This window comes from Caballeronia sordidicola, assembly GCF_001544455.2.
Lineage (GTDB): Bacteria > Pseudomonadota > Gammaproteobacteria > Burkholderiales > Burkholderiaceae > Caballeronia > Caballeronia sordidicola.
Genome location: NZ_FCOC02000003.1, coordinates 343,648 through 401,318, shown reverse-complemented (window position 1 = coordinate 401,318; position 57,671 = coordinate 343,648). Strand labels below are relative to the sequence as shown.

Here is a 57,671-nt window from a genome sequence, read left to right as displayed (position 1 = left end):
CTTGAGCCGCCGGCGGCTGGGAATTCTGCGTTAATGACTGTGCCTCGCGGAGCATGCAAAGATATGGGGCGTAACAGTCCCGCGTTGCGCGGAGCGTCCGGCTCTACTGTCAGAAGGTAATAAAGAAACGCTTGAATTGTGTAGGGGTGCGTCCCTGCGCCGCTAACGAAGTTATATGCAGCCGGAATTTGTGGGTCGGTACCGGCAAAATCGAACGACACACTGTCCCCTTCCACACACATGGCGCACCGGATATAGGTGTATTGGCCTGGCTCAATGCCTTCCAGGTAGTCACCAAAATCGTAGGTGCCGTCAGGAATCTTCGCAATGACCGAGCGCGCCTTTGCCTCCGAGAAGGCCAACACGTCGAGCATCCCCTGCGCGACCACGTCTCGCCCATATGACACCGACAACTGGCGCAAACGCCGGTCCATGCTTTGAAGCGCGGATATCATGGCCTTCATGTCGCCCCACAAGTCGTCGGGCGTCCGGCTGTTATCAAGAAAGAGCCGACGAACGTCTTCGTTGATTTGACCTTTTTTATAAAGCTTGACCGGCCGGATGCGAATGCCTTCCTGGAACACTTCCGTGAAAGCTGGCGAAATGCTGCCCGGGACGGCCCCGCCAATATCCGAGGCATGAACAAATCCCCATGCAAACGCGAACAATCGGCCATCCACGAATATAGGACGAACCATGGTCACGTCCATCATGTGCGTCACAAGACCGTCTGTTGAGAACGGGTCGTTTGTGAGAAAGCAATCGCCCTCTTCAATCCCTAGTTCGTGTAAAAGCGCGATCGTACGTTTGAGAGGTACACCAATAAACGAGTTCACCCCAGCTTGGCTCGGATAGGCGAACACCTCGCCGTCCGGGGTCGCGATCGCACATTGATAGTCTTGGACCAGCTTGACGAAAGTTGTATGAGCCGTGCGATACATCACCGCTGACGCCTCTTCTACAATCGCGGTGAATCGGTTGTTCATCACTGCAGTCCGGACCGCGTGCATCTCAAACCTCCTTCGTCAACAGGATATTGCCGTGCGAATCAACCGTCGCGTTGAAGCCCGGCGGCACTAGAATCGTCGTGTCGTTCTGCTCAATGATTGCAGTGCCATTTACTGAGTCTCCGGCGCGCAGACTCCCGCGGGCATACACATTGCAATTGGGCTCTACAAGGGAAGCAATTTGAATTGTTCTTTGTCCTAGAAGCGCGTCGTTCATAGTTCCTTGACGAGGCAATACGGCGCCAGGAACGGGCGTTGGCAACATCCCGCGAATACGGACTCGAAACTCCGTGAACTCGACGGCGGCGGAAGGATCGGCGTGCGCGTAGAGTCGTTCGTGTTGACGATGAAATTCGCTTTCAATTGCTGCGAGATCGCCCGAAAGAGCCGCTTCCACTGGAACGTTTACCGTTAGCTGGAACGACTGCCCCCTGTATCGCGCCTCCGCCCGATACTCGAACAGCGTTTCACAAAGCCCACCCCCAATGCTTTGCCCTTCCAGCCATTGCCGCGCGTGGCTTGCCAAAATTGCGAATTCATTCTTTGTTGTTTCTGCATTGACCTCAACGCCCTGCATGCTCCGGACATTGTCGTGCGTCAATCCGGCTACCAACCCGCCAAAAGCACAGAAGACCGATGGCATGACCGGAACCAGCACTCGCCCTATACCCAGCTCGCTCGCTAACAAAGGGCCATGGAGCGAGCCAGCGCCTCCATAAACAACAAGCGTGACATCCGCGGGGTCTAGCCCATAACGCGCGAGATAAGGAAGAACGCTTGCGACCATGTTGGATGTTGCGACCGTCAGGCAGGCCTCAGCCGCCGCGATTACGTCTGTACCGAGCGCATCTGCTATTGGTTGCATCGCGGCTTGCGCCGCAGCGGGATCGAGCGTCATTCGACCGCCAAGGAAATGGTCGGTGTGAATGAAGCCGCAAAGCAGATACGCGTCTGTTACGGTTGGCTGCGTGCCCCCGTGACCGAAGCAGGCAGGACCGGGGCGCGCGCCCGCGCTGCGCGGCCCAACCCTCAACACGCCCCCGTCAATCCAGCAGACCGAGCCCCCGCCCGCGCCAATGGCCTCAATACCGGTAACCGGCATCATCAACGGAAATTCACCTACCTCGGCATCGCCAGTAATGGACGGCTCGCCGTCCTGGATCAATGAGATGTCCGTGCTTGTGCCCCCCATGTCCATGGTAAGCATGCAGCGTTCATCAAGAGATACGCCCAGGTACTGCGCCGCTGACACACCGGATGCCGGCCCCGAAAGTAATGTATGCACGGGGAGTGCGCGCGCCTCCGATGCGGCTAAAGCGCCCCCGTTCGATTGCATGATAAAAAGCTTCGCGCCGGGCAGCGTCTCATCAAGCCAACGCTCTATCTCCGCAATGTACGAGTTCATTCGCGGTTTCACGTACGTATTGAGCACAGCGACGATCGCGCGCTCATACTCGCCGATCTTTGGCCAGATCTCGCTCGAAACAGAAACGTTTTGCAGGCCAGTCTCCGCCACGATCGTGTCACGGGCAGCGAGCTCATGCGCCGGATTGCGAAAGCTATGAAGGAACGCTACTGCGATTCCTTCGACTCCTGCCTCTTTTGCCTGCATTGCGGCGCGCGCTACAGCCTCAAGGTTTATTTCCTTGCGTGGGCGTCCGCTAGCTGCCATGCGTTCGGGAATCTCGAACACCAGTTCGCGCGGTACGAGAGGCGATACCCGATCACCGAGGAGATCGATTGCACGCCGCAATTTCAACCGTTGCAACTCAAGAATGTCGCGAAATCCTTCAGTGGTGAACAATGCGATGGGAGGGCCGCTGCGTTCGATCACGGTATTGGTTGCTACTGTCGTACCGTGCATGACCACGATCTGTTCTGCGACTCGCGGCTCCATGCGCTTGAGCATCTCCTCGCAGCCGGTCTTGAACCCTTCGGCAAAGTTTGGCGGGGTCGAGGGTACTTTCAAGGTTTCAACCTTTTGCTCGCCTTCGCGCCATGCTGCGAAGTCGGTGAAGGTCCCGCCAATGTCAACTCCGATCTTAAGCATCTATTCTCCGAGCCTTTAACAAAAGGCCGCCACGTTTTATCGAAAAATTCTTGGTCAGAGCGTCTGCCGTGGCTAAAGCTGAAGAACGTGTCACTTCCCACTCACCCCAAGCACGTTGTCACTAGCACCATCTGCCGCTCGACATCTTTCTTGTTCAACAATGAAACGAGGATATGTTCAATATAAAAAATGTACAATTGTTTTTTTGTTATTGAACATAATCTACCCTCGCTTTCGGGTTGCTTGGCCAGTTCGGTTCGGACCGGGCTTTATCGGGGCTACGCCTCACGGCGCAACATGCAATGTAGAACGTGCAAGTCAGGAAGACGGCTTAAAAGTCCACGACGAGTATTTTCCGGGGCGGCGATGGCCATTGTTTTATGACCAATCGACCTTCCCGGCCGCGTTCCGCTCCAGTCCCGAGTTTCTGATTGTCCGGGAAACGAGCAAGCTGACAGCAGTGCAGACGCCTGCATTCGTCGATAGCGCCGGTGACGGGCTCTTCGCCGACTGAGGACGGAAAACCTGCCGCCGTCTCGCCCGCACCCTATTTAAAACTTGTGAGTTATGCCAACTCGCAAGTCCGCTTGAGTGCTTGATAGCGACGGTGTGGTGAACCAGCCCAACTCCGGATTGACTCCAGCAGAGGCTTTCACAAAGTCGCCGGAGATGTAAAGCGTAGTGCGCTTCGAGGCGAAATACTGAAAGCCCGCCGATACCTGGTTCCACGTATGACCTTCGAAAGTGTCATGCTGATATCCTCCCAGCAGCTCCAGCGACGGAGTGAAGTTGTATGTCGCGCCGCCTTCGTAGACGTGCATATAAGAGGTCATATTCCGGTAGACCAATTCGGTACTGGTGAAGTTGGCCATCACGGTCAGCTTCCCGAACGCGTAGCTTCCACCGATTCCCATGATGTTGTATTTATCCAGCACGAACGCGGTGTTGAGGTCCTTTTCAACGTTGTTCGTCACCGTGGCTACGGTCTGCCCAAAAAAGACCGGCGTTCCCAAGCGGTTATACGGGTCGATGGAATATCCAGGTAGGGAGGCGTATGCCACCCCGACGTGAAGCGGACCATTGATATAGTTGCCGCCCGCCTCCCACGCGCTGCCAGTATGGAAGCTGCCTGCAACATTGCTGAACGAATACATCACGCCGGCCTTGAAGCCGCCGATCCGAGGAGAAGTGTATTTGACGGCGTTCGGCAAACGCGTACAACTCATGCGGTCAATATCCCCCTGATGGATACCGTATCCGCTCGCATAAAAGCTGACGTTATAGTCGCAGAGGTAATCCGAAATACTGTCGTACTGGTCGCCGACGGTCAACTTTCCCCACTTCACGCTATCGAGACCGACCCATGACTGGCGGCCGAATATGGCCCCGCCGTTATTTGCTTTTCCGGTATTGATGTTGAATCCGCCTTCCACATCAAAAATGGCTGAGAGTCCGTTACCAAGGTCCTCCTGCCCCCTGAAGCCCCAACGGTTGCCGTGAGCGATTCCGCTATCCATCTTGAAGTTCTTGCTGCCGCTCTCGTTTGAGACATACGTGATGCCGTCATCGATCAAGCCATACATTGTCACGCTGCTTTGCGCGTGAGCAACACCCACTGCTGACGTCAATCCGCCAACTGCAACCATCGCCGCTACCCGCTTTTTCATTGTCGAACTCCCCTTGTACGTAGTTATCCTGATCGAATGCGTTTGATTTCAGCTTCACACAATGGCCATCCGTTAGCACCTTGATCACGCATTTCGCGCTGAAGGCCCGCTGAACAGGATGAAACGAGGATATGTTTGAAAATATAAATGTACAATCGCTTTTATGTTATTGAACAAAAATTGGCAAGATGTTTTTTTGAATGCTCCACAAGCTCGCCACGTTGTCACCAATCAGATGCACGAATCGAGAATATGATCACCATCGGTGCACATCGCAACCCGTGCAACATGCTTGCGGACGGCGCGATTTGTGCAGGCACCAAATGAATGTACAATTCAAATTTTGTTATTGAACATTCGGGGACAAGATGGACGTTGAGAGTTTCGTTAAACAAGTGGGCGCCAGAACAATGCGAGGAATTGCATTGACGGTAGCTGACCTCATACGCAGTGGAGCGATTCCCATTGGAACGCAATTGCCGCCGGTCCGCGAATTGGCCGAGGCGTTTGGGGTAAGCCCAGCGACAATATCGGGGGCGTGGAAACAGCTTCGCGCCTTTCGCATGGTCAGCGGCGGCGGCCGAACGGGAACATGGGTCCGTGGCGACCAGACTGCAATGCGTCCTTCACGGTACGAGGACTTCGCGAACTACGGTGAGAATGTTCTTGCGGATTTGCGGTTTGTTACTCCCGATCCAGCTCTGCTTCCTGATCCACAGAAGGCGTTAAAGCAGGCTCATCTAGCCAAGAACCTTCACAGCTACGTCCGCGAAACGATCGCGCAGGAACTCAAGGACGTCGTGACAAAGGACTGGCCATACAAAAAATGTGCATTTACAGCGGTGAATGGCGGCTACGACGGGCTCTATACCGCGCTGCAAATGGTTGTCGCCCCCGGCGCAACCGTCGCCATTGAAGACCCAACAACGCTACGCGTCTTCGACATTCTCGAAAAACTTGGTGCTCGCACTATCGGCGTGGAATGCGACTCACAGGGCCCGATTCCCGAATCGTTGGCCAGCGCCCTGGAACACCGTCCGGCGGCATTCGTGTATCAACCCGGATCGCACTCTTTGACCGGGATGCGCGTCAGTCCCACGCGCCTGAATCAAATGCGCAAGCTTCTCTCTAGTACTACGACGGCGCTGATCGAGATGGATGGGATGGCTGGCCTGGCAAACGCCCGTCCGTTGAGCCTCGGTACCGCCTATCCCGAGCGCACAGTGCACATCCGCACTTTTTCAAAATCGCTTGGAACCGACTTCCGGCTCGCCGTGCTATCGAGTTCCGAGAAACTTGCCGATCAGATCCAGGCGAACAGAAACTTTCGCGAAGGTTGGACGAGCCGATTCCTGCAACGCGCCGCCGCAACGCTCCTCACCGATCCTGAATCGCTACGTCAGGTTGCTCACGCCCGAAAAATTTATGCGCAGAGGCGCGATGCATTGGTCGAAGCGCTCGCTGAACGCGGCATCAAAGTAAGCGGAGAAGACGCATTGTGCATATGGCTGCCTGTCGCCGACCAACAATATGCCCTGGTGACATTAGCCGCGCGAGGGATTGCCGTTCAGCCGGGTTCGCGTTTTCAAGTCACGCCGCGGGCGCACATCCGCGTTGCGACAAGCATCGAAGTCGGCCAGATCGAGACGATTGCCGATGCCCTTGCGCAAGCGGCAGCAACGTCCGACCGCGTAACTTCCAGGGCGTGATGGTCGGTCACGGACACTCGTGCCCCCCGGGATTGCTCCCGGAATCCGATGACCTTGGCTAAAGCAGATCGCTGAATTGACTTTGAGTTTCCATGCTTTGTAGCGACGCGAAGAACATCGCAAGAGGCGTTTGCATACGGTTCCTGGCACGCGCCTCTGCATCCTGGAGTTTCGCAAGGATATCGGCCCAACTTGCTGGATCTCCGGGAGAGCCCCGAGGAACGTCGCGCGTCGCCGTAAAACGAGTTCCGTCCGTCAAGACCACCTCTACCAAACCTCTTTCTTCCTCGCCGGCCCAGGTTTTCATGTGGACCTTTGGCATGAGAAGGGCAATATCTTCTTGGCTGAGCGCGGCCGTATCGAAATCGTCCAGCGTTATCTTGCCGCGTGCCAAGGCGACAGCAACCGTGAAGTTCATACTAAACTTGGCCTCAATGCCTGTCTTTGGATTGGGAAATCGCAAATAGTCTGTGCATTCGTTTCGCACGAAACATGAGACATGAGCGATCTTCTGAATATCGAACGAATGGCGTTTAGAGATTTCGATTGCAGCGTCAATCGAAAGGTGAGTGCAACTGCAACAGGGATAGAGTTTCACTGCTAGCCCAGGGGTGAGTAGTTCCCATTCTTCGCCAAGCGCTGGCAACTCTATCCGATGTTTTGACCGGTCAGTAAGCGCGTCCAAAAAACCATGTGGAGCTTCCAGGATGTGAGTGCCTGCCGTGAATCCTCGCTCGGCGAGCGCCGCCGCGAGGTACCCCGCCTGCGCGGCGCGACCACAATGAAGAGTCTTGGTCATGGTGCCCGTGTTGCCAAGCACCCCCCCGGCAAAAGAACATCCGATTGCAAACGCTCGCTCCGTCTGACTCTCGTCCAGGCCACGCAAAGCGGCGGCGGCTGCCGTAGCGCCCAGTGCGCCGAGGGTTGACATCGTATGCCAGCCTCGCCGCGTATGTGCTGCGCCGAGAGCACTGCCTAGCTTGCACGCAACCTCAACGCCTACAGCGTATGCGCGAATCACATCCAGGCCGCTTGCGTTCGTCATGCATGCGGTCGGCAAGAGCGCACTTAGAATCGGCGCGCTCGGATGACCGTTCATCGATTGTTCGCTGGTGTCATCAAAATCGTCCGCGTGAGCGCATATGCCAGTAAGCATTGCTGCTAGCGACGGATCATCCCAATGCCCAAGCCCCGGAACGATTACCCGAGCCTTGTGGTTGGATGGCGCCGAAATCTCCATGAATATAGAGGCAGCATGCGTTGACGACCCGGCCAGGATGCACGCCAACGTGTCGGCTATGTGCAGCTTCGCCCGCTCCACAACGGTCAAAGGTAACGTGCGCTGATTTGAGACAAACTCAGCTATCTGACGTGTGGCAGACATATCCGGCATTCTTTGCGTTACCTCCATTACGGCTGCCCTGGTTTATCACGCATGCCTGGCCGCTGCCATCTGGCTTCGTTAAAGGTCTTATGCGACACGCTTCAAAAATGACACCGTACGCGCGTTATTTGATTGAGAGAAGATCTGGTCAGGCGAACCGTCTTCAATGATCACGCCCTTATCCATAACAATCACACGATCGGCAACTTCTCGGGCGAACCCCATTTCGTGCGTCACGACGATCATGGTCATTCCGCTCCTCGCCAGTTCTTTCATGACCGACAAGACCTCCCCGACCATCTCAGGGTCAAGTGCGCTTGTGGGCTCGTCAAACAGAACAATATTGGGCTTCATTGCGAGGACACGCGCAATGGCGACTCGTTGCTGCTGCCCACCGGATAGCTGAGCAGGATACTGATCTCGCTTGTCCGCCAGACCAACACGCTCAAGAAGAGCCATGGCTTCCCGGGTGGCTTTCTGCTTCGTCAACTTCAAAACATGCACAGGAGCTTCAATGACGTTTTGAAGCGCGGTGAGATGCGGAAAAAGATTAAAGCGTTGAAAGACCATGCCCACACTTCGACGTGTCGCCGTTTTCTCTTTTTCACTTAGGCTTATTTTTTTACCGCCCACCGTTTTGCCGCTGACAAGAGCGCCGTTGACGAAGATATCTCCGGTCTGGATTTCTTCAAGAAGGTTGATACAGCGGATGAGTGTGGTCTTGCCTGATCCAGATGGGCCGATAACAACGACCGTCTCCTGGCTTTCTACTCTCAAAGAGACGTGCTCGAATACCGTCAGGTTTCCGAATGATTTGCTCACGTCGCGGAGTTCAACGGCGGGTGTTGCCAGTCCTTCGGCCATGTCAGATCTCCATTCCTGAAAGTGCGGCAGTTTTTGTGTCCAGCATCTTGGCGCTCGTGCACTGACTTAAGGAAAGCCGATTTTCAACCCACCGCTGGAACACCATCCACGCTCCGCTTAGCAACAGGTAGTAAACCGAAATTGCGCCATAAGCCTCGAAGGTCTTGAAGTTCCCGGACCGCAGGCTGTCGGCAACATGCACGAGTTCAGGAACAGCGATGACGCTCAAGAACGCCGTGGTCTTGAACATCAAATTGCATTGGTTACCCAGCGACGGAAGAATGGTTCGAAATGCCTGGGGAAGGATTATTCTACGCATGGCCAAAGCGCCTGACATGCCAAGCGCCTGCGCCGCTTCCTTTTGGCCTTGGTCGACTGATCTGATCCCGGCCCTTGTGATTTCGCTCATATATGCCGCTTCGTGCAAACTGAACGCTAGAATCCCGGCAACTATGCTGCCGCTGATCGAAAACTGCAGCGTGTGGATTGTCGAAGGGAAGAGATCGACGCCAAACAACGATGGCAACCCGAAATAAATGAGGAACATCTGAACCAGAACGGGCGTTCCACGAAAAAACCAAACGTAGAAACGATTAAGTCCTTTCAATGCTCCAAGACGGCTGTTCCCGAACAACGCCAGTACCAGTCCGATCAATACACCTACGGTCATTGACGTGAGGGTTACCGAAATCGTAATCCAGACTGCGTAGAGCAATTGTGGCGGCGGCGAAAACACCAGCTCAAGAAAGTAGTGCAGATCAAAGTTCAAGGATGCTCTCCCGGCGCTGTTTTTCCGCTCTTACCAAGATCTCGCATGTCATATCAACCCGAAGCCCTTTGAGTAATGCTTTTCCAGCGCTTCCTGTATATATCCCCAGGCGGTCGTCAGCGCGAGGTAATAAACAGAGACGCCCAAGTAGACCTCGAGAGTCTTGTAATTAACGGATTGGACGGCATCGGCAATGAAGAGCATTTCGGGAACTGCGATCAGATACAACAGAGAGGTCGCCTTCAACATTCCGTTGATCTGATTTCCAAGCGGGGGCAACATGATCCGAACCGCCTGCGGCAAGATTATTCGTCTCATGACCAGTCCCGGCGTCATCCCAAGCGCTCTGCCCGCTTCCCACTGACCGCTTTCAACGGAGGCAATCGCGGCTCTGGCGATCTCGCTGAAATAAGCAGCTTCGTGTAAAGCAAACGCCGTGACTCCGGCCACGACCGCACCCCCAACTGAAATGAAGCCGAAGAGCTGAACGCTTTGAGGGAACAGATCGACATTGATCAAGTATGGAAGGCCAAAATAAATAATGATTACCTGCACCAACAAAGGCGTACCGCGAAAAATAAAAATATATACGGTGTTGACCCACCGGATCGCACGCCACGGTGACACACCGCAGATTGAAAGAAATAGTCCTGCCAGCACGCCGAACGCCATGGACACGAACGTTGTCAAAACGGTTGTCATCAACCCTCGTAAGAGCGCGAGCGGAGGATGAAAAACGAAGCCGAAAAAATAGCCTGCGTCGAAGTGCATTTCGGAGGTCTCTTCGCTCTAGAGTGGTTCTATTAACGTCGCAACCCAACCTGATATTAACGATACTTCTGTATCGAACAACGCACGGACCAAGTTGAGCTTACACGGCGGCCCCGCAGATATTGCGAATCAGGAACAGGGTTTTTCGTCGCGGCACAGCGTTATGAAACCGTCCATGCCCCATTTCTTGCTCGACTGCTGAACATAGCCGCTGTCAAAAAGGGAGATATAGGCTTTCCGCACGGCGTCTTCTATTTGCGGATCATCCTTGCGCATGACAATGCCAATTGTCAGCGGCTCAACGGGCAATCCCCCAACCTGGAAACGGCCATTACTCAGGTGTTCCCAGTAGCCAATAGTCATTGCATCGCCAACGAAAGCGTCGACGCGTCCAAGTTGCAACTGATGGAACACCGTCGTGTTCTGCGGATATGACTGGATTTCAATCGGGCTTTTTCCTTCGGATACCGCTTTGGCGCTTGCTGCTTTCAAAAGTCGCTCGGTCGTGCTCGACACGAGGACGGCCCCGCGGTGTCCGGCCAAATCGTCAAAGGTTTTGAGATTAAGGGGATTGCCCTTGGGAACCATCAAACCCAAGCGCATGGTCATGTAGGTAACGAAGTTATAGCGAGCGACACGAGCAGGGCTTTTCGAGCTGCTCGACATGACCGCGTCGCACTTCCCTGAATCCAGGGCAGCGAAAATGTCGGCAAAGGGATAGTTGATCACCTCTGTCTTCACGCCCATCACCGGACCGATTGCAGACATGATATCTACATTGAACCCCTTCGGCGTTGAACCGTCCTCAGCCAAAAAGCCGGCCGGAGGATCGCCCAGTTCAGTGCACATGACGATCTTCCCCGCCTTTGCGACTTTTGCCGGCGGTACGACAGTTTTTGCGAAGGTAGTCGGAAGCTTGATTTCATAAGCGGTTCCCGCCGCTTCAGCATGAGCAGTTACGGCGATGCTGGACAAAACGGCGAAGCACACGCTGGCAAAGATCTCGTTGAAGCGAACAATCATGGCGTTTCCCTTTCGTTGGATCGTGTAATCCCGACTTGCCTGAGACTTTTCGAGTCCCATGCCGGGGGCATCCTTACATCAGCCGGACTGGCTACATCCGTATTCAGGCCAACACGGTATTAAGCCAACTAGCGCCCGCTTGGCGCATGCATGCTCTCGCCGACAGCTTGACGGGTCCCGCCTGGCGTCCCTTCTTACTCAACCGCCTATGCAACCATTGCGCGAAGCAGCAGCACTCGCTTTGCAACTACATTGAACAAAGCATATGTTTATCAAAAAAAATGTACAATTGCTTTTTCGTTATTGAACATTGAGGCGAAAATGGATGTCGACTATCTTGTCGAAAAGATCAAGTCACGCACGATGCGGGGGATCGCGGTGGAGGTTGCCGACCTGATTTGCAATGGCAAGATTCCAATCGGCACTCAATTACCTCCCGTTCGTGATCTTGCCGATGCGTTCGGCGTGAGTCCCGCCACTATTTCCGGAGCCTGGAAGCAGTTGCGCTCATTCCGGATGGTGGGCGGGAGCGGCCGCACGGGAACGTGGGTGCGCGGAGATCAGACAACACTTCGGCCGGTGCGCTACGAGGATTTCGCGAATTATGGGGAGAACGTAGTAGCTGACCTCCGATTTGCGTCGCCCGATCCCACGCTACTGCCTGACCTGAATCGTGCGCTCAGCCAAGCCCACTTGGTGCGGAATCTGCACAGCTACTTTCGCGAGTCGATAACGAGCGAATTGAAGAACGCGGTGGCACCAGACTGGCCATACAAGACATGCGTCTTTACGGCAACGAACGGCGGATACGATGCGCTTCACACCGCACTTCAGATAATGGTCATGCCCGGATCGGTTGTAGCTATTGAAGACCCAACGACCTTGCGCTTGTTCGACATCCTGGAGAAGCTAGGTGCGCGCACGATCGGCGTCGATTGCGATTCGGAAGGTCCCCTACCTGATTCGCTGGCGGCCGCCCTGGAGCAGCAGCCGGTCGCCTTCGTCTATCAGCCTGGATCGCATTCACTCACCGGTACACGCGTCAGCCCGGAACGGTTAAGTCAGTTAGGCAAATTGTTTGCTGAAAATGGAGCGATGATTGTGGAGCTCGACGGCTTGGCGGGGCTAGCGGGCGCGCCCTCCCTGTCGCTTGGCACAGTTCATCCGCAGCGTACTGTTTATATCCGCACGTTTTCAAAGGCGCTCGGAACTGACTTTCGGTTAGCTGTGGTATCGAGTTCAGAGAAATTTGCAGAACAGGTTCAAGCGCTTCGAAATTTTCGCGAAGGCTGGACCAGTCGACTTTTGCAGTGCGCCGCCGCGATACTTCTTACCGATCCCGAGTCACTGCATCAAATTGCCTGCGCTCGGGAGACCTACGCGGCAAGACTCGCGCGCTTGACCGACGCGCTTACTGAGCGCGGCCTGCCGACGCCTGGAAAGGGCGTGTTGTCTGTCTGGTTACCGGTACGTGATCAACAATACGCGCTCGTGACCCTCGCTGCTCGTGGCATTGCGGTACAGCCAGGATCGCGGTTTCAAGTAACGCATCGGCCGCATATTCGAGTCGGTACGGGGATTGACGAAGATCAGGTTGAGTTGATTGCAGACGCATTAGTCCAAGCTGCGGGATCGTCGGAAGATTAGCACTTCCCTTCACCTTGAGGCGCTTGACACGCACTGCATCCACCAGATCTTCCAGTGGATGCAATACGCTGCACAATCATTCGAGACTGGCGTGTCTGCGGCGTCGATTGACACGGCGCCGCAAACCTGCAAACCGGTAAGACACGATCGTTTGCCCAATATGAACTATTCAGGAATCCAGCGGCCCGGGCGTTCCTGCCCATCTTTACTACGGTTATAGAACATGCCGAGATACCAAGGGAACATCTGATACGACCATGCACACAGCCGATTGCCGTACTTCAGGAACGCACGCAGGATCTGCTGAATCTCCTCCTTCGATTCCGCGTTCGCAACGGCTCCCCGCACCTCTGCAGCGAAGGCTTCGAGCTTCTTGAAGCCGACCACCGACAGATAGTCCGAGTAAGGGACGTCAAGCTCATTCAGCACTTGACTGAGTTGCTTTGGTTCCAGCTTTCCTGCCAGCGTCAAAATTGGGTAAATGGTGTACATGACGTAGTCACGCAGCATTCCGTTAGCGAAATCCCATGCGCTGAAATACTGACCATAGGTCCCGGCGTCAACCACTTCGCCCAGGCGCAGCGCCCGGATTTCATCCGGTTCCACCAATTGGATGCGATCAGCTTCGTCGAGAAGTTTCTTCGCGACGGCCGGGAGGTTTTCCGGCACAGCCGGACGACCCGGGTGGCCCTGGCCTTCGTGAGGGGTGACTTCGAGGAAGATCACGTCTTTTTCAAAGAAAAGGTTGTTCCATACAGCCTTGCCGACTGCCGGAAGCAGATGGCAGAATTCTGGAAGCACCTGACCCAGCACCGGCTGGGCAAGCGGTTCCGTGCCCTTCCCGTACTGTACAGACATCTTGTTGCCCGTTGACTGCGAATAGCGCAAGCGGCCAATCGGACACTCGGTAATGAGTTGACGATGATGCACTGGCGCGCTGCTGACGACCGGAGTCCACGCGTACATCGACGCGCCGGATACAACTGGATGAGCCTGCGTGACCTTGAATGGCAATTGTGACCAAAACTCTTCACACAACTCAGGATTGCGCTCGTCATTCAGTTCGGCAACGACCTTTACGTTCAGTTGAGGCCAGGCAATATCGATCAAACGTCCCATTTAAAACCTCTTTAAAAAAAACATTAAATTACTCAACCAGCACAGCCGTTTTCCATGGCCATGCGCTTTGTCCATCTTCACCACATCTGCGGTAAAAATGGCAAATCAAATACGAGATGCACGTGATTGGGCATGCCGCTTCATTGCTAACACCCAGCCCCGAACGTTCAAACAGGACCGTTATTCACATGGGTGGGCTGTACTGCAGAGTCCCACCCCATCGGCAATGCCCCACGTTTTCGCGATCTTGAGCATCTGACCGTTCGCGTTCATGCGATCTATTGCAGCCTGAACAGTCTGCCTCAGCTCTTCGTTGCCCTTCTGGAGTGCGATTGCCCACGTGACGGGCGGCACTGGCACACCACCTATTTCGAATTTTCCGCGGCCCCGCGACTTGTAGAAGTTGATGTTCAACGTGTCGCTGGAGAAAGCATCCACACGGCCTAGCGTCAGATCCTGGAAAGCGTCGACGTTGGTACCCAATTCGACAATTTCCATCGGCGGTTTTCCAGCACCGATCAGCTTTTCGTTCATTGCATGAAGTACTTTCGAGTTACGGCTACCAAGCAATACGGCAACGCGTTGACCGGTCAGATCTTCGTAGCGCGTCAGATGCTTTGGATTACCCTTTGGAACCAGCAGGCCTGAAGCCACGCTCCAATAGTCGATCAATTCGTAGCGCTTCGCCCTGTCCGCTGTCTTGCCCAAGCTCGCCATGACCATGTCGCACTTGCCGGTATCAAGCGCTCCGAAAATTCCTGAGAACTGGAAATTGCTTATCTCTGTCTTCACGCCAAGTTCGCGTCCGATTCCGTTCATGACGTCCACCTCTGCGCCCGACGGAGTAAATCCATCGTCGGCAATTCCATCAGCGGGCGGGTTTGAAAGATCGGAACAAAACCGAAGGATGTGCGTGGCCTGAATATCCGCGGGAACTTTGATGGTTTGAGCAAACAGTGCGGGGGAGAAAGCCACTAACAATGTAGAAAGCAAAGCTGTCAGAACGTTAAACACGTGACGAAGAGAACTGCTTGTAGACCGACGCATGGCGATATCCATAGGTTTTATATGAGCAATAAAAACGGCCGACGCGAATTGCGCCTTGATATCTGACACAAGGCGAGGATATATAGCGATTACATGCTTGAAACAGGCTTCCGCACGGACCACAAAGTAGTCGATAAATCGCCCATGACCCACATGTTCACTTCATCAGTAATCCTATATAGATTGCAACTTCGACTGCCGTAGCGATGTGTTGATGTCGATTCAGATTTCCGGACGCTAGGTGAAAGTGACTGACATCACGCATCCATGACGTCAGAATATGCATGACAAAAAAAATGTACAATATCTATTATGTTATTGAACATAAACAACAATTCTCGATTTTCCTTCTTGAGAAGCGGCGGGAAAAACGACCAAAGATCTACCGGCGCAAAGAATTGACCGGGCAAAAGACGCTAGCTTGTGAGAAAGGCGGTTTGGGAGAGTTCGAGTGCGCTGCTTAGGAAGGGCTTGATCAGTGGCACGGTTCGATATTCGTGACTTGATCTCGGAGCCCGTTCCACTACTGGAAACCGGTGCATTTTAAACATGGTTAAATCCACCGACCTGGCTTTAACCAGGCAGACCGAGGAGCGTGCATCGAGCGTATCGCATCACGCTTTAACACCGCCCCATACAACCGGGAATGCGTCGCAATCCAGCACAGCGCCATGCGCCGGCGCACCAACCTCAGGCAGCGGAGGGGATAATTTCCCTTTGCGTATATTCATGCGTGCGTCATCGCCGGTCCAACGCGTGGTCAACACTCGCCGCGCGGTGTCATATGGGTTCCCCGGTGCGCCGTGCAGCGTCAAACCATGAAATACCAATGCGTCACCGGGCATTACCGCCCAAGCAACAATGTTATGCGCTGCTCGGTCCGCTTCGATATCCGGCAACAACTCCCAGGACGGGTCATCACCTTCACGCAGGCTTCCGTCGATAAAGCGCTGCGGTCTATACCAACGATTGTCGCTATGTGACCCTGCTACGAATTCGAGTACCGCGTCGCGAGGCACCGGATCGACCGGCATCCAGATAGTGCAGAATTGCCAGCCATCGACAGGGCTATACGGTTGATCCTGATGCCATTGAGTCGCTTTGCTAGTACCCCCTCTCTTGACCAGCGTGTGGTCGTGAAGAAAGTTGATCTTGCTGGAACGCAGCAGTTGGGCGGCAAGCAGTCGCGCTGGCGAGTGACGTGCGAACTCCTCGAATTCGGGGATTCTTTGCCAGTTGTTGGCGTCCTGAAAAAACTGTTTTTTGTCACCGTCCGCGTAATTGGCGAAAGGGCCGGGCTCCGCCAGATTGCGTGCGATACCTCGCTCGACCAGTCCAACCCAATCAGGGCTGAAGACGTTACGCAGGCAAACAACGCCGTCCTTGCGGAACGTATCCATCTGTTCGACATTCAACGTGAGTGACATGACTGGTCCTGATCAAAAATTGGTGGGCTACGGCACCCGCCTTGGATACGCCCAACGAGTGTGCGACTGACGGCGGCGTTGCGTCGTCCCGGCGTGACGCGTCATTGCCAACATTTGATCTCATAGATTCAGGCATGGAGCCTCATCTCCCACGTGATCGGGAACGAACTCTATGGACAGGCTTGGACACACTCGCGGGCGACAGTTCTCTACTAAAAGTAATCTTATGTTCATTTTTTCATTTGTTCAATGATTTATATGTTATTGAACATAAACTCGGCTCCTCTAGCTGCGGGGTCGTGCTCGAAGATGCGTCCTTTTCCCAATAGGCAACGAGACGCATTGGGGCGGACATTGCGCGCTTGGCGATTGAGAACAATATGAGTGTGAGGGCACGACTTGTAGAGATCGTGTGCAGAGATCCCGACAAAAGCCTGCGACATCTTCGTTGGAACAACCATGCCCGAAGACCGGCGTTGCGCCGTGCAACTTGAAGTGGGCATCGCTACAGTGGTTGGCTTGCTTCCAGAGCAGATCACTCTCACCGTCAACACAGTGGAACAGACTGAAGTTGACATGAATTTTGGCGCGTATGAGCGGTTGCTTTCCCAGAAAATCGGATCAGTGCCGCCGACTCAATAATCTAAACGGCAACAACAAATCGCTGTCCTTTTCAGCGCGTTTACGGCCGTCAACACACGAGGCTAAGTGCGACTCTGCTGGTATCGATGGGGTTTGATCGGCACCTTTGCGGTGAAGATCGTTCCGGACTGGTCGGACGACGACACATTCAACGTTCCGTGGTGGGACTTCACGATTTCCCTGCAAATAAAGAGACCCAGTCCGAGGCCGCCTCCTGGCTTGCTGTTCTTTGGGCGCCAGTACGGTTCAAACAACTTTGCCATCGACTCCGGCGTGATCGCGTTGCCGCCGTTATGCACACTCAATTCCAATATCTCATTTGCAAGATTTGCTTTAACCGTTATCGGCTGATCCGGCGACCCGTGGAAGACCGCGTTCGAAAGCAAGTTGGCCAGTAGTTGCTGAAGGCGGGTCGTGTCGCAATACGCCACATGGTCGACCGAAATATCGGCGACAATCGAGCAGTCGGCGTGGGCGATCTTTATCTCATTGACGACCTCGTGCAAAGCGGTTCCGAGTTCAGGCTCGGGTGCAATATCTGCCTCGATGCCAGCACCCAACCTTCCTCTCGCGAAATCCATGACATCGTTGATCAGTGCGCTCATTCGGCGCGCGGCCACAAGTAATCTTGCTCCCATGCTCACCAGGTCGGCGTCTGCTTGTCGAAGAGTCAATAGTTCCCCTGTTGCGCTCACCACCGCCAAGGGCGAACGCAGATCATGACTAAGTACTGCAATGAATTGCTCTCGCAGGTGTCCGTCCTCTTGTTGGCGCTCGGCTAAGCGCGTCGCAATTTCTCGTCGACCTTCGTTCTCGATCTGCAGAGCGATCACTTCAGCGAACGCCTCAACCATTTTCGTCATCCGTTCGTCAGAGGGCTGGGAAGGCTTTACATCCACTGCGCATAGGTTCCCGAAGTATTCACCCGTCGACAGGATGATCGGCACCGAAATATAGCTTTCGAGACCGTAGATCCGCGCTGCACGATGGTGCGCGTACATTGGATCGTGGCTGAAACGGTCGATGACAATCGGCTCGCGTTTATTGCGCGACTCGTGGCAGATCGTTGCCCGCACTTCCAACTGTCCGCCCGCCTGTAGCCCAAAACCAAGTTCGTCATGTACCACGCACGCAGTCCACGTCGAATCCGTTACGCGCGCTACGGCGGCGAACCCCATTCCTGTGTTTTTACAGATCACCCGAAGAATCGCTGGGATTGAGCTAATTGCGCCCACCATCGCAACGTCTCGCGCGATCGCTGCGGTCATACCTGGATTTTTTTGTGAATCACTCATATGGACGATGAAAGAGGGCTAGCACTCATTTTGGGACAATATCCTGAGCTTGGTGAAGAACGGGTCTCACGATTGCTTTGAAATGTCTCATGTGAGCGCGTATCCGTGACGAAACAACTGGTGGAGTTGAAGAATGACCTGGCAATCAGCGCGCGCAAGACTTTGGACAGGACGGAAAGTTACGTCGGGTGTAGACCGCTTTCGCGTTCTTGTCGTGGACGATAACCAGGACGCTGCCGATGCACTGGCCATGTATTTGGAGTTTGAAAATCTCGAACTACGGACAGCATACGGTGGAAAGCAGGCTGTTGATGTTGCGATTGCATGGACTCCACATGTGGTTGTCATGGACATCTCAATGCCGGAATGTAACGGTTACGAGGCCGCGAAGTTGATTCGCGCCCACGCTCACACGAGCCATGTAGCGATGATTGCCTTTACGGCATTTGACGAGCACGAGGTACGCCGGCATCTAACGGATCACGAGTTCGACGCCTATTGCCAAAAAGGGGAGCCACCCAGCCGGTTGGTAGCGCTCTTGGCACGGCTGACGGAAAAATGATCCGCATTAGCGCGTGCCACCTGCCAAGGGCTGACAGATTCGTGCAAAAGTGCATTGTAAACCCCGAAATTTTTTGCTGTATTGACGGGTAGGACAAGGCGCTCACCGGATGCCACGATGGGTTGCAGTCGCAGGTCGCTCCGTTTTTAGCGTTTGAAGCCGGACCGGTCCCGCCATTGCTCTTATAAACCCGAACATCGGCTCCGTGCAAAAGCGGGCGACGTATTAACCCGTTTTAGTAGGAATCCAAAATGCCTCACTCGATGATGCGATTCGCGCGCAACTGGACCGACCGACGCGTGCGACTTAATGGCAACAAGTTACGGCTTTTATCGCCACCACGATGAACGGGGTGACGAGGTCGCGCCTCGTCCGAGCGTATTGCAGACGCTCGAAGCGCGCAGACGGCGAAAGGCAGCGCGACCAACACATAGATCGGAATGGTGAGCAGGAGGCCGATCGCAGGAAGCAGCAGCGGACTCGAGACGAACGGACAGATCGCACCGGACCATGCCTTTTTCAGGGGCATGCGATGCACCAATGGCATGCACACTCCATTGCCACACAGCGCGTGCGCATTCTTTTTTGACGCGGTGCAACGCGTTTTTTTGATTGTGCATTATGTGTTGTGCATCGCATCCGGCCACCGACACACTGTACGACCTCACGAGGACGAACATGAAGGGATCGACATCATCCGCAAGCACGGCGCTCGCGGACCCGCTGCATGTGCGGCAGCTCAGTCACGCGTTCGAGATGCCCGACGGCGCGAGCGTCAGCATCTTCGAGCAGCTCGATTTTTCGGTCAGGCACGGCGAGATCGTCTCGATCGTCGGACGCAGCGGCGCAGGCAAGAGCACGTTGTTCAATCTGATCTCGGGGCTGCTCACGCCGCAATCCGGCGATATCGGCATCGGCGGACGCGCGGATGGCGCGCTGGGCCGAATCGCTTATATGTTGCAGAAAGATTTGATGATGCCGTGGCGCACCGTGCTGCAGAACGCGCTGCTCGGCGTCGAACTGCATCGCAAAGTGCGCGCCGACGATATCGCCCGCGCAAGAGACATGCTCTCGCGCTACGGTCTCGGCGCGGTCGCCGATGCGTATCCGCACTCGCTCTCCGGCGGCATGCGCCAGCGTGTGGCGTTGACGCGCACGCTGCTCGTCGATCCCACGGTCGTGCTGCTCGACGAACCTTTCTCCGCGCTCGATTACGAAACACGTCTTGCGCTGGAAGACGACATCATCACGCTGCGCGAGCGAAGCGGCACGAGCGTGGTGCTCGTCACGCACGACATCGAAGAAGCCATTGCGATGAGCGACCGCGTCATTCTTTTGGGCGGCCGGCCCGCGACCATTCAGGACGAAATCGATATCGTGCTGACGACGCATGGCCCGCGCACCGCCGTATCCGCGCGTGAGGCCCCCGAATTCCGCTCGTTCCATGCGCGCGTATGGAACGGTTTGCGTGGACACACCGCATCCGCGAACACCGAACGCAGCGGGCAGCAACGCGCGCTCGCAGGAGCCGATCATGAGTGAAGCCGTTCTGCAACCCCCCGTCACGGGCAAGCGGAAATCCGCACGACGCCAATCCGCGCGGCTCGGCACGACGAGCGCCGTGATCGGCCTCGTCGTTGCGCTGGTCGTCGCGTGGCAGTTCGCCGTAAGCGCCGGGTGGATCAACGGCAAGCTGCTCGGCTCGCCCATGGGGATCTATGACGCCACCGTGATCGGACTGAAGCAGGGCACGCTCGCGACGGACACATGGGTCACGCTGTACGAGACGCTCGCGGGTTTGGCGATCGGCAGCGCACTCGGTGTCGGCCTTGGCTTGCTGCTGTGGTTTTTGCCCGCTATTTCAGGGGCTGCGGAAGGGCTGTCGGTCATTCTCAACAGCATTCCGAAGATTGCGCTGGGACCGCTCATCGTCATCTGGTTCGGCTCCGATGCAACATCGAAAATATGGCTCGCGGGCATTTCCACCTTCGCCGTCGCGATGATCTCTTCGTGCGCGGCAGCGCGCGAAGTCGATCGCGACTTGCTCAACCTCTTCAAGTCGTTTCACGCGAAGCCCTCGATGATCTTCACGAAGCTGATCCTGCCGAGCGCCTTGCCGTGGATCTTCTCGACGCTGCGCGTGAACATCGGCTTCGCGCTGATCGGCGCGGTGGTCGGCGAATACATCGCATCGCAGGCGGGGCTCGGACACGCGGTCTTCGTCGCGGGGTCGCTCTTCGATCTCAACACCGTGTGGCTTGGCATCATCGTGCTCACACTGATGGCATCGGTTCTTAGCTGGATCGTTCAACTCGCGGAAGCGAAGATCATTTCATGGAAGAAAAAATGAAAAAGACACACGCTTGGTTCTCAGGACTCGCCACGGCCTGCATGATCGCTTTCGGCGCAGGGCCCGCGCATGCGCAGTCGGGCGAGCCGGTCGTCATCTATCAGGCATTCCAGTCGATTCAATATCTTCCGCTCTATGTCGCGATCGACAAGGGCCTCTTCGCGAAGAACGGTCTCGCCGTGCAGAAGGTCACCGCAGGCAGCGGCGCGGCGGGCGTGGCCGCGGTCATCGGCGGGCACGCGGACTTCTCGCTGCAGGATCCCATGACCGCGATGCTCGCCAATCTCAAGGGCGCATCGCTCGTGAACGTGGCGAACGTCGTCGCGGGCGTGCCGGTCTGGGTCATCACACCGAAGGACTCGAAGGTCAAAACCGTGGGCGACCTCGCGGGCACGAGCGTGGCGACGGCGCTGCCGCCCTCCACGAGCACGTATCTGTTGCAACGCCTGATCGCCGAACAGAAGCTCGCGAACGTCAAGATGAACACGGTGCAGATCGGCACCGAACTCGCGCCGGTGAGCGCGGGCCGCTCGGACGCGGCCGCGCTCTACATGCCGCAGGTGGAAACGGGACTCGCGCAAGGCTATCGAATCGTCTATGCCTTCCCGAAGGCGTATCCCGGCGGCTATGCGTTCTCGACCATCGACACGCTGAGCTCGACCACCAAGGGCAAGCCGAAGATGGTCGCGGCCTTCGTGAAGTCCATCGGCGAAGCGGAGGCCATCATTCAAGGCTCGCACGGCACGGCGAAGGAAGTGGCGCGCGCGGAGTTTCCGTCGCTCGATCCGAAGATCGTCGATTCGGCGGTGCAGCGGCTGATCGATCAGAACATCTATGCGGCGACGCCCGATATCTCCGAACAGGCGTTTAGGAATGCGCTCGCGCTGCAGGAATCGATCGGCAACATCAAGCCGGGCGCGATCACTTACGCAAACGGCGTGGACAACTCGTTCGCTGCGGCCGTGAGCAAGACCAGCACCGCGAGCAAATGAACGATGAGCGGCCAACCGTGTTCATTGATTGCAACGATTCTCGCAAACCGGCACGACGAAGCAGCGGCGCGCGCCACGTTGCAAGAGGCGCAGGCACGCGCCGATACGCTCGAACCGTGGCTTCGCGCGTTCGTGCATCGGCCGGACGTGTATGCCGTGCGCGATGCGTGCACGCGTACCCTTGCGGGCGTACCCATCGGCGTAAAGGATCTCGTCGATACATGCGACATGCCGACCTGCTACGGCTCGGCCGCCTATGCGGGGCATCGCCCTGCGCGCGACGCCAGCATCGCTTCGTCGATACGCGCGCTCGGCGGTGTCGTGTTCGGCAAGACCGCGACGACCGAATTCGCGTGGCGCGATCCCGCAGCCACCGTCAACCCGTGGAACCGCGCGCATACGCCGGGCGGTTCGTCGAGCGGCTCGGCGGCAGCGGTCGCGGCGGGCATCGTGCCGCTCGCCATCGGCACGCAAACGGTCGGCTCGGTCGTGCGGCCCGCGGCCTATTGCGGCGTGGTCGGCTACAAACCTACGTATCGCAACATAGCGACGGAGGGCGTTCATCCGCTCGCGGCATCGCTCGATCATGTGGGCTTCTTTGCGCGCTCGGTGGAAGACATCGCGGTCGCTCACGCGCTGTTCGTCGAAGGCGCACACGATGTACTCGACGATGAAACATCCTGGCGCAAGCACTTTGGCGCAGCGCCAGAGATCAGGCTCGGCGTGATCCGCACGCCGTTCTGGGACGACCTCATCGCGCCGCATCAGCGCGACAATTTCGATGCTTCCCTGCAACGGCTGCGTGACGGCGGCGCGCAAATAGTCGAAGTCGAACTCGCAGCGGATCTGCGTGCGATGCGCGAAGCCACACTCACAATCCTTGCGGTCGAAGCCTATCGCGCAATCGGACACATCGGTGAGCGCGCGCCCGCGCTCGTTCGCGAGCAGATGCGCGCGTTGCTTGCGCAAGGCGCGGCCACGCCGCTTTCGACGTATCAGGACGCGTTGATGCTGCAGGCGACCGTGCGCGCGCAATCCGTAGCGCTTTTGCAAGGCTGCGATGCGCTGCTCACCGTTCCCGCAAGCGGCGAAGCGCCCGCAGGTCATGCCGATACGGGCGATGCGCGTTTCTGCGCACCTTGGAGCTTCGTCGGCGCGCCCGCGATGAACCTGCCTTCCGGCTGGAGCGAAGCGGGTTTGCCACTCGGCCTGCAAATCGTCGGTGCCATGCACGAAGACATGAAGCTGCTGCGCCTGGCGGCATCGATCCAAACAATGCTCGGGTTCGAAGCACGCACCGTACCCGCATAACAAGACACGGAGACCACCATGACGCAGCCGTTTCGCACCATTGCGCAGTATGTGCTGGGCACACTGCGCACCGAGATACTCGCGGGCGTCTACGAGCCGAATTCGAGGCTGCGCCAGGAGGAAATCGCGAAGCGCCTGAATGTCAGCACGACGCCCGTGCGTGAAGCGTTTCGCGATCTGCGCGCGGAAGGACTGGTCTCGATTGATCCGAACAAGGGCGTCATTACGCGCGCGCTCAGCGCCAGGGACGTGAGCGAGATTTATGAACTGCGCATGGTGCTTGAACCCATGCTTGCCGCGCGCGCGTGCCTGAATGCCAGCGATGCGGCGCTCGCGGCAGCCGAGCAGGTGCATGACTCGATGTGCGCCACCACGTCGTCGGAGCATTGGGCCATTCTCAACGAAGAGTTCCATCAATGCCTCATGTCCGGCGAACGCGGCACGCGGCTCTTCGACATGGTGAAAAGCCTGTCGCTCGTCGCGCGGCCCTATGTTTCGCTGGCCATGCATATAGACGATGCGATCATGAACAGCAACAATCGCGAACACGCCGGATTGCTCCACGCCTATCGCACGCGCAATGAACAGGCGGCGTTCGAAGAAACGCGCGCGCATCTGGAAAACACACGCGATGCGATCGTCAAGGGCGTGGAGCAGACGCTGCCCGCGCAAGCCGCATGACGAACCGGCTCGACAGTTAGACACATAGACATTCCATATGGCTCTGGACTCGCTCACGACACTTTCCGCCGTCGAAGCACGCAGGCTCATCCGCGCACACGAGCTGTCGCCGGTCGAACTGCTCGATGCGTGTATCGCGCGGATGGAAGCCATCGATCCTGCGATCAACGCACTCGCCGCACGCTGCTTCGAACGTGCGCGCATCGAAGCGCGCCGCGCCGAGGACATGGCGATGCGCGGCGGCGAGCTTGGGCTGCTGCACGGACTGCCGATCGGCGTGAAGGATCTCGAAGAGACCGCAGGCGTGCTGACCACGTATGGCTCCGCGCTCTTTCGCGACAACGTGCCCGCGCACGACAACGCGATGGTGGCGCGCATCCGCTCGGCAGGCGCGATCGTCACGGCGAAGACCAACACGCCTGAAATGGGCGCGGGCGCGAATACGCGCAACGTCGTGTGGGGCGCGACGGGCAATCCGTTTGCGCCGATGCTGAACGCAGGCGGTTCGTCCGGCGGGTCCGCGGCAGCGCTCGCCACCGACATGCTGCCGCTTTGCACCGGCTCCGACACTGGCGGATCGCTGCGCATTCCAGCCTCGCTATGCGGCGTCGTGGGGTTCCGGCCATCGCCGGGGCTCGTTCCGAGCGACCGGCGCGAGCTTGGCTGGTCGCCGCTCACGGTAAGCGGCCCCATGGCGCGCAACGTCGCGGATGTGCGCCTGTTGCTCGCCGCGCAGGCCGGATACGACGCGCGTGATCCGTTGAGCTATCGCGACGACATCGAGCCGTTGCGCGGCCATGCGCTGGACGCATCGACGCTTCGCATCGGCTATACGGACGACTTCGGCACCTGCGCGCTCGATCACGCAACGCGCGCGACGTTTCATGCAAAGGTCGAAGCCATCAGACGTCATGTGAAAGTATGCGAGCCGGTCGACATCGATCTGAACGGAATCGACCGATGCTTCGACGTCATTCGCGCGCAGCAGTTCGTCGCGCAGTTCCGCGAAACCTATGAGCGTGATCCCGCACTGCTGGGTCCGAACACGCGCGCGAACTACGAAATGGGCGCGTCGATGTCGCTCGCGGATGCGGTCTCGACACATGCCACGCAAACCGCGTTATATCGTCGCTTTCAGGAGCAGGCGCGACACTATGACGTCATCATGTCGCCAGTGGTGTGCATTACGGCGTTTCCGTGGCGGCAGTGGCATCTCGACGCGATCAACGGCCAGCCGCTCGATACTTACTATCGCTGGCTCGGCCTTACCTATGTGATGTCGATGATGACGAACCCGTCTATGTCTCTGCCATGCGGCGTCGATCATGCGGCCGTGCCTTTCGGCATTCAACTGGTCGGCGCGCTGCGCGGCGATGCGCGATTGCTCGACATCGCGGAGGCGCTCGAAACGGCCTTTGCGAGCGACGATGCTCTGGCGCGCCCTACGCCGGCCCTGCACGCGCTCGCAGAACCGTCGCATGAACTCAAGTCCATCGTGACGCATCCGCCGTCGATCGCCTGATCGCTTCCGCGGCGGCGAGTTGGCATCACATGCACCGGCTCAGTGACTGATCATCCAGGGCCGGCCGCCCTCGTTGCTCTTCAAGCCCTGTTCGATGCGACCGCCAGCTTCGGGTTCGAGCCGCGTCCGCAGCCGCATCCTGGACCGTGCCGATGCGGCGCATTCGATGCGCGCCCGTTGTGCTGATGCCCATTTCGGCAATGCCACAGAAGGAATAGGAACGGACCGCCGGATCTGGGTTGCCACGGTCGGTAGCCATTTGATGCCTGCAATTGCCGGCGATCTAGCCGCTAGGGCCGAGTGTCTGAAAGTGGCCGACTAATCCCATTAAACCGAGTCCCGCATATCATGCCAAGGATCTTTATTCTGTTGACATCGCAAAGTAGAAGAGGATTTCGTGCGAAGCTTTCTGCTGGGACGGCTGAACCTTGACATTGCGTGGTAACTGCTTCGCTCGAATCGGCTCAAAGCCTGCGCGTAGGTTTTACAACGGAAGGCTTTCGCCTGAAGGGATGACGTTGTTCGGCAAGCATCGGGACCACCGGACAGTGCCGGCAATGAATGAAAAGCGATTGGACCAACGGGTGACCGGCTGCTTGGAGCAAGGCGGGTCGCATCGATTGAAAGACATGAAACCGCGCGTATTGTAGTACGCAAATATGAATGCCCATGACGACGACCCAAACTTCCCCTCATACCGATGTCGCCATTGTCGGCGCCGGCATTCTCGGACTGGCGCACGCTTATGCGTTCGCGCGGCGCGGCTTGCGCGTGACTGTTTTCGAGCGTAGCGGCACGCCGCTCGGCGCGTCCATTCGCAACTTCGGCATGGTGCTGGTCACCGGCCAGCCGCCGGGCGCAATGCATGCGCTCGCGTTGGCATCGCGGGAAATATGGCTTGGCTGGGCGCGCGAAGCGGGACTGCACACGCGGCGTTCAGGCTCGCTGATGTTCGCCCGCAGCCCGGCCGAAGCCCGCGTCATGGAGGCGTTCACTGAAACGCGCGCCCGGGAATCGGGCTACGACGCCGCCATGTTGCCGCGCGCCGCGCTAAACGATCTCTACGATGGCCGCTTCCGCAAACACCATGCCGCCATGCACGGCCGCGCCGACCTGCAGGTCTTTTCACGCGAGGCGATACCGGCGTTGATCAGCTACTTGCGCCGCGCGCATGGCGTGGATTTTCGCTTTGGGACGCTGGTGCGGAAGATCGATGACGGGGTGATCGATACAACGGCTGGCGCGTGGCGTGCGGAACACGTGGTCGTGTGCGCGGGACATGATTATTTGTCGTTGCTTGCGCCCGCGCTTGCGGCAATCGACCCACGCGTGTGCCGTTTGCAGATGCTCCGCGTCAGGTTGGCGAAGCCTTTTGCCCTCGATCATTCCGTGCTGACGGGTCTGAGCTGCCTGCATTACGGCGCATTTTCGGATTTGCCCGAAGCCGCCGCGCTGCATGACGAAATCGCCACGCGAGAACCCGCGTTGCTCGAACATGGCATTCATTTGCTGGCAAGCCCGACTCCGGCAGGCGACCTGATTATTGGCGACTCGCACGATTACGCTGAAGATCCGTCGCCCTTCAACGCGGCATCTGTCGACGACATGCTGCTCGCGCTCGCGCAGGACACGCTTGGCGGCGAGCTTGAAGTTATAGAGCGATGGCAAGGCGTTTACGGCGCACGGACCCGCACGTCGGACGCGCCTTTTTCCGTGCTGCGCCCGGCGGCGAACATCACGGGCGTGTTCATGCACAGCGGCGTGGGAATGAGCATTGGGCCGGCATTGGGCGAACGTGTAGCGGCCCATCTGCTCGATGGCGCAGCGTTACCTAAGGTGTGACGCCGTGCCGCATGCTGGCGTTATTTGTCCATCAGCCACGATGGACAACCGGCAGCCACGAAGCGGTCACAACGACGACACTTAACCACCCGTACACGTGGAACTCGATAAATTCCGGAATTGATTGGACCAGTCACCGCTCATGGCAGCTTGCGCCGCCGCAAGCGACAAGTCCCCGGTACACACGCAGCGCTTCAGGAACACGGCCAGCCGCTCCTTGCGGCGCTGGCCCGCGCGGCCATCCCAGCGGCGAATATCCAGATTGGCTGTCGCCGTGGGGGAGCCGCCAAGCAATATCGGCATGCGGTGATCGAGTGCGTATTGCGACGCGGCAGCCGGGTCCACACGGCGTTGCTTGAGCAATTGTTCCTTTTGTCGCTGCAGGGTCTCGAACGGAGGCAGGACGTCGTCGGCGTAACCGGGACGGCAGATCGTGTCCACGATAGTCGACTGTGTCACGCGCGGATCCAGCAACCCGGGCTTCTGGGCGTAAGCAAGACTGCAGGCGGCAAGCAGGAACCACGCGGCGGCAAGCGCCAGGAGAGAACCATGCCGGTGATGCGAGGAAGGCCTTCTATTCATTCGGCAAGCGTGCCGCGCCAAAAACAGCGCGGCCAATGTCGGAGCGAGAGGAGGGCCTAATTAAAACACATGCGCGTCTCGATAACGGCAATGAACATTAATGGTGAACCCGGAGTCGGCAACAAATATAGACGTCAGCCGTCGTCCTGTGCCAGCGCGGCGTGTTGCGTCAGCGCCGTATCCAGCGCTGACGCTTCCTTGTTCAAGCGCGCGTAGGCATCGTTGATTGCGGTCAGGTCAGACGGATGCGCGCCGCGCTCAAGACACGCGCGCTGTAACGCAATGCAGGCGTCGGCGAAAGGCGTTGCGCCGATCACCAGCGCCGCGCCCTTCATGCGGTGCGCAAGCTCCTGCACCCGGCGAAAGTCGCTCGCAGCGAGGGCCGCGCGGGTTTCATCGAGATCGAGCAGGTTTGCCCATTTCAATGCATCGATGAGCGGCGCGGCCTGAGCGCCGTAGCTTTTCAGAAGGTCTGCATCGAAACGGGGCGCGGGCGTAGCGACGGCCAGCGCGGAATGGTTTTCGTGAGGCTGTGCCGGGACATACGGCGGTGGCATCACCGTTTGCCGGCCGATCGTATTCGATGGGAAAGCCCGCGCTGGACCATAGGCACGCCTTCGCGTGGCAGGCTTCAAAAGCCGGATCGGCGCATCCGATACCGGGAAAAACCTCGCATACGCGTGCGGCGACGCATGCTCCGCCGTTTCTGGCGCAGCGCCGGGCTCCTGCGCGGCGAGCACGAGCGCATGGCGCAGCGCGTCGAGTCCCAGCGGCTTGACGAGGCACTGCGTCATCCCCGCCGCGAGCGCAAGATCGACGGCCTCGCGCTGCGCGTTCGCCGTCACGCCCACAATGGGTATCCGCGCGACCGGCAAACCGGCGTGCATGCGTTCGAATCCGGCTTCGCGCTTGCGGATCGCGCGGGCGAGGTCCTCGCCGCTCATCACGGGCATCGAGCAGTCGGTCAGGATCAGGTCGAATGGCGAATCTTCGAACCGTTGCTGTTCCCATCGCGCCAAAGCAGTTGCGCCTTCGCTGGCCGTTTTGATCTCGCAGCCAAGGTTTTGTAGCTGGCTCGTGAGCAGGATGAGATTGGCCGGATGATCGTCGACGACCAGTACCCGCAGACCCGCGCGCACGGGAGTTTCAGTATCTTCGGAAGCGCTGGCCGGCTTATCGGCGGGCGGCACGGCGACCGGCAGGCTCACCTTGACCGTGAACCGGCTGCCCTGCCCCGGTGTGCTCTCCAACGTGACGGTGCCGTTCATCATGGTCATCAGCCGCCTGCAGATGCTGAGTCCCAGGCCGGTCCCGCCGAAGCGCCCAGGCCGCTCCTGACGCGCTTGCGTGAACGGCGCGAACAAGCGCGCCTGCTGATCCGCGGCAATCCCGAGACCGGTATCGGAGACAGTGAGCATGAACGCGCAGCGCGTGTTCGTCAGCGCGATCGAATAGTCGATCGCGACCTCGCCGGCATCGGTGAACTTGATCGCGTTCGATAACAAATTGCCGAGCACCTGCCTCAGCCGCAACGCATCCGCCATGACCCACGCGTGCTCGCGCTCGCCGCTTGCACGCACTGTCAGCGTCAAGCCCTTCACACGCGCCGCCGGTTCGTAGATCGCCGCGACGCCTTTCACCCACGCGCCGAGTTCCATCGGCGCAGGCGTCAATGCCAGCCGCCCTGCTTCTATCTTCGCCATGTCGAGAATGTCGTCGATCATGCCGAGCAGATCGCGCGCCGCGCCGTGCGCCGTGCCCAGCGCCTTGACAGTCGATGCCCGGTCGCCCGGACTGCGCAACTCGAGTTCGAGCAAGCCCAACACGGCGTTCATTGGCGTGCGGATCTCGTGGCTCATCGCGGCAAGGAACGCCGACTTCGCGCGGTTGGCGCTCTCGGCGTCGTTTCTGGCACGCCGCATCGCCTCTTCGGCAGCACGGCGCCGAGCGACCTGATGCTTGAGCGATACACCCCAGCCGGCAAGTAAAGCAAGCAGCGCCACCGCCAGCAGCGCGCCAAAAATGACCTGCGGACGCCGCCGCTCCCACTGGCTTTCGGGATGTTCGATCAGCAGCCATCGGCGGCGGATGGCGTCGAGTTCGGCGGGTTGCATCTGCGCGATGGCCTTGTTCACGATCGAAAGCAACATCGGCTCGCCGCGTGCGATAAGAAATCCGTGCTGTACGGGTTGATCGGCGAAAGCGCCCGTGATCGCGAGCTTGTCGCGGTACGGATTGCCTACCGCATAGTTCGCGAACGTCATGTCGATGATCGTCGCGTCCGCGTCGCCATTCAGCACGGCGTCGAACTGGCCGGTAATCGGCGATGTCTCCACGATCCGCGCAGTAGGCACACGTTCGCGCAACATGGTCATCAACGCATGATTGCGCCATAGCGCAACGCGTTTTCCGTCGAGCGCGCGCGCGTCGCGAAGCGGCGTGGTTCCCGTGCGCGTCACGATCGCAAGCACGCCTTCGCCGTATGGCTTGCTCGGCACGAATTGCGGCGGAATCTGTCCCGTACTCAGTCCGTAGGCAATCAGGGCAGCGTCGCCATCGAAGATATCTTTGGTGACGGCTTCGGTCGAACCGCGCAAGTGACCCTTGAACGTCAGCCCGGTCAATGCGCCGATAGCCGACAGCATATCGACGGCGAGTCCCGCGGGTTTGCCGTTCGAATCGCGGAAAGTCATGGGCGCGGCATCCGCGTACATGGAGTAGTCGATGACGGGATGCGCCGCGATCCAGGCACGCTCCGCTTCGCTCAATTCGAGTGGTTGCGTGAACGTCACGTTCGCCGCGACGCCCCATCGCGCACGCACTTCCATGAGAAAACGGGCCGGCAATGCGGCGAGCGCCGCGTCCGCGCGACGCCGTAACGCTTCGCCCGTAGCGTCGGCGGCGAACGCAAAGCTGTAGCCGGCTTCGTCGAATGGTGCGAAGCCGGACAGCGTCAGGCTGATCAGATCGAAGTGGTCGACCGCATAACTTGCGGTGACGAGATCGCCGACAAAAGCATCTGCATCGCCCAGGGAGACCGCGAGCAGCGCGCTCAGCGCATCGCGATAAGCCACCGGGTGCATTGATGGATATGCACTTCGCAGCCGCTGCAGCGACGTTTGCGCCTCCACATAAGCAAGCCTTCCTGTGCGAACACCACCGACACGACGCTCGACATAAACCTGCTTGGTGGCGACATAGGGCCGGCTATAGAGCAATGCGGGGCCACCATCATTACCGGTTGCGCTGGCCGCCATATCTATTCGATGCTGACGCAATGCGTCGATCATTGCGTCGCGGTCGGCGAAAGTCTGCCATTGAAGCGGCCTTTGCAACGCGCTTGCAATGTGCTGCGCAAAATCCGCGGACACGCCGCGCACCGAAATTTCCGATTCATTCGGATTACTCATTTCCATGGGCGGCAAAGCGCCCAGGACCGCACCGACAATCAATGGCCTTGGTTGACCGGCATTTACCAACGCATTCGGCGAAGCGTTCGCCGAAACGCAGATCAGAAACAACAGGAGAAATAATGCCGCGCGGTGCGCCAGGTCAGGCGGTTTTATCGCGATGAGCGTCCTTTGTGAAGCCATGAGCAATTCCCCAGGGAAACGACGCAATGCACGCCTGTTTGATGAGGATCGCCAGTGTCGCAAATCCCGGTGACAAGGCCAATAAAGGATCGTGAAACAACGCATCGTCCGAATTGGCACAGTGCTCACGTAAGGCTTCGTTAATCGAGAAGTAATGCGTCATTATTGCGGCGCTCACAACAATATTTAGCGAAATTCAGCGTTAATTAAATGCCTCTTGCGTGCCTACACTTTGGCATGTGTCGTGCGTTTTCGATAAACCGCCCGGTTTTCAAAGACGCGCGCTAGCAGCAAAGACAATCGAGGAGACACCGCCATGCTCAAAACGCTTATTCCCGCAGTCGTGCTTGCGGCGTCATTAGGCGCACCCGTGCTCGCCAATGCGCAGCAATCCAGCGACACCGTCACCCGCGCCGCAGTCAAGGCGGATCTGGTCCAGATGGAACGCTCGGGCTATAACGTGGAAGGCGATCACACGAGCTACCCCGCGCAGACGCAGGCCGCCGAGCAGCGCGTGGAAACAAGTCAAGGCGTGATGGCGACGTCTTATGGACCGTCGGTGACGGGTTCGTCCGCGGCTGGAACGCGTGCGCTTGTTGCTCAGCCTGACGGTGCGCGCTCGACTTATTTCGGACAGTAAAACGAGCGCTAAGCAAGGGTTGAAACGATTTGGGCCTGATTGAATGAAAGAACCCGCGATGGATAAATCCATCGCGGGTTCTTTTATCAACTGCCGCTATAAACGCAAATCAGGCCGGCACAGTCTCCGCCTTCTCCGCACGCGACCAGACCCGGTGCCCTGACATCGCGGTGATGAACGCCTTCATGACCTTCTTCGCGTCGCTGCCGACGCTCACGCCTTCGTCGCCCGTTGGCAGATGCGCGGCGGCAAGCACATCCTCGCCATCTCCCACTGCGCCGATCGCTTTCAGGTGCTTGAATGCTTCGAGCACGTAATGACGCGCATCGCCGGATTCCGACAGCAGCTTGGCGCTCGCCGCGCCGCCGGCGACAACCACGCCATCGAACATGATAGATGGCAAGGTGAGAATGGTCGCATCGACTTCGACTCCGTCGCCCAGCGTGCCCAGTTGCGGCGCGATGACTTTCGCGTGCGCGCCTTCGGCAGCAAGCGCGTCCTTGATTGCCTTGATGCTAGCAACGTCCGCTCCCTTGGCGGCGAGGATCGCGACCTTGCGCGTCTTCACCGAAGGTTTCGCCTTGGCTACAAGACTCAACGCTGGCGATTGTTCGATGGATGATTTGCCCAGTTGCTCTGGCGTCGCATTGGCTTTTGGTGCGGGAAGGCCCAGGTTTTCAGCCACTCGAGCACACAGTTCGCTATCGATATTCGCCAGGATTCCAAGCTGCCTTTCACGGATGAACTTGCGCTCGACCTTGCTCAGTTCGAACGAATACGCGCCGACAATATGATCCTTCTCCGGCTTCGTCATGCTCTTCCAGAACAACGTGGCTTGCGAAAAGTGGTCTGCGAACGACTCGCTGCGCTGCCGGATCTTCACGGCGTCGACGCGTTCCGGATACGTTTCAAAACCACCGCCGCTTGCGGCCGGCGGCGTTTCCTTCGGCCAGCCGCTATCGATGGAATTCGGCTCGTACGACGCCTGGCCGCGATTCACCGTCATCCGGTGTTTCGCGTCGCGCTGATTATTGTGCATTGGCGCGAGCGACCGGTTGATCGGGATTTCGTGGAAGTTCGGGCCCCCAAGACGGCTGATTTGCGTATCGGTATATGAGAACAAACGGCCTTGCAACAGGGGATCGTTCGAGAAATCGATACCCGGGACGATATGTCCCGGACAAAAAGCAACCTGCTCGGTCTCCGCAAAAAAGTTGTCCGGGTTGCGGTTCAGCGTGAGTTTGCCGAGCATGGTGATCGGCACGATTTCTTCCGGGATGATCTTGGTCGGATCGAGGATGTCGAAGTCGAACGAATGCTCCTGATCCTCTTCCACGATCTGCACGCCTAGTTCGAACTCCGGATAGTCGCCCATATCGATTGCTTCCCACAAATCGCGTCTGTGGAAGTCCGAATCCTTGCCAGCAAGCTTTTGCGCTTCGTCCCACAAGAGCGATGCGGACCCGATGGTCGGGCGCCAGTGAAATTTCACGAACCTGCCCTTGCCCTCTGCATTCACCAGACGAAATGTATGAATGCCGAAGCCTTCCATGGTGCGAAGGCTGCGCGGGATTGCGCGATCGGACATGGTCCACAGCACCATATGCGCTGATTCGGGTACGAGAGAGACGAAGTCCCAGAACGTGTCGTGCGCCGAACCGCCTTGCGGCATTTCGTTGTGCGGCTCCGGCTTCACGGCATGCACGAAATCAGGAAACTTGATGGCGTCCTGAATGAAGAAGACCGGCATGTTGTTGCCCACCAGATCGAAGTTGCCTTCGTCCGTGTAGAACTTGACGGCGAAACCGCGCACGTCGCGCACGGTATCGGCGGAACCGCGCGAACCCTGCACCGTCGAGAAGCGCACATAAACGGGCGTTTCCTTATTCGGATCCGACAAGAATGCGGCCTTCGTCAGGTCCGTGTGAGCCTTGTACGGCTTGAATACACCGTGCGCGGCGGAACCACGCGCATGAACGATCCGTTCGGGAATCCGTTCGTGGTCGAAGTGCGTGATCTTTTCACGCATGATGAAATCTTCGAGCAGCGACGGACCGCGTGGACCAACTTTAAGGGTGTTCTGGTTATCGGAGACCTTGACGCCCTGATTGGTCGTCAACGCCTGGTTGGTCGCGTCGGAGCGAAATTGCTCCAGGCTATCCAGCTTGGGATTGGTGTTGTTCTGCGACGGTGTGCGCGCAACGGCGCTGGTGTCTTTCGAAGGCGCGGTTGCGCCTCCATTCTTCTTCGAAGTCGGCATTGAGGGGAACTCCAGTATGCAATTGGACTGACGCATCTGACATGCGCTCGCCATTCGTTCGCAAGCCGCGTTCCCGCCAATGCCGCTCAATGCAACCGCTAGCTTTTCTTGCGTTGCTGCAGTGCGCGAATACGGCTCATCGCCTCATGATTCGCGGTCGCCGCTTCATACATGCTCGCAAGATCCGCCTTGAGTTGCGTGCGCGAACCGCCATCGAGATAAATCATGTGACCCGAAGGATAAAATTTCGCCGAGAGATTCTCGCGCACGGTTTTATCGATGAGCGGCATTTGCTGCAGGTCCAGCACCGTTTGATAGAACGGCGTGACGAAATCATAGAAACCATTCGCCGAAAGCACCTTCAAGTCGATGTTCAACGCCATCACCGCGGCCAGATCGCCCGCCGTATAAAGGACGATGTTGCCCTTGTCGTCCATGCCTTTTTCCGCCCCGGTCGGATCCTTGTGATGAAAGTCCCAGTTAAGAAAAGCCTGGTCGTTGAGGTCCGTGAAGGACGAAGTCGACGTGAACATCAGCTTCTCGTTCAGATACTGGTTCCACATGGCGGTGTACACACCGGTCACGGCCGTCATGGTCGGGTCGTTGCCGCCGGAATTCGGATCGATCTTTCCCGCAATGCCCGTGGAAATAGCGGTCACGCGGCCATCGTAGGAACCGAGCGCCACGCCCTTCGACTTGAGCAGCGTGGTCAAAAAAAGCGAGTTGCCGCGGCTGTCGTATGAAGCGATATCCAGGCTCCATGCAATCAGCGTGGCTTTATCGATACCTGTGTATTCAGAGAGTTTCTCCACTGTATCGTTGTCGGTTTGCGGAAACTTGCGCAACGCCGCTATGTAATCCGTGCGCGCGAATTGCGCCACCTCTTCCGAAAATTCAAGCAGATCGGCAGGCCGCGGATGTACGCCGAGTTTCTTATGAAACCATGCGTCGGCAGCAGCGGTCGGCAGTGCGCCGACCGGATTTCCCGTCTGCGTGTAATCGAGAATGGAAGACTGCAACGTGACGCCGTTCAGGTCCACGCCGTCTTCATGCAAGCGATACGCCAACACGCAGCTACGCGCCGTTCCATACGATTCGCCATATAGGAACTTGGGCGAATTCCATCGATTATTCTTGGTCAGGAAGCGTTTGATGAATTGCTTGATTGAATCGGCATCCTGATCGACGCCCCAGAAATCGCGATTCTTGTTCGGCGCAATGGCCGCCGAATACCCGGTGCCAACCGGATTGATGAACACGAGATCGCTTTTATCCAGCAGACTGTCCGGGTTGTCCTCCATCTGATACGGCGCGGGCGGCGTGAAGTCGGGCGTCGACGTCTTGATGCGCATTGGCGCGTAGGAACCGAGCAGCACGAAAACTGCCGACGAACCCGGCCCGCCGTTATAGAAAAACGTCAGCGGCCGCGCTTCCTCGGTCTGGTTGTCCTGCGTGAACGCAACATAAAAAAGCTTGGCGTTGGGCTTCGAACTGCTTGGGTCGACAATCACCAGATGCCCCGCCGTTGCCGTGTAGTCGATCTTCTTCCCGCCGATCACCGCCGAATGATGCGTGATCGCAGCGCTTTCGTCGGTCAGGGTTGCATCGATGGCGTCATCAGGCCCGTTGCCATAAGGCGTCGGATCGAAATACGGCTGATCCTTTTTGCTCGAAGACGTGCTTGCAGCCTTTGCATTGTTTGCCGCCGGTGAGCCGGGGTTCGTCATGATTGCTCCTTTGCCGTTGTTGTTGGAGTTCTTGCGCGAATCTTCCTTGGTCTTTCATGTCTTCCATGCCTTCCGGCGCAGCGCTTATTTAAGCGCCGCCGCGACTTTTGCGCCATCGGGACTGCCGAGACCCGTGCACGCGTCCCATCCCGCCGATGCCTCGAAACTGCCGTTGTTGCCCTGAGTAATATCGTGCCCCGCCGTTTTCGCGCGATACAGCTTCGGATTGATGAATCCAGCGGCCTTGCCCGCCGTTGCATTGATCCGCGCAATCAGCGCCGCCCATAGCGGCGCGACCGCGCTCGTGCCGCCCACGACCGTCTCCGTGCCGCCGATCAGCACGTCGTAGCCGCTTAGCGGCGACGCGTCCCCGGCCACATCCGGCACGCCGCGTTTTTTGAGCGCTGCCTTCGCACCTTCGGCGCGCGTCGTGTTCAGGCCGTTCTGCCAGACAGGCAATGCGAAAACCGCGCTGACGCCGCCACCGCCCGCGCCGCCCTGATCGCCGTCGTTCCATACCACTTCGCTCGTAATGCCTTTCGCCGATGCGCTCAGGTTCGTCCCGCCGCAAGCAAGCACGTACGGGCTCGATGCCGGGAAATCGACGTGATCGTGGCCGTCGCCCACGCCGTCGCTGGAACCACTGTCGCCGGACGCCACGCAAATCGTCACGCCCATGGCCGCAGCGGATTGCAGCACGTCGTTGAACGCATTTTGCGACTGCGCCGTCCAGTTCGATTCCGGGCCGCCCCAACTGATGGAGATGACGGAGGGCTTGTTGGCGTCGTCGTGGATCGCGCGGTTCACGGCATCGACAAAACCCGCGTCGCTATTGGTCGTGAAATACACCGCGATGCGCGCGCCCGGCACGATGGCGCCGACAATTTCGATATCCAGCGTTACTTCGCCGTCCGGCCCGTTCGGATTTCCCGTGGGCGCATTGTTGGCCTGATCGACACCAACGGATATCACATCCGGCTTGCCCACGCCGAGCTTCGAGAAATACGCGCTGAGATCGCTTTGCTTATACCCGCCGCCCAATTCGATGATGCCAACGCATTGCCCGCTGCCGTCGCCATCGGGAAAATTGTAGAGGCGCGCGAGATCGAGCGGCGTGTACGAAGTGCTCGCCTGACCGCGCGCAGGCTGGAATGGCGGCCGGAAACGAAAATGCGGACGCGCTTGCGGCCGGCTGTCCAGACCGAGCACGGCGGTTACGGCGTCCTTCATGTCCGATGGCACGTTCACCGGTCCCGAACGCCCGCGATATTCACCAATTGCGTGGTGTTCGAAACGTTCGAGCTTGACGTCGAACGCGGCGCTGAATTGTGCGATCGTGCCGGACAGCACCACGCTGCGCGAGCCAGCATCCGCACGGACCACATCCAGTCCCTGCGCCTTTGCAAACGCTTCTATCTTGGCCACATCCGCTTGCGATGCGCCAAAGCGCTTGCCGAATTCATCGCGGGAAACCGGCGTTACGTCGGCGGCGCCTTCGTTGATCTTTTGCATCAGCTGCTTGAATTCGCCTTCGTTTTGCCGGCGAAGCATCACCACCACTTCGATTTTTTCATCCGGATTGCACGCGCCGACGCAACGCGCGCCTTCGGGTTGCGATTTGTCGCTGCCTGGGATCGGGTGTTTTGTAACGGTCATGGTGCTCGGACTCCTTGCTGGTACGAAATTCGTGTCGCGTGGATTGGGCGTTCGAGATGACCGACAGGGCTTTCCGTCGGACAACGTTCTTCCGACATACCGCGATGAACGCAGTTCCGGAACCGGCAAACGATTGCCAACGAAAGCAAAACCGGACGCAAAAAGCGGATTCAGGGCCGGTCTTCAGGATATTCCCGGCGGCCGCCGGCGGACAACCACGGTTCACGGCGGATACACCACAACTCGTAAGTCGGTTCGAGAAAGCCAGTTTCATCGAACGCGCCAATTGGAAGGTCGATTTCGTCAGTGTTCACATACGCCATGTACGCCACCGACCCGCACACCGCGCAGAAATGCCGGCGCGCATCGGCGGAACTTTGCCAGGCTTTGGTGGCGCCCGACATGGTGACCTGTTCGGCAAGATACACGGCATACGCGCCGAACGCCGAGCCATGCACCTTGCGGCAAGTCATGCAGTGGCACAGTCCGACGCGATCCGGATCGGACGACACCACGAACCGCCAGGCGCCGCATGCGCAACCTCCTTCGTGCGTGGTCTCGCGATATTCGCGGTGTTCGCCCGATCCGGCTTCCCCGTCGACCGGTTCCTGACTAGAGTGATTAGCGTGACTGGAGTGACTTGTGGAATGGTTCATCGCGGCTCCCTGTAAACTGGTATCGGTACATGATCCAGGCAACGGCAACGGTAGTACCAATATGCGACTGGTAGCAACTCTTGCGCCGAAGCGCACGCGGGCGCTGCAAAAAGCCGCGGGTTTGCTACGATGACACCCCCAAAGAGACGGAGATGGCGTTCATGAAGCACGTATCCCTGCTGGCTCTGCTCCCCACCGGCGCCTCGGCATTCGCAACGGCGACTGGTCCGAACGCAACACCAGGCGCGGCGGATCTCGCCGCCCACGTGCTCTCGCATGAACGGTACGACGCCGCCGCGAACGCGCCATCGCCTCGTACGGATTACAAAAGCGTGAGCGTCGAGGATGTGATGTCCGACGAGTACGTGTTCCCGCTGGGAGAAACAGGCAAGTCGATCATACTGTCCGGCGCTCAGATCGCCGCGGGTTTTCTCGCCGAACGCGCCGCCGACGAATGGCTCGAACTTGCGCGCGCGCAACACGTTGCAGAAGGCGGAACGGCCGATGACACCACCCGCCACGTGCCCGATCCCGCCGAAGCCGATCAGCTCATGGATCGCGCGATGGAATCCGCCGAACGTATCCTTGCGCCTTTTTCCGCCGCGCCGGTAGCGTCGCTGTTTGAAACGCATTATCGCGGCGGGCGTGAATTTCTCCGGCTCAGCTGGGAAGGCTTGCCGGAAGATCTCGTGCCGAAATCGCGCCGCCCGGCCGCTGCCGTGGCCGCTGTGCGGCATTCACCGGGAGAAGCGACGCCGAGGGATTACGACCCGTACGGGCTGGAAGGCACAAGCGACTACGACGTCGACAAGCCGCTCGCCTACCGCGAACAGATCGGCCCGTTCCTGCTGACCATGACGTACCGCCATGAATACCCGCAAGTGGACGACGAACGCCTCGGCACCGCATTCGCCGTCTTTCATGAAGCCGGGACAGATATTGTCGCGGCCGCCGTCGAGTTGAAGCTCGTGAAAGTGCCGCCCATCCAGAGCAGCGCCGACCTGGTTTATGTGCTGGACACCTACTCCGGCGAAATGCTGTCGCTGGCGCTCGCCGCGACCGAGGCGCTCGGGCCGGAACGCCTGTGTTCGGTGTTCAACACGCACCGGGTGGTGTTTATCAGCACGTGGGAAGTGCGCAAACCCTGGCGCGGCGAAGGTCTGGGCGTTGCGCTCCTGCGCGAGGCGCTCGAGCGCCTGCCCGCGGACCCGGACGGCCGCCCCGATGCGTTGTGCGTCGCGCCCGAGCCGTATCAGACGGAAGCGCGATACTTGGAGCAGTTGCCGCCCGCGCTGCGCCGCGAACTCGATGTCCCCGCGCAACGTCTCACGCAACATCTGTCGGAGTGGCTCGAACGCGCCAGCCTGCCGAATGTGAAGACGCATTTCTTCATTCCGATGGCAAAGCATGCCGGAATTGGATCGGCGGGAGAAAACGCGCGGCTGATCGACCGGATCATGGAAAGTGAAGCCTGACCGGATGTTGATCGTGGTCGATATGCAGGCGAAGCTGATGCCGCATATCGACAACGCCGGGCGCGTGCTCAAACGGTGCGCCGCGCTGATCTCGGCGGCGGATCTGCTCGGCATCCCTGTGCTCGTCACGGAGCAAAATGCGAAAAGACTTGGCGCGAGCGTGGACGGGCTGACCCGCGGTTTGCCCCATGGTTCGATTCGCGAGCATTATCGGGTCATTGAGAAGCACACATTCGACGCCACGCTCTGCCCGGACTTCATTGCAGCGCTGCCGCCGAAGAACACGGTGCTGTTCGTGGCGGGTTGCGAGACGCATGTCTGCGTTCTGCTGACCATACGCGGTTTGCTCAGGCTGGGTTACGCCGTGGAACTCATCGCCGATGCCACCGGTTCACGCGTGCCGGAGGATAAGGCAATCGCGCTGGCACGCGCGCAGCGCGACGGCGCGCTTCCCACCACAACCGAAACGGCGATTTTCGGCTGGGTGGAAAGTTGCGAGAACGCGCGGTTCAAGGAAGTACTCGCGCTCATCAAATAGAGCAAATAGCGCGCGAGCCATGTCTAGCCGTCATGGCTGGCATGAGCAGATTTCGATTGTTACGGGATTTTGGCCTCCCTACAGTCCATTCACACGCGGTCGTTCAAGCCGCAATCTCTCCGACTTTCGCCATTGCTCAAGGCCACCACCATGACCCTTTGCCTCTCACGCCTTGCCCGGCGCATTTTTGTGGCCGCGGCTTTCGCCGTGCCGCTTGCGGGCGCGGCGTCGCTCGCCCACGCGGATGCGCTCGATACCGTGCAGAAAAACGGCGTCGTCCGGGTCGGCGTGTTCATGGATTACCCTCCGTTTGGTTCTATCGGTCCGGATATGAAGCCGCAGGGGTATGACATCGAAATGGCCGATTACCTGGCGAAGGCAATGAAAGTCAAGGTCGAGCTGGTTCCGATCACGGGCGAAAACCGGATGGCGTACCTCGCCACGGGTAAAGCCGATGTATTGCTGAGCGTGGGCCAGACGCCCGAGCGCGACAAGGTGCTCGATTTTTCCCGGCCGTATGCGCCGTATTACCTGGCTGTATTCGGGCCGAAGACGCTCGCCGTGAAAAACGAGAAGGACCTGGCCGGCAAGACGATTTCCGTGGCGCGCGGCACGCTGGAAGATTTGAGCGTGACGAAGGTCGCGCCGCCGGATGCGACCATCAAGCGTTTCGATGACCCCAACGGCGCGATCTCGGCGTTTCTGTCGGGGCAGGTTCAACTGATGGTGGTGGGAAACGACGTAGGCGCGACGATCATCGCGCGGAATCCGCCGATTGCGCCCGAACAGAAGTTCCAGCTTTTCAGTTCACCCGATCATGTCGCGGTCAACAAGGGCGAGACACGCTTGCTCAAGGAAGTCGACGCGGCAGTGTTGAAGGCGAAAAACGACGGCACGCTGAACAAGCTTTCGACAAAGTGGCTGAAGGCACCGTACCCCAGCGATCTGTAAGCTGGCTTCCGGTTTTTTGATCCTCAGTTCGATTGATGATTGATGCACTGCCGCCTTTGGGCGGCGGTTGCGTTTACCTCTGCGCGTTTTACCGCTGAATGTAGCCCTTACCTGCAATCGTTCGGCCGCGGCACGTCAAAACGCGGCATGCATGTATGGCACTGGATTTGCTCACTGCCGTTGTTCCATTCGCCTTTTGGTTCGCCACTGCGCTCGCAGCACGACCAAGCGAATGAACAGCACCGCTGTTAGCCAGACGCATAGCGACATTGAGTGCGTCGAGCCAACGCCGACCGACTCAGCGAGGAGCTTTCACATCGCCATGCCCCACACGACCGACAGCACCACCGCCTCTCACGACATAGTCAAACCCTCCCGACGCCGCTTCCTGCAATCCGCCGCCGCAGCCGCCGCGGTATCGGCAGCGCCTTTGGCTCATGCACAGCAACAGCCGGCCATGGCCGACGCATCCACGGTATCGACCAATACCGGCACCGCCGCGTCGCTCATGCCCGTGAAGCTGACCATCAACGGTCATCCTTACGAAATGCAACTCGAAGCGCGCACCACCTTGCTCGACGCCTTGCGCGAATATGCAAGCCTCACCGGAACCAAGAAAGGTTGCGACCGCGGACAATGCGGCGCCTGCACGGTGATCGCGAACGGCCGCCGCATCAATTCATGCCTGACGCTCGCCGTCATGCATGAAGGCGAGTCGATCACGACCGTTGAAGGGCTCGCCGCCGCGCAAAAGCTAAGCCCCATACAGGCCGCTTTCATCGAGCACGATGCGTTTCAGTGCGGCTTCTGTACGCCGGGCCAACTGTGTTCGGCCACGGCCCTGCTCGATGAATTCCGTGCCGGCGACGCCAGCGCCGTCACCGCCGATGTCCGCTTCCGTCCGCCACAACTCTCCGACGACGAAATCCGCGAACGCATGAGCGGCAACATCTGTCGATGTGGCGCGTATCCGAACATTGTTTCGGCGGTGAAAGCCATCTCGATCACCAAGGCCTAGGAGCGCGACATGGATGCCATTTCCTACGAACGCGCAACCGATGTCAGCGCGGCAATCAAGGCTGCACAACAACCCGGCGCGGCTTTTATCGGCGGTGGGACGAACCTGCTGGACCTCATGAAAGGAGGCGTTGCAAGACCGCTGAAACTCGTCGATATCACGCATATCAACAGCCTCGGCAGCGTGACGCCATTACCCGATGGCGGGCTGCGAATCGGCGCGCTCGTTCGCAACAGCGACGCCGCGAACCACGCATGGATTCGCGGGCGATATCCGCTTTTATCGCAGGCGTTTCTCGCGGGTGCATCGGCGCAATTGCGCAATATGGCGACCGTCGGCGGCAACCTGATGCAACGCACGCGCTGCTATTACTTCTATGACACGGGCTTCAGCCAGTGCAACAAGCGCGCGCCAGGCAGCGGCTGCGCGGCGCTGGAAGGCAACAACCGCATCCACGCGATCCTCGGCGCGAGCGAACAATGCATCGCGACGAATCCCTCCGACATGAGCGTGGCCCTCGCCGCGCTCGATGCCGTCGTGCGCGTGAACGGTCCGCAAGGCGAGCGCGCGATTCCGTTTGCGGAGTTTCATCGGCTGCCGGGAGATCATCCCGAAGTCGATACCACGCTCAAGAGTGGCGAACTGATTACATCGGTGGATCTGCCGCCGCCCTTGTTCGCCGATCACTCGCATTACCTGAAGGTGCGCGATCGCGCGAGCTACGCGTTCGCGCTCGTCTCGGTCGCGGCGGCATTGCAGATGGACGGCGACACCGTGAAGACGGCGCGCGTCGCGCTGGGCGGGGTCGCGCACAAACCGTGGCGCGCGACGGCAACTGAGCAGATGCTCGTCGGCAACCCTCTTTCGCACGATACGTTGCAACGCGCCGCCGCGCTCGCCGTGCGCGATGCGAAGGGTTATCGCGAGAACCGCTTCAAGATAGAACTGGCTCAGCGCGCGATCGTCCGAGCCGTTTCAACCGCTGGAGGTGTGGCATGAGTGTTCTCGGACAACCGCTCGATCGCACCGACGGACTTTTGAAAGTCACGGGCCAGGCCCGCTATTCCGCCGATAACCCCGAAGCCAAGCTCGCACATGCGGTGCTCGTGACGAGCACGATTGCGCACGGCCGCGTGGCGTCGATGGACACCGCGCGCGTGCAGTCCATGCCCGGCGTGCTGCTCGTGATGACGCACGAAACCGCAATGCGTTTGCCCAATGGCGGCAAGCCGGATGCGTCGCCGCCTGCCGTGCGCCGGCTGTCGCTGCTGCAAACCGATGAAGTGCGCTACAGCAACGAGCCGGTCGCGGTGGTCGTGGCCGACACGCTGGAACGCGCAACCGATGGCGCGCGCAAGTTGCAGGCATCGATCCGTTATGAGGCGGCTTCACCCAACGCGGACTACGAAGGTGCCAAAGGCAGCGCGTACCGGCCGGAAAAGATGATGGGACGGCCTATCGACACGCAGCGCGGCGACGTTGCCGCAGGCCTCCGGCAAGGTCCGACACGACTCGACGTGGTCTACACCACGCCGAACGAGCACCACAATCCAATGGAGCCGCACGCGACGCTGGCGCGCTGGGACGGCCCCAATCTCACGCTTTACGATGCAACCCAGGGCGTCTCCGGCGCGCGCAGCGCGGTGGCGAAAACGCTGGGTATCGGCGAGGATAATGTGCGCGTGATCTGCCCGTTCGTTGGCGGCGGGTTCGGCTGCAAAGGCTCGGTCTGGTCGCATGTCGTACTCGCCGCGATGGCCGCGAAGCAGACCGGACGGCCTGTGCGGCTCGTGCTGGAACGCCCGCAGATGTTCGGCATGGTGGGAAACCGTCCTTTCACCGAGCAGCATTTCCAGGTCGCCGCACGCGACGACGGCACGCTCACGGGCATGCGTCATGACGTGATATCGACTACATCCACGTTCGAGGACTGGAACGAAAGCTCGGCCATTCTCACGCGCATGCTGTACGCCGTGCCGAATCAGGCGACCACGCACAAGCTGGTGAAACTCGATGTCGGCACGCCGACCTTCATGCGTGCGCCGGGCGAAACGAGCGGCTCGTTCGCGCTCGAATCCGCGATGGACGAAATGGCATATCAGTTGAACATGGACCCGCTCGCCTTCCGTCTGAAAAACCACGCCGACATGGAGCCGCAGGAGAAAAAGCCTTGGTCGGAGAAGTCGTTGCGCGAGTGTTACCGGGTCGGCGCGGAAAAATTCGGCTGGTCGCGGCGCGATCCTAAACCGCGTTCCATGCGCGAAGGCAACACGCTGATCGGCTATGGCATGGCGACCGCGACGTATCCGGCGAATCGCAGCGAGGCATCGGCGATCGCGCGCATCTTGCCGGACGGCACGGCGATGGTGGCGTCCGGCACGCAGGATCTCGGCACCGGCACCTTCACCGTGATGACCCAGGTCGCCGCCGATGCACTCGGCTTCCCCATGGAAATGGTGACGTTCGCGCTCGGGGATTCATCGTTGCCGAAAGCGCCGGTGTCGGGCGGATCGCAATCCGCGGCAAGCGTGTCGCCAGCGGTGCGCGACGCGGCGTCGCAGGCTCGCGGCAAGTTGATCGCAATGGCCATCGCCGATTCGGGTTCGCCGCTCGCCGGTGCATCGCCCGACGACGTGACGGTCAACAACGGCTGGGTGATCAGCCGCGCGGACCCGTCGAAGCGCGATCCGGCGGCGGCGGTGATTGCGCGTAACGGCGGCAAGCCGATAGAAGCCACGGCCACAGCGAAGCCCGGCGACGAGAAAAAGGAGTACGCGTTCCACTCGTTCGGCGCGGTGTTCGCGGAGGTTCACGTCGATGCCGACCTTGGCACGATCCGCGTCGCGCGCGTGGTGAGCGTGTACGACGTGGGCAGCCTGCTCAACGAAAAAACCGCGCATAGCCAGTTGATGGGCGGCGTGGTGTGGGGCATTGGCTCGGCGCTCACTGAAAAAAGCGAACTCGATCCGCGTTTTGGCCGCTACACGAACGCCAATCTCGCCGAATATCACGTGCCTGTGAATGCCGATATCAACGCAATCGATATTACGGTGCTTGGGCAGACCGATCCGCATATCAATTCGCTCGGTGTGCGGGGAATCGGGGAGATTGGCATTACGGGCGTGGCGGGCGCGATTGCGAACGCGGTGTATCACGCGACCGGTGTGCGCGTGCGGGATTTGCCGATCACGCTCGACAAGGTGATGCCGAAAACGATGGCGTAGTGGATGTAGTGGTGTCGATGTCATGAAACCGCGCGACCGCTTAACGCCGCGCGGTTTTTTCCTGCATCGGAACTACTTAAAACTTCTCGTCGCCATGCTCAAATCCCGAAGCCTCGATGCCCGCTTTTGAAGCGACGCACCTTCGCTGCCCTGTAAATATCGTTGAACTTACTCGACGTGTATAACAGACTTGCAAACCACAGCCGCTTCCGCACCAATCGATGGTTCCAAAACAAGAAGTGTCAATTGTCGATGCCGTATGCCACTTCCAAAGTATGCGGCTCTTGAGTCAGTCATTCCGTGCTCATATCCGTCTCGACTGCACGCCCAATTGATGTAATTTCGGATTTCGTCTGGCTGAAAATCAAACTCGGAGGAAATTAACAATCGCGATGTGACGTTCTGCGAACCCATTTCGCCAAGCCTGAAATGGGTTACGCCCTCGCACCGGACAATCGCTAGATCGCCTTCTACGAGTTGAAAATTCAGCAATAGATGATGCCTGTCTCGCATGTAATACAAACCAACTAATTCGGCGTCGTGGTAGTTCTTTTTTCTAATCATTTTTAGCTCCAGAAACTTCGGTGTTACCGCGGAAGAATAGAAAAACTTCGTCCGCTTTCCCGGGTGAATGCGCCGTCCGCGCCAACCGGCCCATAGTTATGCGCATGCGGAATTCCCTGGCCGTGGTCATGATCGAAATCAAAGTCCACAACGGGCGCGCCAGTGTCCCCATACAACCGCATTTGCCCGCTTCCGGGGTTCGTGTACCACGTGCCCGGTTCCCCGTAGTTGGGCGTTTTCGCGATTTCATAACTACCGCCAAAGGCCGGCATCTCGCCAAACTCGAACGGCACGGCATCGGCTAACGGTGTGGGGCTCGTGCCAGCTTTCGAGGCACCGTCGAGGTCAAACGTGTCAACTTCAATCGACGGCAAGGACGACGCGACAGCGGACAGCGCCGATACGACCGACGACGCAAGCGCGCTTGTGTCGTCACCGGCAGCGCGCGCTGCGATGGTACGCGCTTGCGCTTCGGCCATCGTTTCGATATGCCGGTACGGTTTTAGCGCGTTAGCTTCGCGCCTGATGCGGTCATCGATTGACTTGTTATATGCCTTCAGATCATCAGAGTACGCTTTCGAACGTGCCATGTAAGCGCGATCACGTTCGTCCAAATCACGTTTATACGCGGCATAGTCGAATTCGCGTTTCGGGACGAAGCCATTGTGGACGATGTATTCTGGCTTGGCGCGCACGATCACCGCCGCCTCGTTGCGCACTTCCCAACAAAACGTCTTGATAATATCGCCGGGGCGATCACTGCAAGGGCTTGAGCGGTAGGAAGGAAACGAATCTACAAGGAATGTTTGAATGCGTTTAACCAGCTCTAGCTCGCTTGCCCAATGCTCGAAATTCGCGGCTTTGGACAAGGCTTTTCCGGCTTCGAGTGCTTCTGTCTGTTCTTTGGTCCTGCCATTCGGCGGGTAGTCCCACTTTTTATAAAGCAAGAAGCGGTGGCCCTCATAGCGCATGAGTTCGGTTGTCATCTCAGTTGCTTTGTGTTTTAACGACCGTAACGCTAACCCACTTCGCCCTCAGCCTGTCTCAATAAAGGGGGCAGCGCCAATCATGGACTTGTACATCACTGAAACGTGGCTGACGAGACGGTTAAACGCCGCGCGGTTTTTTTCCTGCTTGCAGCAAGCAATACAGCTTGTCAAAATCAACGCTCTTAATTCCTCCCCTTTTTTCAGGACGCCGGCATGAGCTACGCATCGAGCGCTACGGGCATCCTGCTTGCCGCCGGCTATGGTTCCCGCTTCGACCCAAGCGGCCTTCACAACAAGCTTCTTGCCACGCTCCCCGATGGCACACCTGTGGTGTTTCAGTCGGCGCGGCGGTTGTTATCGGCGGTATCGAGCGTGCTGGCGGTCGTGCGGCCGGGATCGGAAAAGCTCGCCGAAGTGTTGAACGAAGCGGGATGCAACGTGATGTTTTCCATCGATGCCGAACGCGGCATGGGCGCAACGCTCGCCGCCGCGGTCCGCGCAACGCCGGAAGCCGAGGGGTGGCTGGTGACGCTTGGCGACATGCCGTGGATCGAGCCCGCAACGGTGGAAGCGGTCGCGCGCTCGCTGGATGCGGGGGCGTCGATTGTCGCGCCGTTTTATCGCGGGCAGCGAGGACATCCGGCGGGATTCGCCGCGATCCACCTGGACGCGCTAAGCGCACTCGACGGCGATGCCGGAGCGCGGGCGCTGTTCATGTCGGAGGAAGTGGAAAAAATCAATGTCGACGATGCGAATATTCTTCGCGATGTCGATGTGCCGGAAGATTTGAAGGCAGACTGAATCCGGCGTCAAAGCAAACGAATCGTTCTAAGCGGCCAGCACCCCTTCCTCACCCGTCGAAGCCAGAAAGTATCGCCGGCTCACATCGACCAAAGTCGCGCCAAACCCCTTGCGCGCCCTGAAGTCCGTGCGCGCGCTCGTCACCACGCGCGGCGCCGCGCTCCATGCAATCGACGCGCCATCGGCAATCAGCGCCTCGACCAGCGCCACGTCCTCGCTGTGTTCCAGCGGAGCAAAACCGCCGACCCGCACATAAGCCGCCGCCGATACCCCCATGTTCGCACCGTGAATATGCCGATGATCGTCCGCGTCGGTATATGTGCGCGCGAAATGCTCGCGCACTGCCGATAAATGCGGCGACCAGTCGTGAATCGCGATAACGCCGCAAACCGCATCAGCGCACAAGTCGAGCTGGCGAACGAGCCAGTCATCGGCGACGACGCTATCGGCATCGGTGAAAGCCAGCCATCTCGCACCCAGTGACAACGCGCGCGCGGCCCCATCCGCCCGCGCAATGCCGACGTTGCGCGCATTCACGGCGATCACTTCCGCGCCGAGCGCTTCGGCAATGGCGGCGGTCTCGTCGTTGCAATGGTCGGCGACCACGATCACGCGCACGTCTTCGCCGAGCAGTTGATGATGGCTTGCCGCGCGTTTCGCTGCCGTTACACACGCCCCGATCTGCGCCGCTTCGTTATGAGCGGGAATGATGATGCCGATCATGTTCTTCTCTCCGTTCGTATTTTTCTCGCCCGGAACGCCCGGACAGTTGCCGGATGCACCAAGCAATGGGCATTCCCAACGGAGATCGGACAGCGAAAGACTTGAAAAAACAGGGTGTTGCGCCCCGGGCGTGTGTGGCATGCAGCACGCCAGGCTGTACAAATACACAGCACTTCTATGTGCCCGGCACGGAAACATTTTGAGACCTGACTGAAACAACACGTAACCTGCGTCAACTTTCCTGAAAGCCTGGCGTTAACCCGGTGACAGCGCCAATTCCTGGCGACAAACTTACCGAACTGTGAGGCAACCGAGTCCATGGCCGCCCTTCCGCTTTCAGCACCTCAACAACGCGACCAGCATTACGAGCAACACCACGGCCATGCGGCCCTCATTCCGCGTTCGGCCGGTCAGCTCAAGGCGGAACACGACCGTATTGTCGGCCGTGCGAAATTTTTCCTGTACGCGACAATCGTGCTGGCTTTCGCCGGATTGATCGCGGTCGTGGCAATGCCGTTCTCGCCAATTCCCGATGACTTCAGCTTTGGCGCGCAGGAAGTGGTCGCGGTAGCGGTGTTCGCGGCCTGCCTGTTCCTGCTGCACGAACGCGCAGAGTTGATGCTGCGTCTCTACAACTTCGAACCGGTTGAGCAGACAACGCAAGGTGAAATGCGCGCGCTGCTGCATCGCGTGCCGGAAGGCGCGTCTTACCAACGCGCGCTGGCCGCTGAAAACCGCACGTTCGTGACGGTCGAAGTGGAAGAGATCCGCCGTCGCGCCGATAAATTCAAACCGGCGCCCGAAGGCCAGCAATCCGAAGAAGCCTGACGCAGGCCGCCGAACCCCCGTATTGAAGTATCCGAAAGCCGCCGTCCCGTCTCTACGGGGCGGCGGCTTTCATTTTCCTGATTTCATTTCGATTTTCTCCCAATTGCTTGTCGAGCCTGCCTGAGCCTGTTTCTTGCTGAATGAAACTCCGCCAGCGAACGCATTCGAGCGGTTCGCTTATTGTCCATCCGCGGAGCGTCGAAGCCATGAGCAAGCAACCCAATATCAAGCAGTACGATCATCCGGCAGGCGGCTGGGGTTCGGTGAAAGCGGTTTCATCGATACTTCTTCAAGAGCACGTCGCCGCGAACGGCACGCGCGTTCTCTTCAAGCAGAACAAACCGGACGGCTTCGCGTGCGTGAGCTGCTCGTGGGCAAAACCGGCGGACCCTCATCTCTTCGAATTCTGCGAGAACGGCGCAAAAGCGACCGCCTGGGAGATCACGAGCAAGCGCGCGACACCCGACTTCTTCGCTCACCACACGCTGGCGGCGCTCGAAGCGTGGAGCGATCTCGAGCTCGAATCGCAGGGACGCCTCACTCACCCCATGCGCTACGACGCCGAGTCGGACCGCTATGTGCCAATCTCATGGCAACAAGCCTTCGATGAAATCGGCGAAAAGCTGCGCGGCTATGACCCGAAGCGCGTGGTGTTCTACGCGTCGGGACGCGCGTCGCTGGAAACCTCCTATATGTATGCGCTGATGGCGCGGCTTTATGGCTGCAACAACCTGCCGGACAGCTCCAACATGTGCCACGAGAGTACGTCGGTGGCGTTGCCGGAAACCATCGGCGTGCCGGTCGGAACGGTTACGCTCGAAGACTTCGAGCACACCGACTGCATGTTTTTCTTTGGCCACAACACCGGCACGAACGCGCCGCGCATGCTCCATCCGCTTCAGGAAGCGAGGAAACGCAACGCGCAGATCATCACGTTCAATCCGCTGCGGGAACGGGGTCTCGTGAGTTTCGCCAATCCGCAGTCACCGAAAGAAATGCTTTCCACTGAACAAACCTGTATCAGCACGCAGTATCACCAGGTGAAGATCGGCGGCGACATTGCGGCGGTCACGGGTATCTGCAAGGCGCTGATCGAAGCCGACGATAAAGCCGTCGCCGCGAACGCGCCGCGTGTGCTCGATGCGGGGTTTATCGCTGAACATACGCATGGATTCGAAGCGTTCGCCAACGCAATGCGCGCCGCCGACTGGAAGGACATCGAACTTGAATCCGCGTTGACGCGCGCAGCACTGGAAGCGGCCGCGACCGAATACGCGCGAGCCAAAGCCGTGATGATCCTGTACGGCATGGGGATCACGCAGCATCGCGAGGGCGTGCTTGCCGTGCAAATGCTCACGAATCTGCTTTTGCTCGGCGGCAATATCGGCAAGAAGGGAGCGGGAATCTGCCCGATTCGCGGCCACTCGAACGTGCAGGGACAACGCACGGTCGGCATCACGGAAAAGCCCGCGCTCGTGCCCATGGACAAGCTCGCCGAGTTGTATAACTTCGAGCCGCCGAAGGAAACGGGCCTCACGACCGTCGATACATGCGAAGCCGTGCGCGATGGCGGTATCGATGCGTTTATCGGGCTCGGCGGCAACTTCGCGCGTGCGGTTCCGGATCAGGGCGTGCTCGATCCGGCCTGGAAGAAGGTGCCGCTGACCGTGCAGATCGCGACCAAGCTGAACCGCAGTCATGTCGTGCATGGGCGCGCGGCGTATCTGCTGCCGTGTCTCGGACGCATTGAAGTGGACCGGCAGGCGAGCGGTGAACAAACTGTCACGGTGGAGGACAGTACGGCGTGCATTCATGCATCGAAGGGAATGGTCGAGCCCGCGAGCGAGCATCTGCTTTCCGAACCTGCCATTGTCGCCGCGCTTGCGAAGGCGATCCTGCCGCCGAACCCGGCTATCGACTGGGACGCCTGGGTGGCGGACTACGGGCTGGTACGCAGTGCCATCGAGCGGACCTATCCGGATCAGTTCAAGGAGTTCAACGCGCGCATGACGCAGCCAGGCGGGTTTCATCGGCCGCTTCCCGCCGCCAGGCGCGAATGGAAGACCAAGACGGGGAAGGCAAACTTTATTGTGCCGGAAGGGTTTGGCGAGGACCCCGACATGCAGTTCGACGGCGAACGCACGTTGCGCCTGATGACCACGCGCGGCGACAGCCAGTTCAATACAACCGTTTATACGCTCGATGACCGGTTTCGCGGCGTCATGAAAACACGCGACGTACTGCTGATGAACAAGTCCGACATGACACGACTGGGGCTCGCCGAGGACGACGCCGTGGCCGCCGTGACGGTGACCGACGACGATGTGCCGCGCGAACTCGGCGGCCTGCGAGTCCATGCCTATGACATCCCGGCGGGTTGCGTGATGGGCTATTACCCCGAATGCAACCGGCTGATTCCCGTGTCGCACCATGCGAAGCGCAGCAAGGTCCCGGCGGGCAAGGCCATCCCGATCCGGCTGCGGAAGATGGCGGCTTGAAGCGGAGCGGAAGCTCAAACAGGCATGAAGCGTGCTGCAAGCTCCCGGCGCGGCCAATGCCCATGCCGCCCACGATCTCAACCGCTCGTTCCAAGATAAGCAGGAGCCACCCATGCTTGCCGCTTCAGACTTCGCTACCTTAGACGAACCCTTGAGCGCCGAGCTCGCCGCGTCGGGGGCATGCGCGTTCGAACCTGTGGTGCATCCCAAGGACGACTATGCAGCGCTGCTCGCTTTTCACGGTATCGAGCCGGATCGTCTGGTGCTGATCGATCCGCATTCGGATACCCATGCCTCCGATAACGGCCAGTTGCTAGCCGACATTAGCGACACCCTCGCCGCCGATGGCTGGCAAATTGGAATAATCGGGGACCCTGCCGAATCCGAACGCACGGGCGCTGTGTTAGGCGCGATGCAGTCCGGCGCGCTCTATCTCTCCGGCGCGATGACACGCGATACCCAGGCTGCGTTGATTGGAAATGCGCGTCTGGTCTTGAGCGAACGCGCGCAAGGTTCTGCGGTGGCTCAACTTGCGCATGAACGTGGTACTCCGTTAATCAGCCTCGATAGCGGCCGTTTTGGCGAGACCGCCGACGCCATCGTGGGCGCGGCGCTCGCCGAACTTCATACGCAATGCACAGCGCATCCCGGGCTGCCTTTCACGCTCCATACGCCTATGCTGAAGGATGCAGCATGAACTTCCGCGAGACTTGATCACCGAGTTGACCACCGAGGCGAGCCATGAATACAGCAATGAGCGTTGAAACAGTGAAATACGAAAGCTACCGCATGCAGACCAATCCGATTCCCGATCCCCTCGCTGACCCGAACCGCGACCCCGAGGCCGATCCGTTGTCGCCGCCGTCGCCGGGGCATCGGCCGGAGGAACCGCAGCAGCCCGATGCACCTCCGGACGGCCATCCCATCTGAGCGTTACACCTTGCTCACCGCGCGCGTGGGTTCGGCGAGCGCGACTGCTGAGCCCGACGCAACCGGTTCGGCGGCAGGCTCAGCGGCGGGATCGATAAACACCTTCGCGCCGCGCTGATAGTTGAATATGAACAGCACGACCGACGCGGTCGAGGCCAGCGCCACGCAAAACACAAATACCGCGCGATACCCCCACGTCGCGGCAACGAACCCGGACGCCACGCCCGCCATCACCGAGCCGGTGCGCATGGTGTTGAAGAACAGCGTGGTCGCGCGGGCCAGCGCGCCCGGCATCAACTCCTGGAAATACGACATGCCGAGGCACGACGTCACGGCGACAACCACCGCGTTCAGGATTTGCAGCGGCACGAGCACCCAAAGATTGGGCGCAAGCGCGATTCCGGCGAAATAAACGATATGCGACAGCGACGCAAACGCGATCATGTTCGCCTTGTTGATCCGGCGTGACGCGCCGCCGAGCATCAGCATCATCGGGATTTCCGCGAATGCGCCGAGTCCGACCATTTGCGCCACGTGCGCCGTCGTGCCATGCAACTGGTCGACGATCAGCACCGGCAGCATGATGGTCGCGATTGCCGAACCCATTCCAATCAGCGTGAAACTCACGAGCGCGGCGTACACGTGCGCGTTCTTCCCTTGCTGCGGAATTTCGCTGCTGGTTTTGTCTCCCGCTTCGAGCGCGTCATACACCTTCGGCTCGCGCATGAACAATACGATCACGCCAGCCACGACAAACGCACCCGCCGCCGATAAAAACAACCCGTTGAAGCCCGACACGCCCAGCACGATTGCGCCAGCCGCCGGCCCGAACACCCACGCGCACGAAAGCGTGGTGCGCAATGTCGCCATCGGCAATTCGGTGTTGCTGATGCCTTCGGCGTGCATCCGCGCCTTGCTGAATGTGAAAAGCTGCGGAAACACCGCCGCGCCAATGCTCAGGAACACGCAGCCGAAGATAGTCAGCAAGATGTAATTGCGCGTGACGCAGAGCAACGCATAGCCCAATGCAGAGCCGGCTATTGAGAGCAGCACGATGCGTTTTTTATCGCTGCGCCGATCGGCCACGCGTCCGAGATAAGCGCTTACGACCACGCTGCTGACCGCCGTCAGGGTCATGAAGATGCCCAGGCGCAGCGGCGTCATGTGCGCTTCGGTTGCACCGAACAGCGATGTGTAAGGCACGGCGAACGACGACGCAATGCCCGATAAAAACATCGCGAGTGAAATGCCGGGATACCCGGGAAGACGAATCAGCGCGAGAAAAGTCTTGAAGACGGCGTTCATTGAAATTCACATTGGCAGCCAGGACCCTCTTTTTTGGCCGCGTTGCGCGAGCGCGAAAAAGAGACGTCAGCGCGCACTTAAACACGGGCGAAGGTTTTTTTCAATGAGTCTGATGGAATGCTCACAACAAACAGCAACGGGTTAAAGCGTTTATGTCGTCCAGCTAAACGTTGGTTCGATGAACTCGCGTGGTTCAAAGCACGCCGTGATCCGGTCGAGTCTGCCGAATCGGGTCGCCCTGCAAAATCGTCCAATACTTTTGCGAGGCGCTTCCCTAGCATGTTCTCCACCATGTCCTTCAGGAGAAACGCATTGTTAGTGCAAAACGAATCAATTGGTGCGAGCGCTGCGCAAACGCCGGCTGAGCCGGAGCGTTGTGTGATTGTCGTGGACGAAGCGCTGGCGCCCGGTAAAGCGTCGAACGCCGCTGCGGTCGTGGCGTTCACGCTGGGGCAGCGTCATAGCCATCTCGTAGGAGAGCCGCTTCGTGAACTCGATGGAACCACGCATCCGGGCCTTATTCCCATCGGCATTCCAGTGCTAAAAGCCACGTCCGCACAGTTGAGCGCGCTTCGCCTGAAATCGCTGCCGCATTGCGATGTCGTGGACTTTCCGGTGCAGGGCCAGACCACGACCGACTATGCCGCGTTTCTGAGCGTGGTTAGTTCACTGCCGGGCGAGTCGCTGCACTATCTCGCGGTCGGTCTGGTCGGGCCCAGGAAGAAAGTCGGCAAGCTCGTCGGTGGACTTGCGCTCTTCGCCTGAGCGCGAGCAGCGTGAAAGCGCAAGGAATATCATGGCGTTTTCCAGCCGCTTTCAAGAACCGCATTTTTCATGAACGCAACCGCCCCAGGCAATTCGATCAAGCTCTGGCATGCGCCCGACGTGATGGATGCCGTCATGCTCAAGGGCCGCTTCGTTGGTCACCGCTATCCGCCCCATTCGCACGACACGCATTGTCTCGCCGTGATCACGGGCGGCGTGCTTGCGGTCGAAGTCCGGCAACAGCGACGCTTGTGCCGCCGCGGCGATGTGATTGTCATCGACGCGGATCTCGTGCATGCCGGTCTCGCCGCCGGCGATGGTCAATGGAAGATGCGCGTGGCGCATGTGCAGCCTGCGGCGCTCGGGGCGTATTGCGAGCAGCTCGGCATTGCGCGGCGCGAGCGCTTCGACATGCCGCGCCCGTTTATCGCCGATACGGAATTGTCGCGGCATCTTTACGGCGTGAACTGGTGTTCCGAGGCAGACCACGACGCGTTCAAGCGCAGCGAAGTACTGGCAAGCGCCGTCACCAGCTTGTATGCGCGTCACGCGGGCCGGCCCGGCGTTCTGCCTGCCGTGCGCAGCGAACCCGCGCTCGTCAAGGCTGTAAAAGATCGCCTGCGGGATAACCTCGACGTGGACACGCACGCGCGGCTGACTTTATCGACGCTGGCTCGTGAATTCAGTGTGACGCCGTTTGTACTATTACGCGCCTTCGTGCGCGAGGCCGGACTGAGTCCGCACGCGTTTCAGCAACAGGAACGCGTACGCCGCGCAATGCCGCTGCTGCGCAACGGCCGCCCGATTGCCGAGGTCGGCGCACGGGTCGGCTTCGCGGATCAGTCGCACTTCACGCGCGTATTCAAGCAGCAGACCGGCGTCACGCCGAAGGTCTATCAAGCCGCATTCGCATGACGCTGCCGCATTGAAAAAACCCCGGCAACACGCCAACACTCGCTTCGAGTGAAAGAGCGTCACACTACGTTCTTCTCCACGATCGGCCGGTTCTCGATCACACGTGACCAGCCCAGTGAAGACAAGTCCAACGTTTTATACCTGCCGTCCAGAATCAGTTCACTGACACCGCGCCCGGTCGCCGGCCCTTGCTGCAATCCGTGACCGCTGAAACCATTGGCAAATACGCAATTATCGATTTGCGGGTGGTAGCCAATGATCGCGTTCTGATCGAGCACGTTGTACTCGTAATAGCCTGACCAGCAATTTTCAACCCGCAGCGCTTTGAACCCGGGCACACGGTTCGCAAGCACAGGCCAGACGACGTCGTCGAAAATGGCGTGATCGACCTGGTCCAGCGGCAGATCGTCCGGATCGTTATTCGGGTCCGGCGAGGTGCCGCAAATATAGGTCTTCCCCTCCGGGCGAAAATAAACGCCCGTGGGATCGACAAGCAGCGGGCAAGCGTTGAGCACGGCTGGCGACGACACATTGAAGATGCTCCGCCGACGCGCACGCACAGGCATGTCGATACCCATCATTACCGCGATATTGCGTGCCCACGGACCTGCGGCGTTGACGACAGTATCGCAATCGAAGCGCTCGCCGGCACGCGTTGTCACGCTAGTGACACGGTTGCCGGCCAGTTCCATACCCATGACTTCAGCAGGAACGTAACGCGCGCCGAGCGCTTGCGCTTTCTTCTTTAGCGCCTGCACAAGACCGTATCCGTCGAACCATCCTTCGCCCGAATTCCCATACGCGCCCGCCGCGAGATCGTCCGTATTCAGCCATGGAAACCTGGCGCTCAGGGCTGCCTCGTCAAGCAACGAAATGTCGGCGCCCAGACGCGTTTGCATTGCATGGTTCTCGCGCAATACGGATTCGCCGGGAGGCGTTGCAAGAAACAGGTAGCCGCCTTCGTGCAGATCGATGCATGGCTTTTCGCCGTTGACTTCAAGCAAGTCGCCGATACCACGCAGGAACTCGATACCGTACAAGGACATCTGCACGGACAATGGCGTAGAAAATTGCTGGCGAATCGATGCCGCCGAGAGCGCCGAGGAAGATCGGGCGTAAGTCGTGTCGCGTTCAATGACCGTGACGGCCACGGTCGGGTCCGAAGCGCGCAGGAAATAAGCCACTGAACTGCCGATCACTCCGCCACCGACGATAACAACTTTTGAACTCACGAACGGCTCCAGAGGGCATGACCGAATCAAGTCGGGAAACGATACTACGGTGTTTTTTTGTTAGCAAACTTGCAGAGGACACAACGGCGCGAGCCGTGCTTTCTTTATTCTTCGCGCCGT

The 57,671-nt window shown here is 58.9% G+C and carries 48 protein-coding genes (1 of these 48 running past the window's edge); 25 read left to right on the top strand and 23 right to left on the bottom strand.

Annotation, left to right across the window (positions count from 1 at the left end; all coding sequences use genetic code 11):
• From AWB64_RS08135 to AWB64_RS08125, 3 genes are all read right to left on the bottom strand, one after another.
• On the bottom strand, positions 1–1,010 hold the 5' portion of the coding sequence (locus tag AWB64_RS08135; protein WP_060818177.1) for a hydantoinase B/oxoprolinase family protein. It extends 973 nt beyond the left edge of the window; 1,010 of the gene's 1,983 nt are visible here — the first part of the coding sequence; it begins with the start codon at positions 1,008–1,010; its stop codon lies beyond the left edge, outside the window.
• 1 nt (position 1,011) lies between these two features.
• A complete protein-coding gene (locus AWB64_RS08130; protein ID WP_060818176.1) occupies positions 1,012–3,057 on the bottom strand; it encodes a hydantoinase/oxoprolinase family protein in 2,046 nt (681 codons plus the stop codon).
• A 551-nt stretch (positions 3,058–3,608) separates the two neighbouring features.
• On the bottom strand, positions 3,609–4,724 hold the full coding sequence (locus tag AWB64_RS08125) for a porin (protein ID WP_060818175.1): 1,116 nt from the start codon (positions 4,722–4,724) through the stop codon (positions 3,609–3,611).
• A gap of 368 nt (positions 4,725–5,092) precedes the next feature.
• Here AWB64_RS08125 and AWB64_RS08120 point away from each other — a divergent pair, with 368 nt between their 5' ends.
• On the top strand, positions 5,093–6,433 hold the full coding sequence (locus tag AWB64_RS08120) for an aminotransferase-like domain-containing protein (protein WP_060818174.1): 1,341 nt from the start codon (positions 5,093–5,095) through the stop codon (positions 6,431–6,433).
• Positions 6,434–6,491: 58 nt separating this feature from the next.
• On the opposite strand, the gene AWB64_RS08115 is transcribed toward AWB64_RS08120, so the two are convergent.
• The 5 genes from AWB64_RS08115 to AWB64_RS08095 all read right to left on the bottom strand — a co-directional run bounded on the left by AWB64_RS08115 (position 6,492) and on the right by AWB64_RS08095 (position 11,304).
• Positions 6,492–7,817: an MmgE/PrpD family protein gene (locus tag AWB64_RS08115; RefSeq protein WP_244163985.1), complete on the bottom strand. Its 1,326-nt coding sequence runs from the start codon at positions 7,815–7,817 to the stop codon at positions 6,492–6,494.
• A gap of 87 nt (positions 7,818–7,904) precedes the next feature.
• Positions 7,905–8,681, bottom strand: coding sequence for an amino acid ABC transporter ATP-binding protein (locus AWB64_RS08110; protein ID WP_060818172.1), 777 nt, complete (start codon positions 8,679–8,681; stop codon positions 7,905–7,907).
• A gap of 1 nt (position 8,682) precedes the next feature.
• Positions 8,683–9,450 (bottom strand): amino acid ABC transporter permease, encoded by a 768-nt coding sequence (locus AWB64_RS08105; RefSeq protein WP_060818171.1) that lies wholly within the window; start codon positions 9,448–9,450, stop codon positions 8,683–8,685.
• Between the two features lie 48 nt (positions 9,451–9,498).
• Entirely contained in the window at positions 9,499–10,221 is a 723-nt protein-coding gene (locus AWB64_RS08100; RefSeq protein WP_060818170.1) for an amino acid ABC transporter permease, read from the bottom strand.
• Positions 10,222–10,350: 129 nt separating this feature from the next.
• On the bottom strand, positions 10,351–11,304 hold the full coding sequence (locus AWB64_RS08095; protein WP_244163984.1) for an ABC transporter substrate-binding protein: 954 nt from the start codon (positions 11,302–11,304) through the stop codon (positions 10,351–10,353).
• Positions 11,305–11,496: 192 nt separating this feature from the next.
• Between AWB64_RS08095 and AWB64_RS08090 the strand changes: the two genes are divergently transcribed.
• The gene (locus AWB64_RS08090; RefSeq protein WP_244163983.1) at positions 11,497–12,891 is read left to right on the top strand and encodes an aminotransferase-like domain-containing protein; all 1,395 of its coding nucleotides are present in this window, start codon (positions 11,497–11,499) and stop codon (positions 12,889–12,891) included.
• Between the two features lie 165 nt (positions 12,892–13,056).
• Here the strand turns inward: AWB64_RS08090 and AWB64_RS08085 are convergent, their stop codons facing one another.
• The 3 genes from AWB64_RS08085 to AWB64_RS08075 form a co-directional block, all read right to left on the bottom strand.
• Positions 13,057–14,010: a cucumopine synthase-related protein gene (locus AWB64_RS08085; protein WP_060818168.1), complete on the bottom strand. Its 954-nt coding sequence runs from the start codon at positions 14,008–14,010 to the stop codon at positions 13,057–13,059.
• Positions 14,011–14,190: 180 nt separating this feature from the next.
• Entirely contained in the window at positions 14,191–15,126 is a 936-nt protein-coding gene (locus tag AWB64_RS08080) for an ABC transporter substrate-binding protein (protein WP_244163982.1), read from the bottom strand.
• Positions 15,127–15,671: 545 nt separating this feature from the next.
• Entirely contained in the window at positions 15,672–16,484 is an 813-nt protein-coding gene (locus AWB64_RS08075; RefSeq protein WP_060818167.1) for a phytanoyl-CoA dioxygenase family protein, read from the bottom strand.
• A 459-nt stretch (positions 16,485–16,943) separates the two neighbouring features.
• On the opposite strand from AWB64_RS08075, the gene AWB64_RS08070 reads away from it, so the two are divergent.
• A complete protein-coding gene (locus tag AWB64_RS08070; protein WP_060818166.1) occupies positions 16,944–17,126 on the top strand; it encodes a hypothetical protein in 183 nt (60 codons plus the stop codon).
• Between the two features lie 62 nt (positions 17,127–17,188).
• Here AWB64_RS08070 and AWB64_RS08065 read toward each other — a convergent pair whose 3' ends face one another.
• Entirely contained in the window at positions 17,189–18,394 is a 1,206-nt protein-coding gene (locus AWB64_RS08065) for a GAF domain-containing sensor histidine kinase (protein WP_063493172.1), read from the bottom strand.
• 160 nt (positions 18,395–18,554) lie between these two features.
• Here AWB64_RS08065 and AWB64_RS08060 point away from each other — a divergent pair, with 160 nt between their 5' ends.
• From AWB64_RS08060 to AWB64_RS08020, 8 genes are all read left to right on the top strand, one after another.
• Positions 18,555–18,983 carry a response regulator gene (locus AWB64_RS08060; RefSeq protein ID WP_060818164.1) on the top strand — a complete coding sequence of 143 codons (429 nt, stop codon included), beginning with the start codon at positions 18,555–18,557 and terminating at the stop codon, positions 18,981–18,983.
• Between the two features lie 678 nt (positions 18,984–19,661).
• Positions 19,662–20,525, top strand: coding sequence for an ABC transporter ATP-binding protein (locus AWB64_RS08050; protein WP_060818162.1), 864 nt, complete (start codon positions 19,662–19,664; stop codon positions 20,523–20,525).
• Positions 20,518–21,333, top strand: coding sequence for an ABC transporter permease (locus tag AWB64_RS08045; protein WP_060818161.1), 816 nt, complete (start codon positions 20,518–20,520; stop codon positions 21,331–21,333). Before AWB64_RS08050 ends, AWB64_RS08045 begins: the two co-directional genes overlap by 8 nt.
• Positions 21,330–22,325 carry an ABC transporter substrate-binding protein gene (locus AWB64_RS08040; protein ID WP_060818160.1) on the top strand — a complete coding sequence of 332 codons (996 nt, stop codon included), beginning with the start codon at positions 21,330–21,332 and terminating at the stop codon, positions 22,323–22,325. Before AWB64_RS08045 ends, AWB64_RS08040 begins: the two co-directional genes overlap by 4 nt.
• A gap of 3 nt (positions 22,326–22,328) precedes the next feature.
• Positions 22,329–23,636, top strand: a complete 1,308-nt coding sequence (locus tag AWB64_RS08035; RefSeq protein ID WP_060818159.1) for an amidase — start codon at positions 22,329–22,331, stop codon at positions 23,634–23,636.
• Positions 23,637–23,654: 18 nt separating this feature from the next.
• A complete protein-coding gene (locus tag AWB64_RS08030; RefSeq protein WP_060818158.1) occupies positions 23,655–24,317 on the top strand; it encodes a GntR family transcriptional regulator in 663 nt (220 codons plus the stop codon).
• A 37-nt stretch (positions 24,318–24,354) separates the two neighbouring features.
• Positions 24,355–25,839 (top strand): amidase, encoded by a 1,485-nt coding sequence (locus tag AWB64_RS08025; protein WP_060818157.1) that lies wholly within the window; start codon positions 24,355–24,357, stop codon positions 25,837–25,839.
• 663 nt (positions 25,840–26,502) lie between these two features.
• The gene (locus AWB64_RS08020; protein ID WP_060818156.1) at positions 26,503–27,681 is read left to right on the top strand and encodes a TIGR03364 family FAD-dependent oxidoreductase; all 1,179 of its coding nucleotides are present in this window, start codon (positions 26,503–26,505) and stop codon (positions 27,679–27,681) included.
• 81 nt (positions 27,682–27,762) lie between these two features.
• Here AWB64_RS08020 and AWB64_RS08015 read toward each other — a convergent pair whose 3' ends face one another.
• From AWB64_RS08015 to AWB64_RS31900, 3 genes are all read right to left on the bottom strand, one after another.
• Positions 27,763–28,263 (bottom strand): hypothetical protein, encoded by a 501-nt coding sequence (locus AWB64_RS08015; RefSeq protein ID WP_244163981.1) that lies wholly within the window; start codon positions 28,261–28,263, stop codon positions 27,763–27,765.
• Positions 28,264–28,397: 134 nt separating this feature from the next.
• Positions 28,398–31,856, bottom strand: a complete 3,459-nt coding sequence (locus AWB64_RS08010; protein ID WP_060818155.1) for an ATP-binding protein — start codon at positions 31,854–31,856, stop codon at positions 28,398–28,400.
• On the bottom strand, positions 31,816–32,019 hold the full coding sequence (locus AWB64_RS31900; RefSeq protein WP_167353908.1) for a hypothetical protein: 204 nt from the start codon (positions 32,017–32,019) through the stop codon (positions 31,816–31,818). The genes AWB64_RS08010 and AWB64_RS31900 overlap by 41 nt, the downstream gene beginning before the upstream one ends.
• Before the next feature lie 153 nt (positions 32,020–32,172).
• Here AWB64_RS31900 and AWB64_RS08005 point away from each other — a divergent pair, with 153 nt between their 5' ends.
• A complete protein-coding gene (locus tag AWB64_RS08005) occupies positions 32,173–32,496 on the top strand; it encodes a DUF4148 domain-containing protein (RefSeq protein ID WP_060818154.1) in 324 nt (107 codons plus the stop codon).
• Between the two features lie 109 nt (positions 32,497–32,605).
• Here AWB64_RS08005 and katE read toward each other — a convergent pair whose 3' ends face one another.
• The 4 genes from katE to AWB64_RS07985 form a co-directional block, all read right to left on the bottom strand.
• The gene (gene katE / locus AWB64_RS08000; RefSeq protein ID WP_060818153.1) at positions 32,606–34,756 is read right to left on the bottom strand and encodes a catalase HPII; all 2,151 of its coding nucleotides are present in this window, start codon (positions 34,754–34,756) and stop codon (positions 32,606–32,608) included.
• Positions 34,757–34,854: 98 nt separating this feature from the next.
• Positions 34,855–36,483 (bottom strand): S10 family peptidase, encoded by a 1,629-nt coding sequence (locus tag AWB64_RS07995; protein WP_060818152.1) that lies wholly within the window; start codon positions 36,481–36,483, stop codon positions 34,855–34,857.
• An 84-nt stretch (positions 36,484–36,567) separates the two neighbouring features.
• Positions 36,568–38,139, bottom strand: a complete 1,572-nt coding sequence (locus AWB64_RS07990; protein ID WP_060818151.1) for a S53 family peptidase — start codon at positions 38,137–38,139, stop codon at positions 36,568–36,570.
• Between the two features lie 170 nt (positions 38,140–38,309).
• Positions 38,310–38,795 carry a GFA family protein gene (locus AWB64_RS07985; protein ID WP_082850395.1) on the bottom strand — a complete coding sequence of 162 codons (486 nt, stop codon included), beginning with the start codon at positions 38,793–38,795 and terminating at the stop codon, positions 38,310–38,312.
• Between the two features lie 161 nt (positions 38,796–38,956).
• Here AWB64_RS07985 and AWB64_RS07980 point away from each other — a divergent pair, with 161 nt between their 5' ends.
• The 6 genes from AWB64_RS07980 (at position 38,957) to AWB64_RS07955 (ending at position 46,001) form a co-directional block, all read left to right on the top strand.
• Positions 38,957–40,270 (top strand): inositol monophosphatase, encoded by a 1,314-nt coding sequence (locus tag AWB64_RS07980; RefSeq protein ID WP_244163980.1) that lies wholly within the window; start codon positions 38,957–38,959, stop codon positions 40,268–40,270.
• On the top strand, positions 40,260–40,808 hold the full coding sequence (locus AWB64_RS07975; protein WP_244163979.1) for an isochorismatase family protein: 549 nt from the start codon (positions 40,260–40,262) through the stop codon (positions 40,806–40,808). The genes AWB64_RS07980 and AWB64_RS07975 overlap by 11 nt, the downstream gene beginning before the upstream one ends.
• Before the next feature lie 150 nt (positions 40,809–40,958).
• Complete coding sequence (locus AWB64_RS07970) at positions 40,959–41,759, top strand: transporter substrate-binding domain-containing protein (RefSeq protein ID WP_060818149.1); 801 nt, start codon at positions 40,959–40,961, stop codon at positions 41,757–41,759.
• A gap of 322 nt (positions 41,760–42,081) precedes the next feature.
• Complete coding sequence (locus AWB64_RS07965; RefSeq protein ID WP_060818148.1) at positions 42,082–42,777, top strand: 2Fe-2S iron-sulfur cluster-binding protein; 696 nt, start codon at positions 42,082–42,084, stop codon at positions 42,775–42,777.
• A gap of 9 nt (positions 42,778–42,786) precedes the next feature.
• A complete protein-coding gene (locus tag AWB64_RS07960; protein WP_060818147.1) occupies positions 42,787–43,776 on the top strand; it encodes an FAD binding domain-containing protein in 990 nt (329 codons plus the stop codon).
• Complete coding sequence (locus tag AWB64_RS07955) at positions 43,773–46,001, top strand: xanthine dehydrogenase family protein molybdopterin-binding subunit (RefSeq protein WP_060818146.1); 2,229 nt, start codon at positions 43,773–43,775, stop codon at positions 45,999–46,001. The genes AWB64_RS07960 and AWB64_RS07955 overlap by 4 nt, the downstream gene beginning before the upstream one ends.
• Before the next feature lie 587 nt (positions 46,002–46,588).
• On the opposite strand, the gene AWB64_RS32045 is transcribed toward AWB64_RS07955, so the two are convergent.
• Entirely contained in the window at positions 46,589–47,551 is a 963-nt protein-coding gene (locus AWB64_RS32045) for a hypothetical protein (RefSeq protein ID WP_060818144.1), read from the bottom strand.
• Positions 47,552–47,767: 216 nt separating this feature from the next.
• Here AWB64_RS32045 and AWB64_RS07940 point away from each other — a divergent pair, with 216 nt between their 5' ends.
• Positions 47,768–48,355: a nucleotidyltransferase family protein gene (locus AWB64_RS07940; RefSeq protein ID WP_060818143.1), complete on the top strand. Its 588-nt coding sequence runs from the start codon at positions 47,768–47,770 to the stop codon at positions 48,353–48,355.
• A 27-nt stretch (positions 48,356–48,382) separates the two neighbouring features.
• Here AWB64_RS07940 and AWB64_RS07935 read toward each other — a convergent pair whose 3' ends face one another.
• Entirely contained in the window at positions 48,383–49,078 is a 696-nt protein-coding gene (locus AWB64_RS07935) for a glycosyltransferase family 2 protein (protein ID WP_060818142.1), read from the bottom strand.
• 318 nt (positions 49,079–49,396) lie between these two features.
• Between AWB64_RS07935 and AWB64_RS07930 the strand changes: the two genes are divergently transcribed.
• The 4 genes from AWB64_RS07930 (at position 49,397) to AWB64_RS31520 (ending at position 53,334) form a co-directional block, all read left to right on the top strand.
• Complete coding sequence (locus tag AWB64_RS07930) at positions 49,397–49,906, top strand: hypothetical protein (RefSeq protein ID WP_060818141.1); 510 nt, start codon at positions 49,397–49,399, stop codon at positions 49,904–49,906.
• A 206-nt stretch (positions 49,907–50,112) separates the two neighbouring features.
• A complete protein-coding gene (locus AWB64_RS07925; protein WP_060818411.1) occupies positions 50,113–52,404 on the top strand; it encodes an FdhF/YdeP family oxidoreductase in 2,292 nt (763 codons plus the stop codon).
• Positions 52,405–52,516: 112 nt separating this feature from the next.
• Positions 52,517–53,101 carry a glycosyltransferase family protein gene (locus AWB64_RS07920; RefSeq protein ID WP_060818140.1) on the top strand — a complete coding sequence of 195 codons (585 nt, stop codon included), beginning with the start codon at positions 52,517–52,519 and terminating at the stop codon, positions 53,099–53,101.
• Between the two features lie 44 nt (positions 53,102–53,145).
• Positions 53,146–53,334 carry a hypothetical protein gene (locus tag AWB64_RS31520; RefSeq protein ID WP_157766598.1) on the top strand — a complete coding sequence of 63 codons (189 nt, stop codon included), beginning with the start codon at positions 53,146–53,148 and terminating at the stop codon, positions 53,332–53,334.
• A 3-nt stretch (positions 53,335–53,337) separates the two neighbouring features.
• Here the strand turns inward: AWB64_RS31520 and AWB64_RS07915 are convergent, their stop codons facing one another.
• Positions 53,338–54,639: a sugar efflux transporter gene (locus tag AWB64_RS07915; protein ID WP_060818139.1), complete on the bottom strand. Its 1,302-nt coding sequence runs from the start codon at positions 54,637–54,639 to the stop codon at positions 53,338–53,340.
• Positions 54,640–54,957: 318 nt separating this feature from the next.
• On the opposite strand from AWB64_RS07915, the gene AWB64_RS07910 reads away from it, so the two are divergent.
• Positions 54,958–55,404, top strand: coding sequence for a DUF2000 domain-containing protein (locus tag AWB64_RS07910; protein ID WP_244163978.1), 447 nt, complete (start codon positions 54,958–54,960; stop codon positions 55,402–55,404).
• A gap of 69 nt (positions 55,405–55,473) precedes the next feature.
• Positions 55,474–56,319 (top strand): AraC family transcriptional regulator, encoded by an 846-nt coding sequence (locus tag AWB64_RS07905; RefSeq protein WP_060818137.1) that lies wholly within the window; start codon positions 55,474–55,476, stop codon positions 56,317–56,319.
• Positions 56,320–56,378: 59 nt separating this feature from the next.
• Here the strand turns inward: AWB64_RS07905 and AWB64_RS07900 are convergent, their stop codons facing one another.
• Positions 56,379–57,551 carry an NAD(P)/FAD-dependent oxidoreductase gene (locus AWB64_RS07900; RefSeq protein WP_060818136.1) on the bottom strand — a complete coding sequence of 391 codons (1,173 nt, stop codon included), beginning with the start codon at positions 57,549–57,551 and terminating at the stop codon, positions 56,379–56,381.
• Between the last annotated feature and the right edge of the window lie 120 nt (positions 57,552–57,671).

Excerpts from the sequence above, each read along its gene's own strand:
- AWB64_RS07970 (WP_060818149.1), top strand. The coding sequence starts at position 40,959 with ATGACCCTTTGCCTCTCACGCCTTGCCCGGCGCATTTTTGTGGCCGCG.
- AWB64_RS07935 (WP_060818142.1), bottom strand. The coding sequence starts at position 49,078 with ATGATCGGCATCATCATTCCCGCTCATAACGAAGCGGCGCAGATCGGG.
- AWB64_RS08035 (WP_060818159.1), top strand. The coding sequence starts at position 22,329 with ATGAGCGGCCAACCGTGTTCATTGATTGCAACGATTCTCGCAAACCGG.
- AWB64_RS07905 (WP_060818137.1), top strand. The coding sequence starts at position 55,474 with ATGAACGCAACCGCCCCAGGCAATTCGATCAAGCTCTGGCATGCGCCC.
- AWB64_RS07940 (WP_060818143.1), top strand. The coding sequence starts at position 47,768 with ATGAGCTACGCATCGAGCGCTACGGGCATCCTGCTTGCCGCCGGCTAT.
- AWB64_RS08005 (WP_060818154.1), top strand. The coding sequence starts at position 32,173 with ATGCTCAAAACGCTTATTCCCGCAGTCGTGCTTGCGGCGTCATTAGGC.
- AWB64_RS08025 (WP_060818157.1), top strand. The coding sequence starts at position 24,355 with ATGGCTCTGGACTCGCTCACGACACTTTCCGCCGTCGAAGCACGCAGG.
- AWB64_RS08070 (WP_060818166.1), top strand. The coding sequence starts at position 16,944 with ATGCCCGAAGACCGGCGTTGCGCCGTGCAACTTGAAGTGGGCATCGCT.
- katE (WP_060818153.1), bottom strand. The coding sequence starts at position 34,756 with ATGCCGACTTCGAAGAAGAATGGAGGCGCAACCGCGCCTTCGAAAGAC.
- AWB64_RS08050 (WP_060818162.1), top strand. The coding sequence starts at position 19,662 with ATGAAGGGATCGACATCATCCGCAAGCACGGCGCTCGCGGACCCGCTG.
- AWB64_RS07990 (WP_060818151.1), bottom strand. The coding sequence starts at position 38,139 with ATGACCGTTACAAAACACCCGATCCCAGGCAGCGACAAATCGCAACCC.
- AWB64_RS07930 (WP_060818141.1), top strand. The coding sequence starts at position 49,397 with ATGGCCGCCCTTCCGCTTTCAGCACCTCAACAACGCGACCAGCATTAC.
- AWB64_RS08065 (WP_063493172.1), bottom strand. The coding sequence starts at position 18,394 with ATGACCGCAGCGATCGCGCGAGACGTTGCGATGGTGGGCGCAATTAGC.
- AWB64_RS07995 (WP_060818152.1), bottom strand. The coding sequence starts at position 36,483 with ATGACGAACCCCGGCTCACCGGCGGCAAACAATGCAAAGGCTGCAAGC.
- AWB64_RS08085 (WP_060818168.1), bottom strand. The coding sequence starts at position 14,010 with ATGGGACGTTTGATCGATATTGCCTGGCCTCAACTGAACGTAAAGGTC.
- AWB64_RS32045 (WP_060818144.1), bottom strand. The coding sequence starts at position 47,551 with ATGACAACCGAACTCATGCGCTATGAGGGCCACCGCTTCTTGCTTTAT.
- AWB64_RS08060 (WP_060818164.1), top strand. The coding sequence starts at position 18,555 with ATGACCTGGCAATCAGCGCGCGCAAGACTTTGGACAGGACGGAAAGTT.
- AWB64_RS08125 (WP_060818175.1), bottom strand. The coding sequence starts at position 4,724 with ATGAAAAAGCGGGTAGCGGCGATGGTTGCAGTTGGCGGATTGACGTCA.
- AWB64_RS08075 (WP_060818167.1), bottom strand. The coding sequence starts at position 16,484 with ATGTCACTCACGTTGAATGTCGAACAGATGGATACGTTCCGCAAGGAC.
- AWB64_RS08015 (WP_244163981.1), bottom strand. The coding sequence starts at position 28,263 with ATGAATAGAAGGCCTTCCTCGCATCACCGGCATGGTTCTCTCCTGGCG.
- AWB64_RS08010 (WP_060818155.1), bottom strand. The coding sequence starts at position 31,856 with ATGGCTTCACAAAGGACGCTCATCGCGATAAAACCGCCTGACCTGGCG.
- AWB64_RS08095 (WP_244163984.1), bottom strand. The coding sequence starts at position 11,304 with ATGGGACTCGAAAAGTCTCAGGCAAGTCGGGATTACACGATCCAACGA.
- AWB64_RS08040 (WP_060818160.1), top strand. The coding sequence starts at position 21,330 with ATGAAAAAGACACACGCTTGGTTCTCAGGACTCGCCACGGCCTGCATG.
- AWB64_RS07925 (WP_060818411.1), top strand. The coding sequence starts at position 50,113 with ATGAGCAAGCAACCCAATATCAAGCAGTACGATCATCCGGCAGGCGGC.
- AWB64_RS08120 (WP_060818174.1), top strand. The coding sequence starts at position 5,093 with ATGGACGTTGAGAGTTTCGTTAAACAAGTGGGCGCCAGAACAATGCGA.
- AWB64_RS07955 (WP_060818146.1), top strand. The coding sequence starts at position 43,773 with ATGAGTGTTCTCGGACAACCGCTCGATCGCACCGACGGACTTTTGAAA.
- AWB64_RS07980 (WP_244163980.1), top strand. The coding sequence starts at position 38,957 with ATGAAGCACGTATCCCTGCTGGCTCTGCTCCCCACCGGCGCCTCGGCA.
- AWB64_RS07920 (WP_060818140.1), top strand. The coding sequence starts at position 52,517 with ATGCTTGCCGCTTCAGACTTCGCTACCTTAGACGAACCCTTGAGCGCC.
- AWB64_RS08130 (WP_060818176.1), bottom strand. The coding sequence starts at position 3,057 with ATGCTTAAGATCGGAGTTGACATTGGCGGGACCTTCACCGACTTCGCA.
- AWB64_RS31520 (WP_157766598.1), top strand. The coding sequence starts at position 53,146 with ATGAATACAGCAATGAGCGTTGAAACAGTGAAATACGAAAGCTACCGC.
- AWB64_RS08030 (WP_060818158.1), top strand. The coding sequence starts at position 23,655 with ATGACGCAGCCGTTTCGCACCATTGCGCAGTATGTGCTGGGCACACTG.
- AWB64_RS07960 (WP_060818147.1), top strand. The coding sequence starts at position 42,787 with ATGGATGCCATTTCCTACGAACGCGCAACCGATGTCAGCGCGGCAATC.
- AWB64_RS08020 (WP_060818156.1), top strand. The coding sequence starts at position 26,503 with ATGCCCATGACGACGACCCAAACTTCCCCTCATACCGATGTCGCCATT.
- AWB64_RS07915 (WP_060818139.1), bottom strand. The coding sequence starts at position 54,639 with ATGAACGCCGTCTTCAAGACTTTTCTCGCGCTGATTCGTCTTCCCGGG.
- AWB64_RS08110 (WP_060818172.1), bottom strand. The coding sequence starts at position 8,681 with ATGGCCGAAGGACTGGCAACACCCGCCGTTGAACTCCGCGACGTGAGC.
- AWB64_RS07965 (WP_060818148.1), top strand. The coding sequence starts at position 42,082 with ATGCCCCACACGACCGACAGCACCACCGCCTCTCACGACATAGTCAAA.
- AWB64_RS08115 (WP_244163985.1), bottom strand. The coding sequence starts at position 7,817 with ATGTCTGCCACACGTCAGATAGCTGAGTTTGTCTCAAATCAGCGCACG.
- AWB64_RS08045 (WP_060818161.1), top strand. The coding sequence starts at position 20,518 with ATGAGTGAAGCCGTTCTGCAACCCCCCGTCACGGGCAAGCGGAAATCC.
- AWB64_RS08100 (WP_060818170.1), bottom strand. The coding sequence starts at position 10,221 with ATGCACTTCGACGCAGGCTATTTTTTCGGCTTCGTTTTTCATCCTCCG.
- AWB64_RS07985 (WP_082850395.1), bottom strand. The coding sequence starts at position 38,795 with ATGAACCATTCCACAAGTCACTCCAGTCACGCTAATCACTCTAGTCAG.
- AWB64_RS31900 (WP_167353908.1), bottom strand. The coding sequence starts at position 32,019 with ATGACGCATTACTTCTCGATTAACGAAGCCTTACGTGAGCACTGTGCC.